The following is a 57671-nucleotide window of genomic DNA, read 5'->3' as shown; positions in this document are numbered from 1 at the left end:
CCATCTGCAACGCCCATTTAATCGCCCGCCACATTTCGTCGACAATTTGTCCTACCCATCGCCTACCGTTCACAGAAAGTCGCAAAAGCGGAATCCGAAAAGCTCAACGCGAAGCCCTAAAGGTGCGCGAAGCCACTAGCTTCGAATCTTTTTGGAAGATTCTCACTCAAAATCTCGAAAATAAATATCATGTTCGCCCCGTTCACACACTCGATGAAATAGTACTCTTAAAATCGCGATTCCCAGAAGCAATACGTCTCTTTCAAGTTGAAAATCCAAGCGGAACAGTGCTTGGAGGAACCGTGATATACGAAACTCCGCGTGTGGTTCATACGCAATATATTTCAGCTTCGCCAGTAGGAAAAGTCCAAGGCGCCCTCGACCTATTGTTCCACCATTTGCTTACTGAAGAATATAAAGACGTTGAATATTTTGACTTCGGCAAATCGTCCGAAGGCGACGGCCACGACCTAAACACCCAGCTCATTTTCCAGAAAGAAGGGTTCGGCGGCCGAGGCGTTTGCTACGACACTTACGAATGGATATTATGATTGACTATCTTCCCCTAAAACGCATCACGGCGATGCATCTCGACGAAATCCAGCAAGCCGTGGCCCAAACCGTGGCTTCCGGATGGTATTTGCAAGGCGAAAGCGTGGCCCGGTTCGAAAAGGAATACGCCAACTACATCGGCACCTCTCATTGTGTGTCGTGCGCAAACGGACTCGATGCCCTGAGGTTAATTTTCCGAGCCTATATCGAAATGGGAATAATGCGCCCAGGCGATGAAGTAATAGTACCCGCCAACACCTATATCGCCTCCATTTTGGCAATAAGCGAAAACAATCTCATCCCCGTGCTCGTAGAACCCGACATCGACACCCTACAAATAGACAACCGTCTAATCGAATCCCACATAACCGCTCGAACCCGAGCAATACTCATCGTACACCTCTACGGTCGCTGTGCCCACACTACAAACATTGCACGTCTTTGTCAAAAACACAAAATCAGGCTCATCGAAGACAATGCACAAGCCCATGGATGCACTTTTGAAGGCAAACGCACCGGCTCACTGGGCGATGCCGCTGCCCACAGTTTTTACCCGGGAAAGAACCTTGGCGCACTGGGCGACGCAGGAGCGATAACAACAAATAACGAACAACTCGCACAAATTATCAGAACGCTCGCCAACTACGGGTCATCGCGCAAATACGTATTCCCATTGAAAGGAATGAACAGCAGGATGGACGAATTACAGGCCGCCGTTCTGAGTATTAAACTAAAATATCTTGACCGCGACAATCTTCACCGGAAACGAATTGCCCAACGATTCGTCGAAGAAATAAAGAATCGATGCATAATACTACCCCAGGCCGTCGGACGCGATAACGTAAACCACATCTTTCCAATCCTGTGTCCACATCGCAACAGTTTGCAACAACATCTTCAAACCCACGGAATTGGCACACTCATCCACTACCCCATTCCTCCTCATCGTCAGCAAGCCTACGCCGAATGGAACAACATTTCGTTACCAATAACCGAAAAAATCCACAATCAAGAACTATCTCTACCCTGCCATCCTGCTATGACCGACGAAGAAACCACGGCCGTAATCGATTCTCTTAACCGTTTCCACGAATAATCCATAATCTTATATCAATTACCCAGTGTACAGTGCATTCTTTAAACCCCGTTCAGTATAGACTGAAACGGTAGTAACATAATTCATTTTTTATGTTCGATGCAGAGTACAGGGGCGAAAACCCACTATCAAAACCACAACTACGTGGGTTCAGTTTAAGAATCTGCTTAAGCCTCCGAGGAGTCAATGGGTAATAAACAATGGATGCCAATTCGGGCGTTAGCCCGCATGTAGGGACAGACCCCGTGTCTGTCCGCCTCCATGCCAACTCGGTCTACCGACCGCATAACAATATTTCGTCCTATCGTCCGGGTGCGGACAGACACGGGGTCTGTCCCTACATGCGGGCTACCGCCCGAGTGGGAGTCTCTATTAAACCGAACTAGCATAGAACCGCACTCTGCACAGCCAATTATTAATTGTCAAGAAGATGAATATTCTATCTGCATGATGGTTACAGATATAGGGATGTTTTATAAGATAAGTGTCTCAAGAAAATCTCATGCCTTGAAACTGTGCGTTCCATGGGATGAAACTCACAGTTTCATAGGATGGAATCGTGCGTTTCAAGCATTGAAACTGCGTGTTTCAATGCTTGAAACTTTTCTGAGACTCTACCTCCTTCATAAGCACAACCGGTAGATATTATTACCAAAGCTCGGAAAGCGCCCATCTTGATTGTTTTAATAAGAAGTAAGCCTTTGGAGGCGAGCTATGTATTTACCCAGAATGTCGAACTCCAAATTAACGACGCTACCAGGCTCGATATAAGCAAAGTTCGTGTTCTCGCGCGTATAGGGAATGATTGCAACCTTGAATGTATTTTCGGTTGGCTCGCACACGGTAAGCGACACTCCGTTGACAGTAACCGAGCCCTTGTCGACAGTGAAATATCCCCTAGAAGCAAGCTCCTTGCTAAATTCATATTCGAACATGAAATAAGTACTTCCGTCAGCATCTTCCATAGCCGTGCAACGTGCCGTTTGGTCAACATGTCCTTGAACAATATGCCCGTCGAGCCGCCCATTCATAATCATAGAACGCTCTATATTTACGCGGTCGCCAAGTTCCAATAATCCCAAATTCGAGCGTACCAAAGTTTCTTTCATCGCCGTTACCGTATAGGTGTCGTCTTCGATTTTCACAACGGTTAGGCATACTCCATTGTGCGCTATGCTCTGATCAATACCCAATTCGTTTGCAAACGAACATCTGAACGTTAGATGCAAGTTTTCCTGCTCGCGTTCGATGGCCACGAGCGTTGCCATTTCTTCAACAATGCCTGAGAACATGTTTTTTCCTTTCTTCTATTTGATTAATAAAAAGAATGAGGCTGCCTTACGGAGCCTCATTCACTGGAGATATTTTTGGAAAAGTCGTATCGACGATGTGATGAAAAGTCCGAGTTCAAATTATTTGAGAGCTTCTTGCCTTTGTAATCCACCGGCCTGTTAGGCTTAGTCGCTTAACGCGTTTTATGTGGCCCGCCATTGAATCAGAGAAGTTATCTCGGTTTCCTATTTTATTTGATGACTATCCCTATCGAATCGATACGACTGTTTTTTTTCCTTTCGCATGCAAAGTTAAATGTTTTATCTCTGCATACAAGTTCTATTCAGATTATTGCGTCTTGGAGTATTTCACTCATTGTTGGATGAATGTGTATAATCTCACGCATCTGTTCGATGGTTGTATCGCGATCCATTAGCACTGCAACCTCCTGTACGAGGTCGGCAGCATGCGAGCCGAACACATGGCAGCCGATAATTTTATCATCGCTCCCAATCATAAGCTTCAACATTCCGTCGGATGCTCCCACTGCCAGAGCGCGCCCGTTTGAGCGATGATAACCTTTCTTGACTGTATAGGCGATACCTGCTTCCTTACAGGCATCTTCCGTTAGTCCGACACAGGCTGCTTCAGGGTGTGTGAAGATTGCTGCAGGCATTATGTCGAAGTGAATATTATCGTTTTTCCCAAGGATGTGATTCACCACGTGCAAACCTTGGAAAGTTGAGGCGTGAGCAAGCATTTGGATGCCATTGACGTCGCCGATGGCATAAACGCCCTTCACATTGGTTTGCATGTCGGAGTCAACCTTGATTCCTTTATCGTCGTAGATTATCCCTGCTGCTTCCAGATTCAATCCACTGGTGTTTACTTCCCGTCCGGTTGCCACAAGAACCATGTCGGCCTCTAGTTTTTTCTGCTCGCCTTTCTTATTGAAAATAACACAGGCCTTCTTATCATCAGTTATCGTGATTTCAGTCACCGCACTTTGCATGTGGAAAGCAATTCCTCGCTTTTCAAGTCCTTTGCGGAGTCGTTTAGCTATTTCTGAATCAACCGGCGGCAGACATTCTTTCAGGAATTCAATTACCGTTACGTTACTTCCGAAAGTTTCGAATGCAGATGCAAACTCAAGTCCAATTACTCCAGCTCCGATAACCACAAGATTATTAGGAACGTGATCGGTTTCCAATAGTTCGGTTGAAGTGACAACGGGATATTGCATTGTCCCGTCAGTATTTCTGAATGGCTTCGCAAACGGCAACAGCTTGGAATTTGAACCGGTGGCAATAATTATGTTCTCTGCCGTGTATTCCTGATTGTTCACCTCGATAGTTTTCTCTGCAACGAAGCGGGCTTCACCTTTCACATAAGTTATGTTCGGCTGTGAGAGCAATCCTTCAACGCCCTGACGAAGCTGCATTATCACACTATTCTTGCGTTCCTGTATACGGGCAAAATCTACTTTCCTATCGGCGTCGTGCGGAATGAAAGGATTACGATAGAGCACCGCATCGTGGGCAAAGCTCTTTGTGGGAATACATCCTTCGTTGAGACAAGTGCCGCCAGCGTGTTTTTTCTCGATAACAATTACCTTTAATCCGGCTCTCGCTGCATAGTCTGCAGCACGGTATCCTCCAGGACCTGCGCCAATGATTATTAAATCTGCTTTTTCCATGCTATTTATCATCCTTATAAACCAAGATTGATTGCTTTGCTGCAAGTACGTCGTCCACCCTTCCTATTGGAGTATTCACTGGTGCATCTTTGAGTAGCTGTGGAGTTTCGCGCGCCTCTTTAGCAATCACTCGCATAACTTCTATGAATTGGTCGATAGAATCTTTGCTTTCCGTCTCTGTGGGCTCTATCATCATTGCCTCACTGAACAGGAGTGGGAAATAGATAGTAGGCGCATGAAAGCCATAATCGAGCAATCGTTTAGCTACGTCCATTGTCGTTACACCCGTTGATTTATCCTTCAATCCGTTGAACACGAATTCGTGTTTACAAACTAGGTCTATGGGAAGTTCGTAATCGTTCCGGAGACTTTCCTTTATATAATTTGCGTTGAGAGTTGCAAGTGGTCCCACGTTCTTTATGTTTTCTTTTCCTAAACTGAGGATATAGGCATAAGCTCGCAGATTCACAAGGAAATTTCCCAAGTAGGTGCTGATACGGTTATTCTTAAAGCAATAACCATCGGACTTACGGCAACAGCATGGCGACTCAACAGTAAATCTGTTACCATCCTTTACAACATGCGGCTTGGGCAGGAACTCCCGTAGATGCTCCTTAACACCCACCGGACCAGAACCGGGACCACCTCCGCCATGAGGGGTCGAGAATGTTTTGTGTAGATTGAGGTGCACCACATCGAAGCCCATATCTCCAGGACGCGATATCCCAAGTAGCGGATTCAGGTTAGCTCCATCATAGTAAAGCAACCCGCCACAGGAATGAATGAGGTTTGCTATTTCAGGAATATCTTTTTCGAACAATCCTAGAGTGTTCGGATTAGTGAGCATAATGGCTGCAATATCGTCGCCGAGTAGCGGTTTGAGATGGTCTACGTCGACGAGTCCGTCAGCCGTACTTTTCACTTCCACAACTTCCAGTCCGCAAACGGCAGCTGATGCAGGATTAGTTCCATGGGCTGAATCAGGCACAATAACTTTTTTGCGTTTTATGTCGCCGCGACTTTCATGATATGACCGGATAATCATCAAACCAGTTAGCTCACCGTGTGCTCCGGCATAAGGATTAAGAGTGAAATCATCCATTCCCGTGATAGTAGAAAGGGCTTGTTGCAGATTATATTCTACTTCGAGTGCACCCTGTACTGTCTGCTCGGGTTGCATTGGATGAAGATTACTGAAAGCCGGAAGAGCTGCAATTTCCTCGTCGATTATAGGATTATATTTCATCGTGCACGAACCTAGCGGATAGAATCCGTTGTCCACTCCGAAGTTGTTTCCGCTATGGTTTGTGTAGTGTCTAACTACGGTGAGTTCATCACATTCTGGAAGTTCAGCGTCGTTGCGTCGCTTCATAGATTCGGGAAATTCATGTCTTCCGAAGTCATTTTTAGGTAGACTATATGCTTTTCGGCCTGGATGAGAGAACTCGAAAATGAGTTTGCCGTATAATTTACTGTTCATACTTCTTATTTTTTTGATATTATTGATTTATAGAAGCGCTACAAGCGTATCAATCTCTTCTTTTGTCCGTTTCTCGGTTACGGCTATCAACAGCAAGTCTTCACCCACTTTCACGCCTGGCAGTATACCTTGAGTGATTGCTTTATCATAGAAAGCATCACGATTCTCAACACGAACAAGGAATTCATTGAAGAAAGGTTGATTAAACACGAGCTTGGCTTTTCCTGTCTTTGTGAATTCATCACAGAGATAGTGTGCAGCATCATAACCGAGTTGTGCAGCCTCTTTCAATCCTTCTTTTCCCATTATGGATAGATAGATAGTTGCAAACAGTGTCACTAAACTCTGGTTAGAACAGATGTTCGATGTTGCTTTCTGGCGACGTATGTGCTGTTCACGAGCTTGAAGTGTAAGGACATAAGCACGCTGTCCGCGCTGGTCTTTAGTTTCACCCACTATTCGTCCGGGTAATTTGCGCATCAGTTTCGAGGTCGAGCACATATAGCCGGCATACGGCCCACCGAAAGCCATCGGTAGTCCTAGACTCTGCACATCGCCTACGGCCACATCAGCTCCCCATTCTCCCGGAGTTTTCAGCAGAGCCAAATCGGCTGCCACACTATTCATCACAAACAAAGCCTTGTTTTCGTGACAGATATCGGCAAAATCTGAATAGTCTTCAATTATTCCGAAGAAGTTTGGTTGCTGAACAATCACTCCAGACACTTTCTCCTGAGTTATCTTCTGCTTGAGATCATTCTTCGAAGTCACTCCGTTTTCTGAATCCAAGGAAACCAGTTTCACTCCATGGAAGTGTGCATATGTTTTAAGTACAGCTATAGTTTTCGGGTCAAGTGTCGAAGAATATAGAACTGTGTCGGCCTTACTAGATGCATTGAATGCCATTAACATTGCCTCCGCAGTTGCAGTACTTCCGTCATACATAGATGCATTAGATATATCCATGCCGGTAAGATGTGTCATCATACTCTGGAACTCGAATATATAATGTAGAGTTCCTTGCGATATTTCGGCCTGATATGGAGTGTAGGACGTCAGATATTCTGAACGGGAAACAATGTTCGGTACGGCACTAGGAGTATAATGATCATAGACTCCGGCTCCGGCAAAGCAAGTGAATTGCTGATTCTTGTCACCTATTTTCTGGAAGAAGTTACGTAGTTCCAGTTCGCTTTTTGCTTCGGGCAATTCATAGTCTCCGCGGAAGCGTATTGCCTCAGGTATTTCGGAAAAGAGGTCCTCTATGGAGTTTACTCCGACCTTCGCGAGCATCTCCCGAATATCCTCTTCTGTGTGGGGAAAATATTTATATGTCATATTTAATTTCTGAAATATTATGTGTCTTTATTTGCGCGAGACGGCTCACATGGAAATTGAATTCCTAGTGAGCCGTTATCACATGTTTATTGGTTAAGGAATCCTATTGGGCGCAGAAAGCTTCATAAGCCTTGGAATCCATGAGTTTCTCGAGTTGTGACTTATCTGTCAGTTCAACCTTTATAATCCAGTTTGCAAATGCGTCTTTATTCAGAAGTTCAGGCTCATCTTCAAGGGCTTCATTCACTTCTAGAACTTTTCCCGATACTGGTGCGTTCAGGTCGGATGCTGCTTTTACGCTTTCAACGGCTCCAAAGCCTTCTTCTATTTCAAATTCGTCGTCGACCTCCGGCATATCCACATAGACAACATTTCCCAGCGCGTGCTGAGCATAATCAGTGATGCCGATATAGGCGCAATCTCCTTCAACTCTAACATACTCGTGCGACTCTGAATAATAGAGTCCTTCAATTACTTTTGCCATAATCTATTTTTCTATATTTTATTTCTTATAATGTTTGTCGTAGAACTTCTTCTTAACCACAGTGCCGGGGAAAGTTTTCTTTCTGATTTGAATTTCAACCCTGTCACCTAGCTTTATCGACGAATCAACCAATGCAACGGCGCAACTCTTTTCCACAGATATGAGTCTGTAGCCGGTAGTCACTTCACCTACTTCGCGACCATCTTTTAGCACTTTGTAGCCATGGCGCGGTATAGCATTCTCATCGAGTTCAATTCCGCGAAGCTGCTTAGCAACACCTTCTGTTTTCTGTTTTTGAAGGGCTTCTTTACCGATGAATTCGTCTTTGTCAAACTTGACGAACATCGACAAGCCGGCCATAACGGGCGTGATGTCTTTTGAGAGCTCCTCGCCATAGAGCGGGAATCCAACTTCGAAGCGCAGGGTATCGCGGCATCCGAGTCCACAGGGAGTAACTCCCGACTTGATAAGTTTGTCCCACGCATCGCGAATGAAATCGTGCGTACCGTAGATTTCAAATCCGTCTTCGCCGGTATATCCTGTGCGTGATATGATAACTGTGTCGTCGAACTTCGATACGGTCCTCACTTCATAGAACGGCAGGTCTTTACAAGGAATGTTTAGCACCTCTTCAACTTTCTGTTCGGCTTCCGGACCTTGCACGGCAAGTAGTCCATAGTGTTCGCTTTCGAACTGTATGACTACATCGAATCCATCAGAGTTTTTGCGGATCCACTCGTAATCTTTCTCCATGTTGGCCGCATTGATGGTCATGAGGAACATGTCATTGTCGAGCTTGCAGATGCACATGTCGTCTACAGCTCCGCCATCGGGATAGCACATGATTCCGTAGAGTACTTTGCCTACTTCCAATCCTCTGACATCGTTTGTGAAGATGTGATTAACGAATTTCTCTGCATCGCGTCCTGAAATGACTACTTCGCCCATATGTGAAACGTCGAAAACGCCGCAATGCGATCTAACTGCGTTGTGTTCATCAATTATGCCTGCATACTGGATGGGCATGTCGAAACCGCCGAAGGGAACCATTTGCGCCCCTAGGGCTACATGTTTGTCGTATAGACAAGTTCTTTTATTTTGCATGTTGTTTAGGATATTTATATTGCTCCATAATATAAAAAATTGCCGCCAAAGCCCCTGTTTTAGCTGGGTTCAATGGTGACGGATGCAAATGTAAGAAAGATTTTAGACCACACAAAGATTTGCAGTTTCTTTTTGGGCGTTCTACTTTCTTTTTGTCTGTCAGTACTGTGATATTAGCCATCTTGGTAAGCACAATACCGAAAAATTGGTATTCGTAAGAGTAAATGAATTGCAATTTGTTTATTCCAACGTATAAAGAGCGGACAATAAAACGGCTTAAAATCGAACTTTCTTACACCAAAAGATTTACTCCTTCCAGAAGGATGATGTAGCGCACTATTTTACCGAGTGTGATGTAGAAAATCGACAGGAATATATTAGCGCGAGTGAGTCCCAAAACAACCGTGATGGCACTGCCGACAAACGGAACAAAAGCGAAAAAACCCATCCAGGTACCACGGGTGGACATAAAGCGTTGAGTTTTCTCTACAGATTCACGCTTCACGTGCAGATAACGCTCAATCCATTCCATCTTTCCCATCCGACCAACCCAATAATTGAACATCGAACCTAGAACGTTGCCGATTGTGCCGTAGATAACAAGTGGAATTGGGGGGAGCCCGGCTGCCATTAGTCCTAACAGTACGGCTTCGCTACTGAATGGGAGAAAACTTCCGGCTAGAAAGGCCGAAACGAACATACCCCAATAGCCGTAGTCTAGAAGGAAATGGGTAAGAAAGTCCATAGATTATAAGCAGTCAGAGCTACTGCCCCTACGATGAAGAGTTTGAAAGCCATGTTCGTGACGCGTGTATGCGTGAAAACAAAGAAATGGGCGATAAGCGGCGTGGTGCTTACCGTCATAACGCTTAGCAGAATGCAGTAATGGCGAGGTTGGAGAATTGCAAATGCGAACGCGGCGAAATCTATCGTCATGAAAAACTTGTATAACAATCTCGTGCGGATGCTGTCGTTGCATTTCTGTCGGATGAAATGCACTGTTCCTGTCAAAGCGCACACAAACAGATAGACTAGCATAAGCATTTGTTGTCCGGACAGAATATTCAGCTGTGCCGGAACATCGAATTGCGCTAACTGAACAGCGTGTTGTAAAATGCGTTCGGATTTTCCGATAGCCGCGAAATAAAGAATCAAGAACCAGTAGGGAAAGATTATCCCAAGAATCGACGACACAAAAATTTTCACGTTCATTACAAGCAGATTAGTGCGCAGAAGAATCCACACCAAAGGAACGAAAAATAAGATTCGAATACAGAACGTGCTGGCTATACCGAGGCACAGGAAGGCATAGAAAACCCAACCTTGCGAATGTTCGTCTTGATAACAACGGAATATGGCGTTATAAAATCCGGCAAAGCATAGGGTAACAACTGCCGTGCGAATATCGATAAACAGGAAAATAGACATTGTTACAAGAATCAAAAACGAGCAAGGAATCATCCGACTATAGATTCTGATGAGCGAATTGCGGTTATTGAGTTCTATTATCAAAAAAGCCGAAGCGAGCAAACATGCGAGCGAAACGATGGCCGAACGTTCAAAATAGGCCACCAATACCCAGATTGCGAGTATTATCGGCACAAGTACTTGCAAGGCCCATCTGCTTTCGGCAATGATGTTTTGTAATCGTTTTTTAGGCATAACCTTTTGAATGCGTTTGTTGTTATTCGTGTAAGATGTGTCGAATTTATTGCATGCGATGATTTTTTACGGGAATATCCGGCGAGGATTTTTATAGTCGGCGTAGGGTTCGCAGGGGCCGCGGAGCAAATTTTTGCGGCGGCGTAGGGTTCGCAAGGGCCGCGGAGCAATTTTTTGCAGCGGCGTAGGGTTCGCAAGGGCCGCGGAGCAATTTTTTGCGACGGCGTAGGGTTCGCAAGGGGCACGGAGCAATTTTTTGCGACGGCGTAGGGTTCGCAGGAGCCGCGGAGCAATTTTTTGCGGCGGCGTAGGGTTCGCAGGAGACAAAAATAAAATTGTTTTCACGCCAACGGGGCTGCGCAGTCGATTCCGCCGAATTATAAATCGGCGCCGATGTCGCGACGGAAATATTTATCGCGAAACGTTATGCGGTCGGCTTCGGCATAGCTTGCGCTAAGAGCCGAGGCTTTGTCGGCGCCATAAGACGAGATGGCCAGAACACGCCCGCCGTTTGTAACCACCCGTCCGTCGCAAACAGCTGTGCCGCTGTGGAATACTATCGAATCGCTTCCGGCATCCAGTCCTTCGATAGGATAACCCTTGACATACGCCTCGGGATAGCCGCCGCTAACGAGCATAACACTGGCGGCGGTGCGAGAGTCGATAACTATTTCGCGTTGGTCGAGATTGCCCTGTGCCACTCCCTCGAAGAGGTCGACTATGTCGGACTCAATCCGCAACATCACGCTTTCGGTTTCCGGGTCGCCCATTCGGCAATTGTATTCTATTACCATCGGGTTATCGGCTACGTTGATAAGACCGAAGAAGATAAATCCTTTATAGTCGATGCCGTCGGCTTTCAAACCGTCGATGGTTGGGCGAATTATTCGGCTATCAACCTTCTGCATCCACTCCTTGGTGGCAAATGGCACGGGCGATATGCTTCCCATGCCGCCCGTGTTGAGTCCGGTATCGTGTTCACCAATTCGTTTATAGTCTTTCGCCTCGGGCAGAATCTTGTAGTTAGTGCCATCGGTGAGCACGAACACAGAGCATTCCGTTCCATCTAGAAATTCTTCGATTACCACCTTGCGAGATGCTTCGCCGAACATTCCGCCGAGCATTTCACCGAGTTCTTTCTGTGCCTCTTCGAGCGTGGGCAAAATGAGTACGCCCTTGCCGGCTGCGAGTCCGTCGGCCTTCAAAACATATGGAGGTTGGAGAGTTTCGAGGAACTTGAGGCCCTGTTCGAGAGTTGCACTGTCGAAAGTTGCGTAGGCTGCGGTTGGAATGCCATGACGTTTCATGAATTCCTTGGCAAAATCCTTCGAACCTTCGAGAACTGCTCCGGCTTTCGACGGGCCGATTACTGAAATTCCAGCCGTTGCAGAATCGGTCTTGAATGCGTCAGCAATTCCATTGACAAGCGGGTCTTCAGGACCGACAATAATCATGCGTATATCGTTCTCAAGGGCGAACGCCTTTAGCTTTTCGAAATCGTTCACATCTATCGGTACGTTTTTACCTAATACCATCGTACCGGCATTTCCAGGCGCAATGAAAAGCTTATCGCACCTCTTACTTTGTGCCGTTTTCCAAGCCAGAGCGTGCTCGCGTCCGCCGCTTCCCAAGATTAGAATATTCATTTCAAATAATCCTCAAAATATTGTGTGATGCGCTGGTGCAGATGCACACTTTGATGACCGCGCATGTTGTGTGGTTCGCCGGGATAAACGAAATAGTCGGGCTGCGTTCCGGCTCCGATGCAGGCTTTCAGGAATGATAGCGCTTGCTGCGGAAGCACAACAGGGTCGTTGGTTCCTATGATTACCTGCAGTTTGCCTTTGAGGTCTTTTGCTTTCGGGAGGAGCGACGTCTTGGCATATCCTTCGGGGTTAGTTTCAGGCGTGTCCATATAGCGTTCGCCATACATAACCTCATACCATTTCCAATCTATAACCGGACCGCCAGCCACGCCCACCTTGAAAACGTCGGGATAATTTGTCATGAGTGATATAGTCATGAATCCGCCAAACGACCAACCGTGCACACCGATTCGGTCTTTGTCAACATAGGGCAGCGACTGCAAATATTTCACGCCCTGCATTTGGTCTTTCATCTCTTCCTGTCCGAGCTGACGGAATGTAGCCTGTTCGAATTCCTTTCCCCGATTTTCGCTTCCGCGGTTATCGAGAATAAATAGCACATAACCCTTCTGTGCCATATACGTTTCCCAAGAGCGCGAGCCGTAATGCCAGGATGCATCAACGTTGTGAGCATGCGGGCCACCATAGACATAAACAACTGTGGGGTATTTCTTTGCAGGGTCGAATCCAATAGGTTTAACCATTCGCCAGTAGAGGTCGGTTGTACCGTCGGCGGCCTTGATGGTTCCGCATTCATAGTCGGGTACGTTGTAACCCTCCCACGGATTCGGAGCGGTAAACCAGTTTGTGCGCGTCGGTTTAGGTGACACGGCAATAATGTCTGACTTCCGAGGTACAGAGGGCTCACTATAGGTGTCGAGCAGCAGAGAACCGTCGGCGCTCATAGTGGCGTGGTGATAACCTTTGCCATTGTCGAGCAAGGTACGCTTACCGGTTTCGATGTTGACGGCCCAGATATTGCGCTGAATAGGACTGCACTCGTTAGATGCGTAGATAATGCTTTTCGTCTTGGCGTTGAAGCCCATTAACTCCATTACAACCCAACTGCCGCGAGTTATCTGACGAATCATCTTCCCATCTTTACCGTAGAGATAAAGGTGATTGTAGCCGTCGCGCTGACTCTGCATAACAAACTGCGAAGCGTTCCATGGAATGAACTGAATAGGATGCGAGGGCTCGACATACTTACGATCGGTTTCGCGATAGATTTCGGCAATCTTGTTTCCGGTTGCTGCGTCGTAGGCTACGAGTCGGCAATCGTTTTGATCGCGGTTGAGCTCGAAGATATAGATGGTCTTCTCGTCGGGACTCCATGCAATATTGGTAAAGTAGCGGTCGGTAGGGTCGCCGGCTTTCAGATAGATAATTTGTTGGGTTTTCATGTCATAAACGCCCACAGTAACCTTATGCGACGTTTCACCTGCCATGGGATATTTAGTCGGAGCAGCCTTAGCTATGCGCGATTCGCCTTTCGCTGGCACCCAATCTACTTCGGGAATATCTACTAGCGGATAATCGGTGACCATACTTTGGTCCATACGATAAAATGCCAGCCGATTACCCATTGGACTCCAGTAAAGACCGGTGTTTATGCCAAACTCATCGCGGTGAACCACCTGACCGTAGACAATAACTCCCGAACCGTCGGAGGTGAGCTTCCGAGCCGAACCTTGGGCGTCGGAGACATAGAGATTACTATCGAGTACGTAGGCCGTTGCGCCGGTTGTCGAGTTCCAATCCATTGCCTGGGTATTTTGCACACGATTCCAACGTTTCAGAATCTGGCGAGTGCGAAAGTTGAGAAGAATATTTTCCTCCCCATTCATAAGCATCACCAGTGGCTTGTCGGTATATGGAAAGGTGGCCGAGTATAGATGTCTAATTTTCTCTTCAGATGCTTTCAAACCAGCCCACGAGTTCACGTCGTCCATGCTGAACAGACGAGTTTCTTTGCCCGTTTTGGGGTTCACCACGGAGCAATAATCCATATCCGTGCGCACGAGCTGATTGCCCCACCATTGTGTGTAACGATATTCGGGGCGCATCTTCTGAAAGTTCGTGCCTCCGTAGTTAAGGTCTTCCAGGGTGAATGATTTCTGTGCCATTGCCGTTGTCGGACTTACAAGCGCCGCAAAGCAAGCAATACCAGCGGTGCTGATTAATGATTTAATCTTCATAATATGAATATTTTTTGATTAGTCTATTTCTTCTGTGAAGTCTGATTCGTCATCGAACCGGCGATTATTTCTTTTCCTCATATTCGTACGTTTATCGTTGAATCGTTTGTTACCTCGGCCGAACGATTCTTTCCGGTCGCTCCAGCGTTTATCGTCTTTCTGGTAGCCTGAAAACTTCGGTTTGCTTCTGAATGGTTTGCGCTCCAGGCTGCGGAAAGTAAACGAGCGTATGTCGCCCTCTTCGTTCTCCTCGTTCATGTCAATTCGATTTTTGAACTCGCGATTTTTCTTGAAGCGGTGCTTAGCGGCCATCTCGCGTTTTTCTTCGTTGGTTTTGATTATTCCTCCGTCGCGTCTGAAATCATTCATCTTCCCGTCGAAGAGTTGATAGCGCCTGAATTCACATTCGAGCGACCCGTTGTAGACCGGGATTTTTATGCTTGGCTTTAGTCCTATTTCCCTGAAACATTCTTCACGATAGGAAAGAATCCAAGCGTCATTGTCTTTGAACTGATGTTTCAGTCGCTCGCCTATCATACGATAGGTTCCCAACAGATTTTGCGTAGATATTCGTTCGCCGTAGGGCGGATTGGTCACAAGAATACTTTTCTCTGCAGGCTGCGTGAACTCTTTGAAATCGCGACAGTCGACGGTTATGTTTTTCGACAATCCGGCGGCCATTACGTTTTTCCTCGCTGTATTAACGGCTTTCATATCCGAGTCGTAGCCGTATATGTGATGATTGAATTCCCGTTCGCCAGAGTCGTCGTTGTATATCATGTCGAACATCTCGCGGTCGAAGTCGGGCCACTTTTCGAAAGCGAATCCTTTGCGGAAAACTCCCGGCGATATATTTCGTGCAATCAACGCAGCCTCAATGAGCAACGTGCCCGAACCACACATCGGGTCAATGAAATCGGTTTCACCTTTCCAGCCCGTCATCAGAATCATTCCGGCAGCCAGAACCTCGTTGAGCGGGGCTTCGACACTTTCTTGTCGATAACCTCGGCGGTGGAGCGATTCGCCCGACGAATCAAGCGACAGTGTTGCCTTGTCGTCAGCAATGTGAATGTTCAGTCGAACATCGGGATTACTTACCGAAATATTGGGACGCTCCCCGGTTCGTTCGCGAAACTGGTCGACTATAGCATCCTTAACCTTATACGTCACGAAGCGCGAGTTTTTGAATTCCTCAGAATAAACAACGGAGTCCACGGAAAACGTTTTTCCTTTCAGGATGTATTTACTCCAGTCTATTTTCTTCACTTCGGCATACATATCCTCGGCGCTCTTGGCCTTGAATTCGGCTATGGGTTTGAGGATTCTTATGGCTGTATGAAGTTGGAAATTGGCGCGATACATGAGTTCCTTATTACCCGTGAACGACACTACCCTTCGGCCGATTTGAACATTATTTGCCCCCAATTGGGTGAGCTCTTGCGCCAAAACGGGTTCAAGCCCCATGAAGGTTTTGGCAATGAGTTCGAATTCTTCCATTGTTTACTTTAATTGTGTGCGAATTTGCGGATGTTTTCCATGGTATCTCTTCTCGAGGTCGGGGTGATACAGGTGAAAATTCTCATTTGATTATATCAATATGTGTTTGTGCTGCAAAGGTAAATAGATGTTCACAAATTGTCCCTAGTTTTACACCCGACTAGGCATCGCCATATGCGTCATAAATGTATTTTGTTTATCGGAATATTTGGATGATATAAACCGGGCATGATTTAGCTACATATAATCAAGCATAAGCTGAAAAATAATTAACGAACCCACCGTTCTATCACCTATCTGCTTAACTTTGCAAACGCCAAAGACACTAGCACTCTTAAATGTAAGCACGTAAAAAGGCAAAAGATTCATGATAACCCATTTTACATTATACATATATGAATAAAATCAAATTAGCAACGGCCGGACTATGCGTTCTGGCCATCGTGAGTTGTCAAACAAAACAAGGAACCGGAAGTCTGATAGGAACAGGAGCCGGGGCCGTTATTGGTGGTCTCGTGGGCAATCTAATTGGAAAAGATTCCAAGAGCACAGCCATCGGAGCAGCCATCGGAGCAGCCGTAGGAGCCGGTTCGGGAGCAATGATTGGTAAACACATGGACAAAGTTGCAGCCGAAACAGCTGCGAAACTCGACAAGGCTAACGTTGAGAAATCGACTGACGCTAACGGACTAGAGTGCGTTAAGGTAACATTCGATTCGGGTATACTCTTCCCAATCAACAAATACACACTCACCTCATCGTCTAAAAAAGAACTGGCCAACTTTGCCGTGGTGATGAAAAACAACTCTGATTGCGACGTAGCCATAAAAGGTTACACCGATGCATCGGGCAACGACAATATTAACATCCCACTCTCCCAAAACAGAGCCAATGCCGTGGCATCCTATCTGAGAACGAATGGAGTACCCGCATCGCAAATACGCTCGGTTGAAGGACTTGGCAGTGCCGACCCGATTGAAAACAAAACCGTGAGTCAGAAAAACCGTCGCGTGGAAGTTTATCTCTACGCCTCGGCAGAAATGGTTAAAAAAGCAAACGAGGGAACGCTGCAATAATCCCGAAACAAACCCCATACGGATACTTTAAAGGAGGCGGAGAACTTATCTCCGTCTCCTTTTGTTATAAGGATATATCCAAGAATATTTTATGTCAATATTCACGTGCAGAAAGACATCCGGAGAAGTTTTATGTCAATATTCACGTGCAGAAAGACATCCGGAGAAGCTTTATGTCAATATTCACGTGCAGAAAGACATTCAGAGAAGTTTTATGTCAATATTCACATGCAGAAAGACATCCGGAGAAGTTTTATGTCAATATTTACGTGCAGAAAGACATCCGGAGAAGTTTTATGTCAATATTCATGTGAATATTGACATCCCATCTAATTATTAATATCAACAAGCATGCTACACGAACAAACAACACAATGGGCCGGAGGAACAACCCGGCAAATCTACATCTCGCCCGACCACGCAACACTCCAGGAGCGCAATTTCGACCTTAGAATATCATCGGCTACGATAAACTTGACCGAAAGCCGATTCTCTGATTTCAGCGGATTCACGCGCTACATCATGCCACTCGAAGGCGAAATAAAACTCCACTTCGCCGACCGTACAGTCCGACTCGAACATGGAAAGCTCTACCAGTTCAGTGGCTCCGAAGAGGTGACGTCGACAAATACGCAGGGAGCAGTAGACTTCAACATTATCGTGGCCAACGGAATAGAAACCGACATCCGAATTATCAACTCATCCAACGCACCGGCAGAAAGCATCGTGTTCGCTCTAGAAGACATTGAAATAAATGGCACCCTCCTACCCCGTCATGCCGCCTATAAACTGGAATCGCCAGCAAGCATACTGGGTAAAGCCGTACTAACGAAAATAAAATGAGCATATAGCCGAATTTCCGATTTGCGTACAGTGTTTTTCCATAGGCGAACAAAATTTCAGCCATCAGAAGTCAAACTCTACCTTTGCCGCCGTTCATCCCAGAGAAACATTCACAAACAAATAAAAAACACAAACAACAATGCAAGAAAACAGAACAGAACTCAACCGCAACCTTGCGCAAATGCTCAAGGGAGGAGTAATTATGGACGTAACAACGCCCGAACAAGCACACATCGCCGAAACAGCAGGAGCATGCGCCGTTATGGCACTCGAACGCATACCAGCCGATATTCGCGCAGCAGGCGGAGTGTCGCGTATGAGCGACCCGAAAATGATTCGCGGTATACAAGAAGCCGTGAGCATACCCGTGATGGCTAAATGTAGAATCGGACATTTCGCCGAAGCACAGATTCTTCAGGCAATCGAAATAGACTACATCGATGAAAGCGAAGTTCTTTCGCCAGCCGACGATATCTACCACATCGACAAACAAGCCTTTGACGTTCCATTCGTTTGTGGCGCACGCGACCTTGGTGAAGCTCTAAGACGCATTAGCGAAGGCGCAACCATGATTCGAACAAAAGGCGAACCCGGAACAGGCGACATCGTCCAAGCCGTGAGACACATGAGAATGATGCAGGCCGAAATACGCCGTCTCACATCGCTCAGCACTGATGAACTCTATGAAGCAGCAAAAGAACTGCGCGTACCTTACGAGCTAGCCAAGTTCGTGCACGACAACGGAAAACTGCCCGTCGTTAACTTCGCCGCCGGCGGAGTTGCCACACCGGCCGACGCCGCTCTGATGATGCAACTCGGAGCCGAAGGAGTTTTCGTAGGTTCGGGCATATTCAAATCGGGCAACCCCGAAAAGCGCGCTCGCGCAATCGTTCAGGCCGTTACAAACTATAAAGATGCCAAGATGCTCGCCGAACTAAGCGAAGACCTCGGCGAAGCAATGGTTGGCATAAATGAGAATGAAATCGCTATTCTCATGGCCGAAAGAGGAAAATAATCCCACGATGAACATAGCTGTACTAGCCCTCCAAGGAGCATTTGTCGAACATAGACAAATGCTTCGCGGACTGGGCGCCGAAACATTTGAAATCAGACAACCCGATGATTGGAATAAACCCAAAGATGCACTCATCATTCCAGGCGGCGAAAGCACCGTAATGCTCAAACTGCTCCACGAACTGGGCCTCTTTCAACCAATTCGCCAAGCCATCGTCGAAGGATTACCCGTTTTCGGAACCTGCGCCGGACTTATCCTACTGTCGCAACAACTCGAAAACGCCCGTTCGCCTTACACACGTTTCGCAACAATGAACATCACAACCTGTCGAAACGCCTACGGAAGGCAACTGGGTAGCTTCTTCGCCAAAGCGCCTTTCAAAGGAATAGATCACGACGTACCGATGACTTTCATCCGCGCCCCCTACATAGAACAAGCGAGTGAACAAGTTGAAATACTAGCCGAAATTGGCGGGCACATCGTTGCAGCACGTCAAGATAACCAACTGGTAACAGCCTTTCATCCCGAGCTGAACAACGACGCATCAATACACGCCTATTTCATCGAAATGATAAAAAACAATTTGAAATAACCCCATCACATCTCCCGAAAGACTTATCATTACCTGATGATACTCACTTTCAAAAAACATAATCCACCGCAAGTTCTTACCCCATCTTGCGGTGGATTTTTCTGTCTCAGACGATAAAGCACTAACTTTGCATTATTCAGATACTAGTAGTTTATTTTTTCACATAAATATTTAAGCAGTATGGAATATCAAGTAACTTGCAATGAATGCGGAAAGAAGTTTCAAATAACGGCCGACAGCGACAGCACAATCAACTGCACCTGTCCCTATTGTAGTCATGCTCTCTCGGTTGTCATTCCCCGAGCCATGATTCAAGGTACGGCCGTTCCACCGATTCAGCAACCCATAAATCCACAACAGCCCATCACTTCGCAACAGCCAACATCATCGCCAACACCACAGCAACCCACTTCCACAAATTGGACCAAGGTACTTCTCATTGTTCTTATTGTTCTTCTTGTAGCCGGTATCGGCGCGTTCGCATTCATTCAATGCAATCGACAAAAAGAACAAAATGTACAAGAAGAACTCATCAGACAACAGGTCCACAACGACTCTATTATGCGAGTTAGAAAAGAACTCGAAAATAAAGCCGTAGTCGACGCCCAAACCCAGCAACGCCAGCGCGCCATCTGCACCTTTATTGAATCGTTCTATCGTAAAGCTGTGCTATCGGGAAACACCGACGGATATGAATTCTATCAGCGCTATCTCACCGACTATTGCGCCAAGATGGTGTTTGGTCCCGGAACAAACGAAGGATGGGAAGGATGGTGGGATGCATTCGGAAATGGAACTGATGAACCCAACCTTAAAAGATTGCTCAACAACCTGCGAGTTACACACGACCAGGGCGACTGGTACAACGTAAGACTTTCACAGAACGGACAAACCAAATTCCGAAAAATCAAAGTGAAAATCGAAGACGGACATACACTCATCGACGATATAAAATAAAGGAAGCATGCAGTTCCAGATTTCTTGCAAGAGTTGTAAACAAAACTTCGGCATAGACGCCATTCCCGGACAAACCATACGATGCAACTGTCCATATTGTGGCAGTCCGGCCATCGTTGCCACACCCGGAACAAATCCCCAGCCGACTATGACAACGCAACCAGTATCGGCGCCGAAGAAAATATCACGAAGCAAGATTGACTGGCACTTCGGCCGAAAAGTAACAGTTGTTTTCCTAGCCCTGGCAGCACTATTTGCAATTGTGCTGTCAGGGCTATATATAGTTTTCTCGGCAATGTCAAACTAATTAAATTCTCAAAAGCATGAAACAAACAAAAATTGTATGCTCAATCAGTGACCGCCATTGTGAGGTCGATTTTCTACGCAAACTTTTCTTTGCCGGCATGAACGTGGTTAGAATGAATACTGCGCATGCTAGTCAGGAAGGTATTCGCCAAATCATTCGTAACACTCGCAGCGTGTCGCCACACATCGCCCTATTAATTGACACCAAAGGTCCTGAAGTGAGAACAACCGGAGTAAAAGAACCCATAAACTATAAAACAGGCGATGTGATAAAACTCTTCGGACGTCCCGACATCGAAACGACACACGACGTTATAAACCTTTCCTATACAGATATTGCACACGACCTCAAGCCCGGTGACGAAATCCTTTTCGACGACGGTACTCTCGCTATGAAAATCTTAGATATCGAAGGACCGATGCTCACAGCCCAAGTGCTCAACGACGGAATACTCGGCGCCCATAAAAGCGTCAATGTACCTGGCGAACACATCGATCTACCAGCTCTCACCAAGAAAGACAAGAGCAATATTCTCCTAGCCATCGAAGAAGACATTGACTTCATTGCCCACTCATTCGTACGCTCGGCAGCCGATGTAAAAGAAGTACAAAAGATTCTCGACGCTCACAACTCCGACATCAAAATCATCTCAAAAATCGAAAACCAGGAAGGCATCGATAACATTGACGAAATCATCGATGCTTCTTATGGTATCATGATAGCTCGCGGCGACCTAGGCATAGAAGTACCCATTGAACGCATTCCAGGTATACAGCGGAGAATAATCAAAAAATGCATCGCAAAGAAAAAGCCTGTCATTGTTGCAACACAAATGCTGCACACAATGATTAACAACCCTCGCCCAACACGTGCTGAAGTGGCCGACATTGCCAACGCTATCTACAGTCATACCGACGCCCTAATGCTAAGCGGCGAAACAGCCAACGGAAAATATCCCCTCGAAGCTGTGCAAACAATGGCACGCATTGCCGAACGAGCAGAACACGATTCTCACCACGAAGGATTCATCAACATACCAATGACCGCCACCCGAAATCAACGAGAATTTCTTGCCAAGAGCGCAATCGAAGCAACCGAATATCTGGGAGTCAAAGGAATAATAACCGACAGTGCAACCGGACAAACAGCTCGCAACCTCGCCGCATTCCGCGGTCCGCATCCCGTTCTAGCTATCTGCTATGCCGAAAAATTGCAACGCTGGCTAAACCTCAGCTATGGCATCATTCCCATCTATCAGCAACAACACGTGTCGAACCAACACATGTTCACAGCCGCCTTGCGCATGCTTCGGCAGAAAGGACACATCGGCGAAAATGACAAGATTGCCTATCTCTCAGGCTCGTTCGGCGAAGGTGGAGGTACAACCTTCCTCGAAATAAACAAAGTGCGCGAAGTGTTCGACAAGAGCTACCAATTCCATCTCCCAAGCGGAAAAAACCATAACTAACTTTCAAAAACAAAATATAGAAAATGAATAGAAAAAAAATCCAATTCATCGCCCTCATCATCGCCCTTCTGTCAGTATTTCCCTCTATCACCCGCGCCCAGCAGGAAACCTACAACTACAAGCAGGCACTTCAGTCGCTGCAAAACAAGGACACCCAAGCCGCCATTGCATATCTTTACAAGGACCTCGCAAACAATCCTAAGAATAGCAAAGCATGGATGCTGATGTCGGGCGCCTACGGAATGCTCAACAATGCCGACAGTGCGCTATTCGCAATCGACAATGCAATAAAATTTGCTCCGAAGACAAACGAAAACATGCTAGTAGCATGCTACAAGGCCAAAGCCGAATATCTCCAGGCAATGGGCTTCACTGAACTACAGCTCAAAACCCTCAACCAAGGAGTGAAGCAGCTTCCCAAGAGTATCGACATGCTCAAGCTAAGAGGCGAATTCTATAGCAATAACAATGACAACGAAAAGGCGATTGCCGACTACAAGAAAATCCTCTCCATCGACCGCGACAATGTAGATGCAATGAGCGAAATAGGAGTACAATATCTCGACGAAGACAATGTAGACGAAAGTCTGAAATGGTTCAATAAAGCGCTCGCGACCGACAACTCGCACACCGCATCGAAGTTCGGAAGAGCCCTCGCCTATCTCGGTAAAAAAGAACTAGAACCCGCACTCGACGACCTAACACAACTGCTCAAAGAGACCGAGAGCAACAGGATTAAACAAATGATTCTATCGCTGGCCGACAGCACCGAAATACAGAGCCGCGTAATAAACAAGATTTCAACCCTAAGCCAAGCCGAACCCAAAGAAACAATATGGCTGCTCACCCTGGGCGACATCCACAACAACAAAGAACAATACGAACAGGCAAGGCAATATTTCCAAAAAGCCTACGAAATCAAACAAACAGCCGATATAGCAACCGAGCTGGCCCGACAATACTTTGCCGAAAACAATTATGCGCCGGCCAAGAAATGGGCCACACAAGCCATAGAACTTGCACGCGATTCCAGCGAAACAAACGACAATATAGCATCGTGCATAACATTCCTGGGACAAATAAACTTCGACCAAGGAAACTATACCGAAGCAATAAAATACTACACGCAAAGCATCCAGGAAATAAAAAACAATGCAAACGCCCGATTCTTCAGAGCACAAGCCTACATATTCGCCGGCAAACAAAAAGAAGCGCTGGCCGATCTTAACGAAGCCCTCGAAACAGCATCAGGAGGTACCGAACTTGCCTATGTTTGGCGCGGATGGCTACTCAACCAACTAGGAAAGAAACTAGAAGCTCAAGGTGATTTCCGAAACGCCATTGAGCAAGACAGCGTGCCCTATCCCGCCTATCCAACATTCATTTCACAGCACTTCCTCGGCATTGACGCCACCGCGAAACAAACAGCAAAATCCTATCTTGAAATATCTGAAAACAAAGGCGCTCACATCGAGGTGGCTTGCCTCTACGCACTCCTGGGCGACAAGCCCATGGCTGTTCGCCACCTCGAACTGGGAATCGAAAAGGGTTACAGTAGTTTCCCATACATTCGCAATCATCCCTGGCTGAAAGCTCTCCGTGGCTATCCTGACTACGAAAAACTCATCAAGAAATACTCTAGATAAATTCTCCCATCATCCCCCTCAGCCTCCTAGCTCCTAATTGTAAAATGAAAAGTTAGGAGGCTTTTTCAGCTCAATCCGGTCTGAAGTATTCCCGATGTCTGGAATATCGTATTCTAGGGGCAAAACAATGTTCTACGTGCTAGAAAACATTGCTCTCCATGCTGGAACACCCTGAGATAGTATAGATATCGTACACCTACCTAGACGCGAAGATGACAACTAATTGATGGATTTGAGGAATTTTAGTAATTTTGCCACTGGGTTTTAATGAGTGCTGCGACTGAAATATAATTATACCAGCCCGTAATACTCACTTAAAAAGAAACAACACACATTTTATTATATGGCAAAAGAACTGAAAGAGCTCACCAAAAGGAGCGATAACTATTCGCAATGGTATAACGACCTTGTGGTGAAAGCTAATTTGGCCGAACAGTCGGCCGTGAGAGGATGTATGGTTATCAAACCCTACGGCTATGCCATCTGGGAGAATATTCAGGCGCAACTCGACAAAATGTTTAAAGCAACCGGCGCACAGAACGCTTATTTTCCGCTACTTATTCCAAAGAACTTTCTCTCTCGCGAGGCCGAACATGTAAAAGGATTTGCCAAAGAATGTGCCGTGGTGACCCACTATCGACTTAAAGCCTCGGAAGGCGGCAACTCGGTAGAAATAGACCCAACCGCCAAGCTGGAAGAAGAACTTATTATTCGTCCAACAAGCGAAACCATCATTTGGAACACCTATCGTAACTGGATCCACTCCTGGCGCGACCTTCCATTGATGTGCAACCAATGGTGTAACGTGATGCGATGGGAAATGCGCACACGACCGTTTCTTCGTACGGCGGAATTTCTTTGGCAAGAAGGTCACACTGCTCACGCCACCCGCGAAGAAGCCGAAGAAGAAGCCCGCAAAATGCTCGACGTATATGTTGAATTTGCCGAGAAATGGCTGGCTATTCCAGTTGTACAGGGTGTGAAAAGCGAGCATGAAAGATTCGCCGGCGCACTGGACACATATACCATAGAAGCAATGATGCAAGACGGGAAAGCTCTGCAAAGCGGAACATCGCACTTCCTGGGACAAAATTTTGCCAAATCATTCGACGTGACCTTCCTTAACAAAGACAATAAACCCGAATATGTTTGGGCAACATCCTGGGGCCTCAGCACACGACTAATCGGTGCACTCATAATGACACATTCAGATGACAACGGACTTGTTTTACCACCCAAAATAGCCCCAATTCAGGTAGTCGTCATCCCAATCTTCAAAGGCGACGAACAGTTGTACGAGATTTCCCAAAAACTCAAACCGGTTATCAATGAACTACGCGAAGCTGGAATAACCGTGAAATTCGACGATGCAGATAATAAACGACCAGGATTCAAATTCTCTGACTACGAACTCAAAGGTGTACCAGTGAGATTGGCCATGGGAGGACGCGACCTCGAGAATAATACAATCGAAATTATGCGACGTGACACTCTCGAAAAAGAAAACTTGAGCTTCGACGGAATCGTTCAACGTGTGAAAGATTTACTCGTCAACGTCCAGGAAAACATTTACCAAAAAGCCAAAAAATTCCGTGACGCCCGTATCTACGAATGCGACGACTACGAAGAATTCAAAACCCGCATAAAAGACGGAGGGTTCTTCCTTTGTCATTGGGATGGAACCCCCGAAACAGAAGAGAAAATCAAAGAAGAAACCCAAGCAACCATACGCTGCGTTCCGTTCATGTTCGAACAAACCGAAGGTATCGATATGGTAAGCGGAAAGCCGTCAAAACAACGGGTTCTCCTAGCACGAGCTTATTAAACAAAAATCAATATGAAAATAAAAAAAACAATTCTTTTGCTCTCGCTGTTCCTATCGACAGTGACTTTGAGCGCACAAACGCTAATTAAAGCATCGTTTCAAAAAGGTGACACAGCCGTATATGAAAAAATCATCGACTTCAGTGTATCCTCTATGGGTGGCTCGTTCCAGGCAAAACAAACCATGAACATCTGCTATGTCGCGAAAGAAGCCAATGCTAACGGTTATGAGCTCGAACGAACCATAATCAACCTGAAAACCGAAGGAAATAATAACATCTTATCTCAATTCTCCGACGGTCTGACCTATTATCTACACAACGTTCCTGTCCTATTTCAAACCGATGCAGATGGAAAAATTCAGAATATAATCAACATCGAAGAAGTTGTTGGTAAAGCAAGTCAAGCTGCCCTCAAGCAAATAGATTCGCTTTATAAAGCCACACCCGAGATAAGCCAAAACCTTCCGAAAGAAAAAATGATAATGGCCGTGAGCAATCAGCTGGAAGAACAGAACATAATCAAAAGCATAACCGAAAACAGCTTTCTCAGTTTATATGGCAAAAAGCTCAAAACTGGCGACACCGAAAATCAGGAACTCATGCAAGGAATCAAAGTCATCACAACCTATGACGTTTCATCCGCGCTTGGAACAACTGCTATCGTCAGCAAAAGCAAAAGCAACATGAACGAAAAAGAGGTGAAACAAATGATTATCAACAATATCAAAAAAACAGGAATGGGTGACGACGTCGTTTCACAATTCGAAAACAACTGGTCGCAAATCAAAGCAGCCGGAATGGCCAATGTCGACTTCAAAGACACAGATACCTATCACTTCCTAAAATCAAGCTGGCTCAACGATGAAGTATACGACGCCAGACTACAAATGATGGGTACTGACATGACTATAAAATCTAACACGAAACTCATCAAACAAAGCTGGAAATAAGGCTCCTCTTAACCTTTATCCCAAAGAAACCAAAACATATCCGAACGGGCCTAGCAGCCCGTTTGGATTATTGTTTTTTATTGTTATCTTTGCACGCCGTGAATCGAAAAGACAAGGATAACGGAAGGAACTATTTTCATTTATTTCGTAGAAGGGAAATCATAATTCATGAGACAACTTAAGATTTCAAAAAGTATCACAAACCGTTCAAGTGAAGCGTTGGACAAATATCTCGTAGAGATTGGTCGTGAGCCAATGATTACTGTTGATGAAGAGATTGAACTTGCACAGGAAATCCATAAAGGTGGACCGAAAGGCGAGCGTGCAAAAGAGAAACTAATCAAAGCCAACTTACGCTTTGTGGTTTCAGTTGCCAAGCAATATCAGCATCAGGGATTATCGCTCACCGACCTAATCGATGAAGGGAATATCGGTCTCGTAAAAGCTGCCGAAAAATTCGACGAAACACGAGGATTCAAATTCATCTCATATGCAGTTTGGTGGATTCGTCAGAGCATCCTCCAAGCCATTGCCGAGCAAAGCCGAATTGTTCGACTGCCATTGAATCAGGTTGGGGCAATCTCGAAAATCAATCAGGTAATAAACGAATTCGTTCAGAAACATAATCGTCGTCCATCAATACACGAAATATCAGAATTAACCGGTATAGAAGAATCGCGCATACGCCAAAGCCAAAATGCTGACAATCACCACATGAGTATAGATGCTCCTTTCAGCGACGACGACGATAACTCGATGAGCGACATGCTTTCTTCGGGTGATGATTCGCGAACTGACCGCGGAGTTGACTTTGAATCGATGTCGGACGATCTGAAAGCTGTTCTTAAAAATACCCTCAAAGAACGCGAACGTCGGATTGTTGTAGAATGCTTCGGAATAGGTTGCCAGGAGAAAGGTCTTGAAGAAATAGGTACAGAAATGGCGCTTACAAGAGAACGAGTTCGCCAGATTCGTGAAAAAGCAATCGAGAAAATCCGCGAAAGCGGTAATGCAAGACTACTGATGAAGTATCTCGGATAAATCATTCGATTACTCATAAATTTAAATGCGAGAATATTATCCAAAGATCGTATTCTCGCATTTTCATATTGGTGAACATATCTCGTCAACTGGAAATAATCAGCTATTAAAAATAAACTTATTTTATGTCTTACAAATAGCGGAGACGGAGACTGTTCAGAACAACGCTAACACTCGAAAAAGCCATCAGGGCACTGGCAACCGATGGAGTGATTTGCCAATGAATATCGAAAATCTTCAGGACCCCTGCGGCCAGAGGAATACAAATAAGATTATAGATAAAGGCCCAGAAAAGATTCTGCCAAATCATTCTAACCGTGAGACGGCTCAGTTTGACGGCTTCGGGAAGAGTTTGCAGATTATCGCCCATCAACGTAATCCCTGCAACATCTAGCGCAACATCGGTTCCTTTACCCATAGCTATGCTTACGTCGGCAAGAGCGAGCGCCTGCGTGTCGTTGATACCATCACCCATCATGGCCACAATCTTGCCTTCCGACTGCAACTGCCGAACCATATCCTCCTTGTCTTGCGCAAGAACCTTACTATAATAATGTTTTATTCCTGTTTTCGAGGCCCAATATCGGGCAGATTCTTCATTATCACCACTCATCATATAGACATCTATCCCCTGACTGCGAAGTTTATTCATTGCTTCTCGGGCACTGGGTTTAAGCTGTTCACGCTCATCAAGCGGTATATTTTGCACCTTAGTGAAGTCAATATTTTGATTCGGAATGGTGAGCGTTCCAGTTTTATCGGTTACAAGGACATTTATTTTGTGCAATCTCTCGAGAGCGGCGGCATCTTTTATGAGAATTTGTTTCTGGGCAGCCTTTCCGATTCCGACCATTAGTGCTGTAGGAGTAGCTAATCCCATGGCACATGGACAAGCTATCACTAGAACTGCAACGGCCGAGACAATAGCCTGTGGCAAACTAGATGTGCCACCAATTAACCACCATACAAGGAATGTTATCAAGGCAATTACGGCAACGGTAGGAACGAACACGAGTGCAGCCTTGTCTACAATCCGCTGGACTGGGGCCTTGGATGATTGTGCCTGTTGAACCATCCGTACTATTGAGGCCAAGGCGGTATCTTGATCAATTTTGATAGCACGCATTCTGAACGTTCCTTGACTGGGGATTGTCCCGGCAAGAACTTGTGAATTAGCTTTCTTTTCAACAGGAGTTGGTTCTCCGGTTATCATACTTTCGTCCACATAGGCAGCATCGGCTGTCATAAAGCTTTCGGCCGAGATGACTTCACCGTCTGCTGGTACTTTTTCGCCAGGTCTTACTTCGAGTAAGTCACCTACTTTGACAGCAGCGATAGGTACTTCGACAATTGTTTCACCATTTATTACATGAGCTGTTTTTGGAGCCAGTTGCATAAGTTGTCGTATGGATGACGCCATACGGTCACGTGCCTTCTCTTCGATTATCCTGCCAGTGAGTACGAATGCTATAATCATTACGACAGTATCAAAATATGTATGCCATTCGATTCCACGTGGTGTCCAAATCGTGTTACCTAAGAATGTGTTGAAAACACTGAAAAGAAAGGCTATCCCGGTTGAGAGTGCAACTAATGTATCCATATTTGCCGTTCGATTGCATAACTGTTTATATGCTCCGACATAGAACCGACCACCGCAATAAATCATCGTAACAGCCGCAATGAGAATCGAAATCTGATTTGTACTATTTACCGGACCAATACTAATCCATCCCATTGTTATCACCATCAACAACGCAGATGTGAGCCATGCAAGAATAGTTTTACGTTTGAGTGAAGTATATTCTTGTTTCTCGATCTCCTGAATCGATTCATTTCGTTCGACTATCAAATCATAACCGATATTGTTTATCTCACGCTTCATGTCGACGAGTGAAATTCTTTCCGAGTCGAAATCGACTAGTACCGTTCTACTCGGCAAAGAAACCGAAACGGAAGTCACGCCTTCGAGAGAATTTAATTTACGCTCTATATTGATCGCACATCCTGCACATGCCATACCTATAACTGGAATTATTTGTTTCATCGTATTCTGAATGATTTTGAAATTGTTTATATAAAGCAAGTATGCATTGTTTTTCAGTGCAATTTGCTCGTAGCAAAGGTAGTGGATATCCAAGTTTTATGAATATTTATCCCTATAATTTTTCGATAATCTCTCCTGATGTAGGATGACTCCGACAGAGTCTATGCCAGAAGATAGCATGTCAAAAGTTCGTATATTTGCGCATCAAAAAGGAATTAATATGCAAAAGGTTAGATGGGGATTCATCGGATGCGGAGAAGTTACCGAGAAGAAGTCGGGGCCTGCTTTCAACGAGCTACAAGATTCGCACGTCGAAGCTGTATTCAGTAGAAACAGAGGTAAGGCAAGGTCGTATGCAGAAAGACACGGAATTGCCCGATGGTATGACGATGCGCAAGCACTCATCGACGACCCAAATGTGAATGCCATATACATTGCCACGCCACCCGCTGTCCACGCCACCTTTGCCATTATGGCCTTGAGAACTGGTAAACCTTGCTATATCGAGAAACCGCTCGCAGCATCCTACGAAGATTGTGTACGTATAAATCGCGTGTCTGAACAAACCGGCGTACCCTGCTTCGTGGCCTACTATAGACGATATTTACCCTACTTTAATCGGGTGAAAGAATTGATACAGAACAACACTATAGGCCGAGTACTCACGGTACAGGTGAGATTCGCTGTTCCACCCCGCGATCTCGACTATAAACAAACTGTACAATTGCCTTGGAGACTGCAATCGCAAATATCTGGCGGAGGATATTTCTATGATTTAGCCCCACATCAGCTCGACCTTTTGCAGGATTTCTTCGGAATCATCGTCAAAGCACAGGGGTATAAAGCTAACCGGGCAGGATTATACGATGTTGAAGACACAGTAAACGCCGTGTTTATGTTCGAAAGTGGGCTCACCGGAAGTGGAGCATGGTGCTTTGCAGCACACGAAAGCGCGCGAGATGATAAAATAGAGATATTCGGATCGAAAGGCAGACTGACTTTTTCAGTTTATAACTATAATCCGATTCAGCTTTACACAAGCTCTGGCATGGAGAGTATCGAGGTGCCCAATCCGCCCTACGTTCAACTACCCATCATCAGTTCGGTTGTTGCCGACCTGCTAGGACGAGGCGTCTGCGAGTCAACCAGCATAAGCGCCACGCCCACAAACTGGGTCATGGATAGAATTCTTGGTAAGATATAACATTGGAAAGAATAGTTTCACTCTGCATATTGTTAATTGTGTTTGTTTGCAAAACACAGGGACAACCGCGTGTCGACTCCATCAAATGGATGCGCTCCGAAATAATGACGAGCGAAATGAAACACAAAAGACACTCTTTCTTTGAAATCGATTCAAGTTACATCGAACCACAGCACTACAATTTAACGTTCATGATGCAAAACACGAATACCTATGAGGTCTACAGACTCAGTAACTCGCAGCAACAAAGCATAACCTTCGCCCCCGAAACGGCAGTGAAAGTTGGTCCCTATTTTGGGTGGCGATGGGCTGTCCTGGGCTACACGCTAGATATTCGACACCTGAGCCTTAAGAGCGACTCCCGCCGGAGAAAGGAATATAACTTAAGCTTCTACAGTTCGGTCATGGGACTCGACATATACTTCCGGAAAACAGGTAACGACTATAAGATTCGAAACATATACCTCGGCGAAGATGTAGACACGCAGCCTCTTCGAGGTGCCGATTTCAGCGGATTAAGCTCGAGTATCAAAGGTTTCAACCTTTATTACATAATCAACCATCGAAAGTTCTCCTATCCCGCAGCTTTCAGTCAAAGTACCGTTCAGCGGCGGTCGGCTGGAAGTATGTTGCTCGGTGTAGGCTATACACGTCACAAACTATCAATGAATTGGGTGGAAATGGGACGACTCATTGACCGACATCTACAATTGCCGCAGGAAGTAACACGTCTCGACACCACACTGAGGTCTACAATCGTAAGATATACCGACATTTCCCTTAGCGCAGGCTATGCCTACAACTGGGTGTTAGCTCATAACTGGCTTCTTGCCGGGTCGCTGTCGTTGGGGCTGTCCTATAAAGAAACAACTGGCGACATAGAACACCGGCGATTATCCCTCCGCGAATTCACTCTAAGCAACTTAAGCCTCGACGGAATCGGACGATTCGGAATCGTTTGGAACAACACCAGATGGTATGCCGGCGCAAGCACAATCTTGCACGCCTACAACTACAGGCGCAAACAATTCTCGACCAACAACTTCTTTGGAAGCATCAATGTATACGTAGGCATAAATTTCATCCGAAAAGGAAACCAAAACAAACGAAAAAATGACTCGTAAACTAATCGTAGCCGCATACCTCGCGGCAATTCTCCTAGCATGCACAGCACGAACTACAACCAAACGGGTGATAAAACAAGCCAATAAATCAGCAAAAACAAGCGAAACTCTCAAACAACCGGCCGTTTATCTACCCACTGATAGCCTGCTCGCCACCGCCATACTTAAAGAAATGAAATCCAGACGACGCAAACTCAATCAGCAAGAAATAATACTAGCTATCGCTAGGAAATTCATCGGAACACCCTACGTTGCCAACACTCTCGAAAAGAATAAAGACGAGAAGCTAGTCGTCAACCTGCGCGGAATGGACTGCACAACCTATCTCGAAACAGTTCTCGCACTCGCCCGATGCGTTATGCTCCACCAATACACTTTCCAGGACTATCTTACCACACTCCGACGTCTACGCTATAGGCAAGGAAGAATATCCTACATCAACCGACTACACTACTATCAATGGTGGCTCGACGACAACCGACAAATGGGTCTCGTCGCTCAAATCGAATCTCCCAACCCGCCATTCACAGCCGTACAAACAATCAAAATAAACTACATGAGCCAAAATTCACAGCTCTACGCAATGCTCAAAGGCCAACCAGAAAGAATCCGGGCTATCCGACAACTCGAAAACGCATCGGCCGGGCTGCGCGAACGATATATCCCCACCGACGAACTGAGTGACACCCCACTGCTACGCTCTACAATTCACAACGGCGACATCATAGCCATTGTCACCACCAAACCCAACCTCGATACAACCCATCTTGGACTGGCCGTGTGGCACGCCGACGGACTACACCTTCTCAACGCCTCGAGCCTTAGGCGTAACGGACGACAAGTGCTCGAACCACGCGAAACACTCCAAGACTACCTGCACGCGCACCCATCGAACCCCGGAATACGCGTGGCAAGACTCACAGAACCCAACTAATACCCAGTAACTTCATAAATTTTCTTAATTTTGCAAACCAACAAACATCACATATAGAATGATAATGAAAAAGACAACAATTCTCCTCACCCTGCTCATCGCAATAATAGGGCTAGACTCATGTAGCGACAACGAAACCTATGCCGACAAACTCAAACGCGAAGGAGTAGCAATAAACTCCTTCATCGCAAAACACGGCATCAATGTAATTTCAGAAGAACAATTTGCATCCCAAGATTCCACAACCGACATAACCAAGAACCAATTCGTCTACTTCACCAACACCGGAGTCTACTTGCAGATAATGAACAAAGGATGCGGTACAAAAATCAAAAAAGGCGAAATAACAACCGTTCTCTGCCGCTTCACCGAACGCAATCTTTTAAGCGACACTATCCAACTCACAAACAACTCGGTCTACACAAGTGGAATCGTCGACAAGATGATTGTAGCAAACACAAGCGGCTCGTTCACCGCATCCTTCTACCGCAACTCAAGCATGATGGTTCGCAGATACAAAACAACAGCCGTACCCGCCGGATGGCTCGTCCCCCTACCCTACGTGAACATCGGCCGCCAAAAAACCGAATCTGACTCCCTTGCACACGTCCGTATAATTGTTCCCTCCGCACAAGGACAAGCATCAGCCAGCCGGAACACATACCCCTGCTACTACGACATTACATATCAACGTGGACTATAAAAGAAAGGCATAAAAACAATGACACTCATAAAATCAATCTCCGGCATACGAGGAACAATCGGTGGGCCAACAGGCGACACCCTCAACCCGCTCGACATCGTTAAATTCACCTCCGCCTACGCCACCTTCATCGCAAACCGTCACCCCGACAAGAAGCTAAAAATCGTTGTCGGCCGCGACGCCCGAATCTCCGGACAGATGGTCCGGCAAACCATTTGCGGAACCCTAATCGGGATAGGCGCCAACGTGCTCGATATAGGCCTAGCAAGCACCCCAACAACCGAACTAGCCGTAACCGCAACCCAAGCCCAAGGCGGAATAATCATAACAGCATCACACAACCCACGTAACTGGAACGCCCTGAAACTACTCAACGAAAACGGCGAATTTCTAACAGCCAACGACGGCAATCAAATACTGAGTCTAGCCCAGCGCGAAGCATTCACCTATGCCGACATTGACAACCTCGGCACCTACACCACCGACACCACATCGGGCACCCGACACATCGACTCCGTGCTAGCCCTCAAACTAGTCGATACAGAAGCCATTCGCAACCGCCGATTCAGAGTCGTTGTCGACGCCATAAACTCAGTAGGCGCCATAATTCTCCCCCAACTTCTCGACCGCCTCGGCGTAGAATATAAACTCCTCAACGGTCAGGCCGACGGCAATTTCGCACATGACCCCGAACCAATAGAAAAAAACCTCTCCGGAATAATGAACGAAATCAGCACTGGCAACTACGACCTCGGAATCGTAGTCGACCCCGATGTTGACCGCCTCGCATTCATCCAAGAAGACGGGAAAATGTTCGGCGAAGAATACACACTCGTTTCTGTGGCCGACTATGTACTACAGCACACACCAGGCAACACCGTAAGCAACCTCTCCTCCACCCGCGCCCTGCGCGACATAACCCTCCGTCACGGTAACCAATATCACGCCGCAGCAGTAGGCGAAGTCAACGTCACCACAAAAATGAAACAAGTCGGCGCCATAATCGGCGGCGAAGGCAACGGCGGCATAATCTACCCCGAAAGCCACTACGGCCGCGACGCCCTCACAGGCATAGCCCTCTTCCTAAGCTCACTCGCCCAGAAAGGTATCACTGCCAGCCAGCTACGCCGCACCCTCCCCGAATACTTCATAGCAAAAAACCGCATCAACCTCACTCCCGAAACCAATGTCGACGCCATTCTCGCAAAAATCAAAGAACTCTACAGCAGCACACCCAATGTTACCGTAACCGATATCGACGGCGTGAAGCTTGATTTCGCCAACTCATGGGTTCATCTTCGAAAATCGAACACCGAACCAATAATCCGCATCTACAGCGAAGCCTCCACAGCCGACGACGCCGACGCCCTTGGTAAAAAGCTCATGCAAGTAGTCTATGACATGCAATCATAGTTCAATATTATTATTTGTTATTTATAATTCATAACAGCATACATTAATTACTCTTAATAAAATTAGATGATGAAGAAGTTATTACTGTTTTTATCCCTTTTTATCAGTTTTCAGATTGGAGCTTATGAGTTAAACGACCAGCTTACAAATGTTTCTCTTATAAGATCCAAACATTATGACAAAATGTTCAATACTGCTGAATATTCTCATCAAGCAAGTAGAGAAAGACATAGACGCAGAACTGTAAAAAACAAGAAACATACATTTATAAAGGGTTCGCGTAGGCACACAAACAATCATAGGTCAGCTCAGAAAGGCTACAAGGTGTATATTACGCCAACAGGCGAATGTTATCATTCAACTCCCTCTTGTCCTACTCTTTGGCGTGGTAACTATTCTGCAATATACTTGCGTAATGCCAAAGGACAAGGTTATAGAGCTTGTCAAAGATGTAATTGATTTTATAGGCTTATCTTCATCATATAGAAGAATCAAAGCTTTTCTTTCATAAATATCCGATGCGAGCAAAGCTCCCAAGCCAAGCCCGCACCGGTTAATTTTATCTTGAAAGAAATCTATACATTTGCACGAAACAAAACACAAGCACATGGAAAGCGACAGCATCATAATCATCCCAACTTACAATGAAAAAGAAAACATCGAAAAAATAATCCGGGCCGTCTTTAGCCTGGATAAGTTTTTTCACATCCTAGTAATCGACGACGGAAGCCCCGACGGAACAGCCCAAATAGTGCACAGCCTGATGGAAAACGAATTCGCCAACCAACTCTTCATCATCGAACGAAAAGGAAAGCTAGGCCTCGGCACAGCCTATATAACCGGATTCAAATGGGCCCTAGAAAAAGGCTACGAATATGTGTTCGAAATGGACGCCGACTTCAGTCACGACCCCAACGACCTACCCCGACTCTATGCCGCCGTACACAACGAAAAAAACGATGTTGCCATTGGCTCACGCTACGTAAGCGGAGTAAACGTAGTAAACTGGCCAATGGGACGAGTACTGATGAGCTACTTCGCAAGCAAATATGTTCGCTTCATCACTCGCTTCCACGTACACGATACCACAGCCGGATTCGTTTGCTACCGCCGTCGAGTGCTCGAAACAATTCCACTAGACGAAGTGCGCTTCAAAGGCTACGCATTCCAAATCGAAATGAAATACACCGCCCACAAAATCGGCTTTAAAATCAAAGAAGTGCCAGTTGTGTTCGTAAACCGTCGCGAAGGAACTAGCAAAATGAGTGGCGGAATCTTCTCCGAAGCATTCTTCGGCGTAATAAAACTCCGGATGGACGGTTGGTTCAGAAAATATCCACCTATCGCGTAACATCTCCACATTTTATATATATACCATATGCCTTACTAGCCAACTAGCAAAACATTCGCGATTATCAATCCATCCTCATGGCGAACGAGAAAAAAATCAAACTCCTCAATAACATACAATCTCCCGACGACCTGCGCCGACTCAATATTGAACAACTACCCGAGCTATGTAACGAGTTGCGAGAGAAAATCATAGAAGAGGTGGCCGTCAACCCCGGCCACCTCGCATCAAGTTTGGGTGCAATTGAAATAACCGTGGGTTGCCACTATGTTTTCGATACCCCCGAAGACAGGCTCGTGTGGGATGTAGGGCATCAGGCCTACGCACACAAAATCATAACCGGGCGACGAGATAAATTCTACACTAATCGGCAGCTGAACGGTATCAAACCTTTTCCGTCGCCACTGGAAAGCGAGTATGATACTTTTGTTTGCGGCCATGCGTCAAACTCTATCTCGGCTGCGCTCGGCATGACCGTTGCATCGCAGCTAACTAAGCATTCCGAACGTCATGTAGTTGCAGTGATTGGCGACGGAGCGATGAGTGGCGGCTTGGCCTTCGAGGGATTAAACAATGTTTCGTCGAAGCCTAACGACCTGCTCATAATTTTGAACGACAACGATATGTCGATAGACCGTGCCGTGGGAGGGATGGAGAAATATCTGCTAACTCTCGATACGAACGAAACATACAATCGTCTGCGGTTCCGTGCCGCACAATGGCTCCGAGGAAAAGGTATGCTCAACGACGAGCGGCGGAAAGGAATAATCCGCCTCACTAATGCGCTGAAGTCGGCTCTTGCCCGTCAGCAGAATCTGTTCGAAGGAATGAACATACGCTATTTCGGACCTTTTGACGGTAACGATGTGATGGAAGTGGTTCGACTTCTCAAGCAACTGAAAAACATGAAAGGTCCAAAGCTACTCCATCTTCATACCGTTAAAGGCAAAGGATTCATACCTGCAGAGCAAAGCGCAACGATATGGCATGCGCCAGGGAAATTTAACCCGCAAACAGGACAGCGAATAGTTCAAGACACTGAAAACAAGTCGCCCCGATTTCAGGATGTGTTCGGCGAAACACTTCTAGAGCTGGCCGAACGGAATCCGCGCATTGTGGGTGTCACACCGGCTATGCCAACAGGCAGTTCACTGAATATAATGATGGAAAAGATGCCCGACAGAACTTTCGACGTCGGGATAGCCGAAGGTCATGCAATGACTTTCTCGGCTGGTATGGCAAAGGACGGTTTACAACCTTTTTGCAGCATCTACAGCTCATTTGCACAGCGTGCCTACGACAACATCATCCACGATGCTGCCATACTGAACCTGCCCGTAGTGCTCTGCCTCGACAGAGCCGGACTGGTGGGTGAAGATGGAGCTACACATCACGGAGCATTCGACTTGGCATATCTCCGTCCGATACCGAACACAACCATAGCATCACCGCTCGACGAGCACGAACTGCGTCGGATGATGTACACGGCTCAACTGCCCAATAACGGACTGTTCGTAATTCGCTATCCGCGCGGAAACGGATTGCTAACCGATTGGCGTTGTCCGTTGGAAGAAATCACGGTGGGGAAAGGTAGGAAGCTCGCTGACATAACCTTGGGTAATAATCCTCGCCACACTATAGGCGTGCTCACCATCGGACCGATAGGCAATGAGGCATCGGCTGCACTGCGCGAATTGCAAATCGAAAATTCTTTAAGAATCATACACTACGACATGCGATTTCTGAAACCGATAGACGAAGAGTTACTACGCGAAGTGGCTAACGAATGTACCGACATCATAACAATTGAAGATGGTGTACGAAACGGCGGACTTGGCACAGCCGTGACAGAATGGATGGCTGACAACAGATTCCACTCAAATATAACGCGCATGGGATTACCCGACAGATTTATTGACCAGGGAACGGTAAACGAACTGCGCGCCCTGTGCGGAATAGACCGTGAAAGCATAAAAAATCTACTTAAAACCATCGCCTCCTCGAGTATCTAACTCTAACCCAAGGAAACCGATAAAAACTCACATCGAATTATGAAAATCATTATTGCTGGCGCTTATGCCATCGGAACATATCTTGCAAAACTGCTTTCGCGCAACAAACAAGACATTATTCTTATCGACGACAACGCCGAAAACCTTGAAAGAGTTGGTCGCGACTACGACCTGATGACTATAGAAGCCTCTCCAACCAGTATAAAGGCTTTGAAAGAAGCCGGAGTGAAAGATACCGACCTGTTCATAGCCGTAACACCCAGCGAGACGGCTAATCTCACGGCGTGTGCAATGGCCCATAAACTCGGGGCTAAGAAGACCGTTTCGAAAGTAGATAACCCGGAATACATTGCTCCGCAAAGCCAAGACCTTTTCCATGAAGTTGGCGTCAACAGCATAATATACCCCGAGATGCTAGCTGCAAAGGACATCATCAACGGATTGAAAATGTCATGGGTAAGACAACGCTGGGATGTTCACGACGGAGCGCTAGTCATGCTTGGCATTAAGCTGCGCGAGAACTGCAAGATTCTGGACAAACCCTTACGCGAAATCAGTGGCCCGGATGACCCCTATCATGTCGTGGCCATCAGACGACATTTCGAAACGATAATACCCGGTGGTAATGACACGCTGAAACTCTATGACCTGGCATATTTCATGACGACTAAGGATTATATTCCCTACATCCGCAAGATTGTAGGTAAGGAGCAGTATGTCGACGTAAAGAACGTAATGATTATGGGCGGAGGCAGGACAGCCGTGAGAGCCGTGAAAACCATGCCCGAATATATGGACGTCAAGGTAATTGAGAAAGACCCCGCACGATGCGAAGTGCTTAACGAGTTGTTCGACGAAGATAAACTAGTAATCAACGGCGACGGGCGCGACACTGCACTTCTGGTCGAGGAAGGAATACATAACACTCAGGCTTTTGTAGCCCTGACGTCGAACGCCGAAACCAACATTCTGGCCTGTCTAACCGCTAAACAGATGGGAGTACGCAAAACGGTTGCGGCTGTGGAGAACTTCGACTATGTAGACATGGCTGTGAGCCTGGACATCGGAACCATCGTCAACAAAAAAGCCATAGCTGCCGGACATATCTACCAGATGCTACTCGACGCCAATGTCGACAACGTGAAATTCCTAATGACTGTAAATGCCGACGTGGCCGAATTTATTCCCGTACAGGGCTCAAAAATTACCCGTAAGCCAATCAAAGACATAAATATCCCCAAGGGAATGACAATCGGCGGCCTTGTGCGTGGCGAAGAAGGAATGCTCGTATCGGGAAACACGCAAATCGAGGCTGGCGACATAGTAGTTGTCTTCTGTTATGACGTTGATAAGAAGAAGGTGGAAAAACTATTCAACTAAACCATGCTGAACCTGAAAATCATATCGAAAATTATCGGCTCCCTACTCTGCCTTGAAGCAGCTTTGATGGGCCTATGCCTAATTGTCTCGGCTTATTGTAAGTCGGGCGACCTGCTGGCCTTTATCTTCAGCATTGCCATCACCTTATCCGTGGGAGCGATGCTCAAACTTTACGGCCGGCATGCCGACAATCTTCTGCGCCGCCGCGAGGCTTACTTTGTTGTGTCGGTAGCTTGGATAATCTTCTCGCTTTTTGGTACGCAGCCTTTCCTATTAAGTGGTGAACTCACCAGCTTCACCGACGCATATTTTGAAACCATGTCAGGCTTCACAACTACGGGCGCAACTATAATCGACTTCCCCGAACAACTACCCAAAGGACTACTTTTCTGGCGCTCGCTCACACAATGGATCGGCGGATTGGGTATTGTGTTCTTCACCATAGCCATACTCCCCTCGATGGTCGGCGGCTCTGTGAAGATATTCGCCGCTGAAGCTACAGGCCCTATAAAAAGTAAACTTCACCCGCGACTAAGCACCGGCGCAAAGTGGATTTGGATGGTCTATCTACTGCTCACAGTCGCCTGCATACTAAGCTATAAACTCTGCGGAATGGGATGGTTCGACTCTTTCAACTACTCCATGACAAGTACGGCCACAGGTGGATTCGCAACCGAAAGCGGCTCTATAATGACTTTCCACTCTCCCGCCGAAGAATATGTCTGCACAATATTCTGCTTCCTATCTGGAATAAACTTCACGTTGCTTTACACGTCGGTTTCCGGCCTGAAGATTGGTCAACTATTCCGTAACAGCGAATTTCGATTCTATTCAGCAATGGTTGTCTGCTTTACGCTCTTCATCATGTTGGAGCTGATATTCAACCGTAGCTATGAGGTTGAACACGCATTCCGTAGCTCCGTTTTTCAGGTCGTATCATTCATAACCACCACCGGTCTTTTTAGCGACGATGCTGCCAAATGGCCCCACGTTACATGGGTTGTTCTGGCCGCCTGCATGTTCTTCGGCGGTTGCTCCGGTTCAACGAGCGGCGGAATAAAAAGTATCCGCGGGATAATGATAATAAAGGTTGTTCGGAACGAATTCCGACAGATTCTGCACCCTAACGCTGTTTTGCCAATGAAGATAGACGGTATGAACGTTCCCCAATCAAAGCGAGTAACCCTCATGGCTTTCCTCGGCCTCTACCTCATCCTCACCCTCTTGAGCGCATTCGCCATGATTGCAGCCGGAATTGACAATACAAACGCCATAACCATAACACTAAGTAGTCTTGGCAACGTTGGCCCAACGCTCGGTTTAGAAATTGGCCCAACCATGTCGTGGGCCCAACTCCCCGTCTTTGCTAAATGGATATGTTCATTCCTTATGCTTGTGGGTCGTTTGGAGCTATTCACCGTACTGGTGCTCTTTACCCCCGCCTTCTGGCGACAGAACTAAATTAACTCCCATCATAACATAAGCTTGATATGATATGACAAGTCTAGTCTACAAGTATACGACTTGTGAGGCACAGGTATACGACTTGTCGTGCACAAGTCGTATACCTGTCAAAATAGCCCATAGACAATTATTTACAGTCGATTCATTTGTCGGTACTATTCCTACGATTTAGGAGAGAGCATTACCACAGGTTATCATGGAATCTATGGTAATGAAAAAGGGCGATTATTAGACGGTAATTTCTATCAAGTTGCCCTCAAAACCGACTATGCAACTCTCATAATAGCCGTCGCCTGTGGTTCGAGGCCCATCTATAACTTCAAAGCCATCTGCTTTTAATTGGGCTGTCAGCTCATCTACTTGCTCTTTACTTCCAATGCTGAATGAAAGATGAATAAACCCTGTTCTGTTCCTTTGTTTCTCACTGTCTGTCATTTGCGGCTTGCTCATCAACTCCAATCGTGTCTTGTCATCGAAAGACAAAAAGAAAGAGCGAAATCCTGTCCGGACGTTGTGGTAACCGGTATTGGACCTTGCCCCGAAGTATTGCACAAAGAAATCTCTTGCGCCTTCAAGGTCGCATACATACATTGCGATATGGTCTATCTTCATAAGCTGTTTTGAAAATTATATATCATCCTAGTTGTAGAGACCGGGATAGCGGTCGGAACCGAACACCTTCACCGGTAAACTGCGGGAGGTGTAGAAGCCAACGATACCAGTACCGCCTCTAACGTTGGAGGGCAGTTTGATTGGGCCGGTGAGATCTTTGTAATCGTCGTAGTATTCCGACTCGCGAAGGTTGAGACTCTTCAGATAATAATAGGCTGCTTCGCTGAATGAGCACACGGTTACGCGGAGGTCGGCCGATAAATTATATAAGTCAATACGGAATTCGGGTATGAACTCATTGGGCGAAATGTAGAAACTGATGTTGCAATCGCGCCCACCCATCATGAGGTCGTTGAATACGGCATAGCGGTTAACTACGCTGCCACCATTAGCTGCATTCATGGCTTCGTCGGAGCTTTGAGTGATTGGCTTACCTTCCATCATAACAGGGTCGCCGGTTGCTATGAAACCTTGGAAAGATATGGGTTTGAAATACTCCAAAGTATTTAGAGAAAAATTTCTTCTGGTTTGGAAGATGGTTGTTGTGAGCCTATAGAAGTCGGTTTGGGGATTATCGCGGAATCGTACCGAAATTTTGTACATGTCGCTCTTTGCCTTCTCGCCCCTGTTGTCGTAGTAGCTCACCTGCTTCACTTCCTCGACTTTGAGTTCGTCGATTTTCTCAATAGGTAGCGGAACGGTTTCTTCGACATAGGCGTGGCCCGAACCGTCAGCCGTCGCAACATCTATTCGCACGCGATCGCCGGGTGCAAACGGGGTATTTATGCGATAGACTTTTGAGATGTCGTTACTCCCGGTGAGGGTTTGACGAAGCTGACCGTTAACGGTTATCTTCATCGTTGCATCCGTGATGAGAATGGGTTGAAGCTCGTCAGTCCATGAGACAGAGAGCACGTTTTCAGCACTGTCTACGTTGATATAGCCGTTCAAGGCAAGGGTTCGTTTCAGATATTTTCGATCGAGGTCTATTTCATTCTTGCAGCTTGTAAGGATAACTCCCAATATTGCGATGAGGGCGATAAGAATGCCCGGTTTGAATTGTTTCATTGCTCTTAGAATTTATATGTAACGGTGAATGATGGGATGATTGGTAGGATGGTTATTTTGTTCAGCTTAGGATATTGTTGTCCCGTACCAACTTTGTCTTTCTTGATAACGAGCGTTGGATTCATGGCATTATAGGCATTGTAGATGCTTATGTTCCATGTGCGCTCAATGCCTCTTTTGAGCATTTTGCGAAAGTTGGCCCCGAGACAAAGCAGATGAGTGGGCGGAAGACGATAGTTATTGCGATTCGAAACATAGTCGGCAATCTTCGAGCCTTCGGGCGTCACTATGTAGCCTTGTTCGAGGGCTATAGTAGCGGCTACTCCGGAGTAATAGGCCCAGGTGGCGTCAAGATCGAAGTTTTTACCTGCTTTCCAATTGAACACGAGGTTGAGATTGTGCCTACGGTCGTAGGTGAAGGGGAATCGTTCGCCTCCATTGACTCCGCTTTCCTTACTGAACTGGCGATCGGATTTCGATAGCGTGTAGGCCAGCCATCCGGTTACCCGTCCAACGGTTCGGTGGAGCATGAACTCTAGTCCCATTGAGCGTCCTTCGCCCATACTCACGAGTCGTTCCCAGTTACCCGAGAATCCCATAAATCCCATACCGTCTTTATATTCGAGTACGTTGGTTAGCTTTTTTGTGTAGGCTTCGAGAGATATTTCCCAGCCTTTCCACCCGGTATAGTAAGCTCCGACGCTTAACTGGCGCGAGCGTTCGGGCTTAATATTTTCGGTTATTGGTACCCATAGGTCGGTTGGCATTGAGATGGGCATGGAAGTGAGCAGGTGAAAGCATTGCGACATTTCGCTGTAGGATGCTTTCAATGCCACGTCGTTCAACATTTGCCAGCGTACCGATACACGGGGCTGAAAGCTTACATAGGTTTTACGACGAACGCGGAACATAGCCATCGACCCGCCGATATTCATGGTCAGAGCATCGCCGATTTTCCAATCGTCTTCAGCATAAACCAGTGCGTCGTTGGCATATATTGGGCGTTTCGGCAGCAAGAATGTCTCTTTGGTTGGTTCCTCGTACATTCCTTTTTTCTGGTAGTCGCTGCCTACAACTTCGGGTACAAAAGTATGATAAGTGTACGACCCGCCGAACTTTATACTGTGCTGCGGCAAAGGTTCGTAGTCGAAGTCGATGGCGGCAGACCAGTCTTTAATCGACGAGCCGTAAGTAACATCGATGTTTTCGAAGTTGCCACTATCCCAAGTGCTATGGTCGAAGCTGTAAAGATCCATATCGTAGTTGTTATATGCAACGGTGGTGTTTGCAAAGAGTCGGTTACCGAAGATGTGGTTCCATCTCAACGATGCGATTGTATTTCCCCAGCCTACGTCTACGCCGAAACGGTTCGGATAATCTTTAGTATCCTGGTCCATCACGTCTCTACCGCGATAGGCCGAGAGATAGAGTCGGTCTTTGTCAGAGAATCGGTGATTAATCTTCAAATTCAGGTCGTAGAACTGATAGCCGTACTTGTCGTCCTTCTCCATGAAAGGCTGCGCGAGCCACTTCACATAGGTTGTTCTCCCGGAAAAGTTGAACGACGTTCTATCCTTTATTATAGGCCCCTCAAATTGCACTCGGCTCGTGAGCAAACCAATTGATGCTGTACCGTGAAAGCGGCGCATATCTCCATCTTTGGTTCGTACGTCCACAACCGACGACAGCCGCCCATTGTAGCGTGCCGGATAGGAACTCTTGTAAAATGTAACCTTCTTCAATGCCTCGGGTGTAAACACGGAGAAGAAGCCGAACATGTGGTCAACCTTATAAATCGGCGTCCCGTCGAGCAGAATCAGATTCTCGTCAGCATTTCCACCTCTCACATAGAACCCTGCCATGCCATCCATTCCCGTCTGCACTCCAGGCAACATCTGTAGCGTTCTAATCACATCAGTTTCGCCAAGCAGCGATGGTGTATGCGAAATCTGAGTTACGGGAATATCAATCACACCCATTCCGGTAGCCTGAATGCCAGCATTATTTTTCGATACCACAACGACCTCCGACAATTCGGTTGACTGTCTAAGCCGGAAGTTAATAACCGTGTCGCGGTCGAGCTGCAAATTAAGCTCTTCCCCACCGTAGCCCACATACGAGCACCGGAGCTTCACCTGTCCGGCCGGCATCGTGATTGTATAGAATCCAAATGAATTAGTTGTTGTTCCGACATTCGACATTCGGTTTTGAATAATAGCTCCCAATAGAGTTTCGCTCGATTGAGCATCCTGAACATATCCGCTTACCGTTACTTTCTTTTGTGCTATAGCCGGCACAGAAATCATCAATGCCAGCCAAAGAATAAATCTCATAGTATAATTTTTATGTCTTATGGTAATAATTAAGAGAACCGAAGCAAAGGTATGGGGAAAGTTAATCATAACACACGCTTATCCACGAGAAATTACACGCTAGTCCACGTGTATCTATTCCCGTATCCCCGAGCGATTACAACCCTATTCCGAAGCGATTATTCCCGTACTCCATTCTATTTATATACGGAGTTCCTTTTATTTGTATACGTACTCTCATTATTTTCTAAACCGAGAAATTAAATTATCATCATTATGAAAAATTAGTTTCATCATGATGATACAAACGTTTCATCGTGATGATAAATTTGTTTCATCACGATGATAATTCGATTTCTCCAGTATGTCTATGATACAACTCCCTAATGTAAATAGAAGGGAGTACGTATATAAATAAAAGGAACTCTGTATATAAATAGAATGGAGTAAGTATGTAACTAATCACTGAAAATGAAGAGAAATCGAAGCTGGCGCAAACCAACTGATAATGAGTGATAAACGGAACGATCTGCATAGAAGTGCTCTTTTCAAAAAGGGCAGGAATATGCAGATTTAGGCAGAAGTTCAGTTACCAGAGTGTTACCTTGTTTTGATGTTGGTAACGATGGTGCAGCATTCGGTAACTGAATTATTTTCGCTCGTGTGGCTGTTGCTTCGGTCGGCAGTTTTCTGCGTAAGTGAGGAACGCTTTAATTCGGGTAACTTTGCCCACAAATATTAAAGCGTATGAAAACAGAGAAAATGAAGGTGCTGCTCTACCTTAAAAAGAGCAGTTTGGACAAGTTGGGGAAAGCTCCGATTATGGGGCGTATTACCATTGAGCGTTCCATTGCCCAGTTCAGTTGTAAACTCTCCTGCAATCCCGACTTATGGAATTCACGTGAGAGCAGAATGGACGGCAAGAGCCGCGAGGCGGTGGAGGTAAATGGGAGATTGGAGAACCTGTTGCTTTCCATTCAATCTGCCTATCAGTCGCTAATTGCCAAAGGACAGCCATTTGATGCAACCGATGTAAAGGAACAGTTTCAAGGCTGTGTGCAGGCACGATGTATGCTCATCGAGAGATTGGATATGCTCATCAAGGAGAAGGAAAGCCATATCGGTATAGACATCAAGGAAGAGTCTATGTCCGCCTATTATTCCACTCGAAAACGATTGCAGGAGTTCATTCAGAAGAAGTGTCATGTTTCAGATTTGGCTTTCTCGCAGCTTACAGAAAGCTTCATCTACGAATTGCAGACGTTCTGTCTTGGCGAACTCGGTCATCAGCAAAGCACATTTTTCAGAGTTGCAGCAGATTTGAAGACTGGCTGCAGGCTGGCTTATCGTGAGGGGCTGGCTGATACGCTTCTGTTTGACAAAGTCCATATAGAACGCGGAGACAAGAAAACACCGAAGGCACTTGACCAAGAAGCATTGGACAAGTTGAAGGCAATCTGCTTTGATGAGTTGGAAGAGGAAATGGAAACCGCTCGTGATGTGTTTCTCTTCGCCTGTTATACCGGTGCAGCCTATTGTGATTTGATGGAACTAAGCAAGAAGCATCTTGTTCGTGATGATAATGGTAGCCTTTGGTTGAAGTTCAACCGGCAGAAGACGGGCGTGCTTTGTCGTATCAAGCTGTTGCCCGAAGCTGTTCGGTTAATTGAGAAAATGCACAGCGATGAAAGGGAAGCACTACTGCCTTTCATAAAATATCCCACTTATCAGTCTTGTCTCAAAGCCTTACGATTACGAGCAGGTATTTCTTTTCCCTTTACCTCGCACACGGCAAGACATACCTTTGCCACACTTATCACATTGGAGCAGGGCGTTCCTATTGAAACGGTGAGCAAGATGCTCGGACATACGAACGTAAGTATGACCGAACGTTATGCGAAGGTTACACCGCAGAAACTCTTTGAGGAGTTTAACCGTTTCCTTTCTTTCACTGAAGATTTGCGTTTAACCATTTAACCAAGATTTTTTATGAGAAGTACATTTAAGATATTGTTTTACATCAACAGAAAGAAAATAAAAGCAGACGGCAAGACCGCTATTCTCTGCCGTATCACCATAGACGGAAAGAGTACCGCCATTACCACAGGCGAGGAATGCAAATCCTCCGAGTGGAACAGTAGGCAAGGGATGACAACCGATAAGAAGACCAATCAAAGAATTGGCAAGTTCAGGGAATTACGCCAATTCGGGATAAGATGGCTGTGGCTCTAAATACCACCTATATTTCAATTGCCATTACTATACGCCAATCCCTCCTGGGTTGTTAGCTTACCGCAGGCAAATTGGCCTGCTGCGTTTGTGCGGCAGGTGTCGTCAGCATCGGTTATGGTAGCTTTATAGCACATCCCGGCCCAATGTTGTTCTTCTTGAACCAGCCTTGCGGCACTTCGAGCGCATAGCGCACAGATTGCGACGACTCTACACTTGCCTCACTGAACGGAGCCATATCGCGTGTTTCGCAGATTTCGCCACTTGCACTGATGAACGCGATTGAAAGGGGCGTAGGCGTGTCTTTCATCCAGAAGGCGATCTTTCGGTCTGTTTTAAACACAAAAAGCATGCCCGTTCCATCGGGAATATTTGTGCGCCCCATAAAGCCTTTTGTCATCTCTCGGCGAGAGCGGGCAAGCTCAACTGTTATGGGAATGGTCTTGCCGTCAAGATTTGTAATTGCCAAATCCTTTTTCTCAAATTCGAGCACAGATGTTGAACATGCGCTAAAAATGGCGCAGCACAATACAACCGCTCCTTTCAGCACCAGCTTCGCATGCACCTGTAAAAACTTTTTCGTGGTTAATCCTTTGTAAGTCATAATACAATTCATTATTTATTGGTCTGTAATTTATGGTGTTGTGGATAAGAAACAGCTCTTCCGAAAGCAAAGGTAATCTATTTTTTGCAAAACACGAAAAAGTTTTTGTTGTTTTTCTTGGTTGTTTTTTGCCACGCTGAAAGCAAATATTTTATTTATGTTGCAGATGCTTGCAAAGGCCAGTTTGGTATAACTAAGAATGTAACTTGCTACCTTTCCACCTCGTTCTATCGATTGCCCTGTTCGTCTGTTGGGCATGTTAAAAACACGCGAAGAAGTCTCTTCCAGGCCGCTTTTGAGCAACTTGTCGTGTTACAGCATGCTTGTAATCTCGTTACACTTTGCTCGTAACCCTGTTACAAGCATGCTGTAAATGGGATGGACTCCAAATGTAAAAGATTGCCCTCGTATGAACCGCAAAACATTTTTCGTATCGGTCTTGCAGGAATCTCGCAAGCGTTTTGTAAGTTTACGCGGCCTTTGCGGAAAGTCCGCAGGGGAGGACAAACAAAAAAAATGAAATTAATTTATAAACCGATGAAAAGAGTATTTTTAATAGTAATGCTTTCTATAAGCTTTTTTACCGTGCAAGCACAGGATAGAAAGTCGTATGAGGACAAGATGAATAAGCTCGAAAAGGAATATAATTCTCTCGTTGAGCTCTATAAAACAATTGCGGAGAAGAATCCCAATAGTTTGACGGAGGCTGACAAGGAGCAAATGCTAGAAATTACTGTCAAAGCCGACTCTTTGGATTCCGTGCAAACTGTTTTAACTATGGAAATCGTTAGAAAGTTCAAAGATTCTAAGTTTCCCGCAAAATATGTGGAAGCAGCAATGTATAGTCTTGAATATGATGAGTTGAAAGAGGCAGTGGATTCTAATAGTGGATATTACAATGAGCCGCAGATGGAACGACCTAAGAAACTGCTAGCATCCTTTGAACTACGTCATCCGGGTATGATGTTCAAAGATTTCGAGATGTTAGATTTGAATGGTAAGATGGTAAAGCTAAGTCAATGGGCTGGAAAAGGGAAATATGTATTTGTTGACTTTTGGGCTAGTTGGTGCGGTCCATGTCTTAGGGAAATGCCTAATGTAGTTGAGGCATACAAACGATTCCATGATAAAGGTTTGGAGATTGTCGGCGTTAGTTTCGATAAGGATAAGAAAAACTGGGCGGCAGCTGTTGAAAGGTTTGGTATGACATGGCCGCAGATGTCCGACCTGAAATATTGGGAAAGTGCAGCGGTTTCACTTTATGGTATTCGTGGAATTCCAGCAAATGTCCTACTCGACCCTGACGGTAAAATAATCGCATTAGATCTTCAAGGAGATAATCTACAGAAGAAACTGGAAGAAATTTATAAGTAGTATTTATTTCCGTATTAGGAAGGTATTTATTGATGGGCTCACTGTTCAACCTGTTCAATTTTTGGAGCTTTCATCTCGGGCTTCTGTACTTTAATCGGTACAGGCTCTTCTTTCGTAGCGGTGGGAGGAGTAGATGGAACTATAACGGGCTCGGCAGGAGATTCAATATCCGGTTCGGCAGTTTTTGAAGGAGTGGGTTCAGGTTCAATATATTCCACTTTTTTATTTTCTTTCTCTTCAACCTTTTCGGCTTCCTGTTTGGTTAGGACAGGAATCTTTGAAGTTGTATCGATGCCGATGACTTCACCTGATGTGTTAACATTATATTTGCGAGGTGGCGCCATCTGGCGAGTAGCCATCAAAATGGAAAGAAGTATGCTTCCAGCAAACAATGTAATGGCACATATTGCAACAGGAATGGTGTAGGTTGGTTTACTGTTGGATGTTCGTTTCATTTGGATTTGTCCTTTGATTTGCATTGTACTTAGGATGGTTCTTCTGGCCAGGCAAAAGTAATGAATTTCCGGCGGAATATTCTATCTTTGCAAGCGGTTGGAGGCCTCTCAAACCTTAATAAACAGCGCCTAACGACTAATACAAACCGAAATAAAATGATTAGAAAGCTTGCTCTTTTTCTGATAACACTGCTCCTCGTAACTGAGATTCAGGCACAGTTTTCCCGACCGAAATTAGTGGTTGGGATCGTTGTAGACCAAATGCGGTGGGACTACCTTTATTATTATTACAACGACTACGGGACCAACGGTCTGAGGCTTTTGCTCAGTGAGGGTTTTTCTTTCCAAAATACACAGATTGATTATGCACCTACGGTGACTTCCATTGGGCACAGTTCGATTTTCACGGGTTCCGTGCCGGCATTTACAGGGATTGCGGGAAACAACTTCTATGATGATGATAAGCCTGTTTATTGCTGTTATGACCCGAATGTAGAGAGTGTTGGTTCGACTAGTAGGGAAGGGAAAATGAGTCCGCATCGGATGCTCACATCCACAATAGGCGACGAACTGGGCGTAGCAACCGATTTCCGATCTAAGGTTGTTGGAATAGCTTTGAAAGACCGTGGTGCGATTCTTCCAGCTGGTCATTCGGCTAATGCTGCATATTGGTGGGATACATCAGCAGGGCATTTCGTAAGTTCAACTTTCTATATGACTCAACTGCCGAAGTGGGTAGAAGAGTTCAATAAGAAGAATCACACAGAACCTAAGTTCAACATAAAAACATCGCTAATGGGCGTTACACTCACTTTCCGTATGGCCGAGGCGGCACTGAAAAATGAGCGACTTGGACAAGGAAAGGAAACAGATATGCTCACAGTGAGCATATCACCAACAGATGCCATCGGTCACGAATATTCAACACGCGGAAAGGAAAATCGCGAGGTTTATATGCAGCTCGACAAAGACCTTGCACACTTTCTAAAAGAGTTAGACAGCAGGGTTGGACGCAACAACTATCTACTCTTTCTTACGGCCGACCACGGAGCTGCTCACAACTATAACTACATGAAAGAACATCGTATTCCAGCCGGCGCATGGAGCTACGAAACAACGGTTAAGCAACTCAATGAGCATTTGCAGGCTATATTCGGAATTATGCCGGTTATGAAAGAAGACAACTATCAGTTCTATTTAAACGATTCGGTTATTGCGCAATCCGGTAGGAATAAACAGGAGGTGATAGACGAGGCTATTAATTTTCTACTACAGGACCCGCAGTTTCTATATGTTTTCGACCAAGAGAAACTTGGTACGGTTGCCATGCCTGAATTTATTAGGAGCCGTATGTTGAAAGGCTATTTCAGGGGACGTTCTGGCGAAATCGGTGTAGTTACACGACTACAATATTTTGGTGCAAAGAATTCGCCCGACTATCGAGGCACGTCACATGGCCAACCCTTTGTCTACGACACGCATATTCCATGGGTCATGTTCGGTTGGGGTGTTCAGCACGGCGAATCGTTTGCCGAAACAAACATCACAGACATCGCGCCTACTATTTGTGCGATGCTACACATTCAAATGCCCAACGGAAGTATTGGAAAAATTCGTTTACCGTTGTTGAACGAAAAGGATACCCGCTAAACATGCAGATTGCAATAGCCGGGAACATCGGGAGTGGTAAAACAACTCTTACGACAATGCTTGCTGAACGCTACGGATGGCAGCCTAAGTTCGAGTCGGTTGACTATAATCCTTATCTTGAGGATTATTATCGGGACATCCAGCGTTGGTCGTTTGCAATGGAAGTATTTTTCCTCAAAGAACGATTTAAAGCTTTGTTGGATATTCAAAAAACTAGTCATAACACCATTCAAGACCGCTCGATATATGAGGGTGTATTCGTTTTTACGGCAAACAACTATGCGATGGGAAACCTCAACGAGCGTGATTATTCAACCTACATGGAACTGTTCGAGCAAATGACTCGCGAGATTGAAATGCCCGATCTCATGATATTCCTCCGCTCATCGGTTGCCCACCTCGTGCAGAATATTGAGAAACGAGGGCGTAACTACGAGCAGAAAATACCCATCGAATATCTGGAAAATATTAATCGCAGATACGACGACTTCACTGCCAAACAATATAAAGGCAGGGTATTGACTATTGACGTCGACAAGCTCGATTTTCAGCATCGTCCAAAAGACTTCGGACTGATAACCGACAAAATCGACCGTGAACTTTTCGGATTATTTTAGAACAAATAAATATGCACATAGCAATAGCCGGAAACATCGGCGCAGGCAAAACAACTTTGGCAACCATGCTGGCCAAAAGATATGGTTGGAAGGCTCATTTCGAACCGGTGGACAACAATCCTTATCTCGAAGATTATTATGAAGACATGGCCCGATGGTCGTTCAACCTGCAAATATATTTCCTCAACAAACGCTTCCGCGACATTGTAGACATATCCCGCTTGAACGAAACGGTTGTGCAGGATAGGACAATCTTCGAAGACGCCTGCATCTTTGCACCCAATCTGCGTGACATGGGAATGATGAGCGAACGCGATTTCGAAAACTATACAGACCTGTTTAACCTCATGCTAAGTCTGGTGAAACTGCCCGACCTACTCATCTACATTCGTTCGTCGGTGCCGCATCTCATCGATCAGATCCAACGTAGAGGCCGGAACTATGAGCAAACAATGCGTATAGACTACCTCAGAGGTCTCAACAAGCGCTATGAGGAATGGATAAAAACCTACGATGGACATATGATTATAGTTGACGGCGACACAACCGATTTCGAAAATAATGCACAACATTTCCAGCGGATAACCGACATGATTGACGACCGACTCTACGGATTGTTCCCCATTGAATGAAATAAGAAACATCATATAAACAACAAATAACATCAAATCTTATGGAAAGAATCAAAGTCCTAATTATAGGAAGCGGACCGGCAGGCTACACAGCAGCCATTTACGGTGGACGCGCTAACCTCAGTCCAGTACTTTACTCAGGAATCCAACCAGGTGGACAGCTCACTACCACCACTATAATCGAAAACTTCCCCGGATTCCACGAAGGCATCGACGCCAACATACTCATGCAGGAAATGAAACAGCAGGCCGAACACTTCGGGGCTGATGTTCGAGACGGGTCTATTGTAAAAGCAGACCTATCCAGTAGACCGTTCAAGCTCGAGGATGAAAGCGGAAACCAAATCGAAGCCGAATCACTCATCATCGCAACCGGAGCCAGTGCAAAATATCTAGGCTTGGCCGATGAAGAAAAATATCGGGGCGAAGGCGTTAGCGCATGTGCAACTTGCGACGGATTTTTCTATCGCAAACGCGTCGTAGCCGTTGTTGGCGGCGGCGACACAGCATGTGAGGAGGCTACCTATCTGGCCGGACTGGCCCGAAAAGTCTATATGATAGTTCGCAAGCCCTACCTACGAGCTGCCGAAATTATGCGCAAACGTGTTGAGGAAAATCCCAATATCGAAATCCTTTACAACACAAACACCCTTGGTCTTTTTGGCGATAACGGATTAGAAGGCGCCCATCTCGTGCGTTTCAAAGGCGAGCCAAACGAAGAAAAATTCGACATCGCAATCGACGGATTCTTCCTCGCCATCGGTCACAAGCCAAACACCGACCTTTTCAAAGGCCAAATCGATCTCGATGAACAAGGTTTTATCCTCACCAAACCGAAGTCGACCGCAACAAACATCGAAGGAGTATTTGCAGCCGGCGATGTGGCCGACCCGACCTATCGTCAAGGAGTCATCGCCGCCGCGACAGGTGCAATGGCAGCTATCGAAGCCGACCGTTTCCTGCGATAAATCTTCTCAACTGTTATTGCTGTCCGATATTTCATAAGACAATTGGAGAGTAATTAAAGGTAAATGCCGCCCCCACTCTGGGACGGCATACTCACCAAAAGTGAATGCACGAATTGAAATTCTAATAAGATAGTAAGTACAGATGAAAAGACATTTAAGACGTAATTATCAGTCTACCGCTTGCCTGTTCGTTGCAATATTCTGTACCCAATTGATAACGGCATGCGGTTTTTCAAAAACAAATAACACTCTCAAAAGAGACACACTCATGACAACAGAACAACATAAAACTCGCGAAATATATCTTGCCGGAGGATGTTTCTGGGGAACAGAACATTTCTTCAAGCAAGTGGTAGGAGTTGTAGCAACCGAGGTGGGCTACGCAAATGGAAAAATCAAGAATCCAACCTACGAGCAAGTGTGTACCGATAAAACCCAGTTTGCCGAAACTGTGCACGTTGTCTACGACCCAGAAAAAATAACCCTTACCAAGCTACTTGAAATATATTTCGAGGCCATCGACCCAACATCCATAAATCAGCAAGGGCCCGACCGTGGCTCGCAATATCGAACCGGAGTCTACTACACCGACCCTGACGATCGTAGCGTCATTCAAGCCTTCTTCGACCATAAGCAAAGACACCTTAACGACCATATCGCCGTGGAACTACAACCCCTCAAGAACTTCTACAAAGCCGAAGACTATCATCAAGACTATCTCGAAAAGAATCCCAACGGCTATTGCCATATCCCCTCAAGCCTTTTCGAATACGCACGGAAAGCAAACAAATAACCTTGTAATATTAATTTATAGCATGAAAACAATCAGCACAAACAACACAGCCTTCTATCACATCGTGGCCATACTCACGGTAATGATATGGGGCACAACCTTCATCAGTACCAAGAAACTTCTTGTAGTAGGTATGCAGCCCGAAGAAATATTCTTCATGCGATTCCTTCTTGCCTATATCTGCATCTGGTTTATATCCCCGCGCAAGCTCTTCGCCGAGAGCTGGAAAGATGAAGTTCAAATGGCCCTTCTCGGCTTCTTCGGTGGAACACTATTCTTCGTTGCCGAAAACAAAGCCGTTGGATTCACCTATGTCAACGACGTGAGTTTCATTGGATGCACCGCCCCGCTCATGACAGTCATGTTAGCCCTGATATTCTTCCGCGACAGCGTTAAAATGAGCTGGAAGCTTCTCATTGGTTCCATCATAGCCATGGCCGGTGTCGGAGTAGTGATATTTAACGGTCAGTTCGTGCTTCATGTCGATTTACGAGGCTACTTTCTCGCGCTGTTTGCCTCGTTTAGCTGGGCTATCTATTCGCTAATTATGAAGCGTGTTTCGAGTCGTTATTCGGCAGTGTTCATCACCCGCAAGGTATTTTTCTATGGCGTTCTGGGCACTCTTCCATTCTTCCTCATCAGTCCATGGACTTTCCCGCTGAGCGGCTTTCTCGACCTCAAAGTGTGCGGAAATCTTCTCTTCCTGGGCGTGCTGGCCTCTTTTGCCTGTTTCGCCACTTGGAGTTGGGCTATCGCTAAACTTGGAGCTCTGAAAACATCGAACTACATATATCTCAATCCCATCACCACCGTTATTGCCAGCGCAATATTCCTCGATGAACCCATGACGCTCATGGCCTATTTGGGCAGCGCCCTTATTCTAATCGGAGTTTATTTCGCAAACAAGGCCGAAGGTATATAGCCCATCACCCTCCTACCAGAAAAGACACATAGTTTTATTTACTTTTGCATCACCCAAAACCTAACGAGAAAAAATATTATGCTTGAGAAAAACATACGGGAAGAAATCATATCCCTTATTCAGCAACAAGTGGTTCCGGCAGTGGGATGCACGGAGCCTATGGCAGTGGCGCTCACAACCGCTCGCGCAACCGAACTTCTTGGTAAAAAACCAACGCACATCCGCGTGCTCCTCTCGGCTAACATCCTCAAAAACGCAATGGGCGTAGGCATTCCCGGAACAGGAATGATTGGTTTGCCGATAGCCATCGCACTCGGAGCAACTATCGGTAAATCGGAATATAAACTCGAAGTAATAAAAGACCTCACACCCGAAACACTCGAACAAGGAAAGAAGTATCTCGAAGAATGTCCGATAGACATCTGCCTGAAAGATGGCATAACCGAAAAGCTTTACATTGAAGTGATATGCCAGGCCGACGAGCACACTGCTTCGGCCATAATTGCCCACAGTCATACCAACATTGTATATGAAGAACGCAACGGCGAAATATTACTCGACAACCGGGCACCTGGTACAGCCGAAACCGCGACAAAAGGTCCGGAACTGAATTTGCGTACTGTTTGGGAGTTTGCAACAACCACCCCGATAGACGAAATCAGATTCATCCTCGAAGCCAAACGCTACAACCTGCGAGCTGCAGCACAGGCTCTCAAAGGAAACTACGGACATTGTCTAGGAAAGGTTATGGACCGCCCACTGAGCCGTGGAATCTTCGGTAACAGCATCTTCTCGCACATCATCTCCAAAACCGCTTCGGCCTGCGATGCACGAATGGGCGGCGCGCTAATTCCTGTGATGAGCAATAGCGGTTCGGGCAACCAAGGTATATGTGCCACAAATCCCGTAGCCGTCTTCGCAAAAGAGAATGAAAACACACCCGAGGAACTCATTCGAGCCCTCACGCTGAGTCATCTTACGGCAATCTACATCAAGCAAAGCCTCGGCACCCTTTCAGCTCTTTGCGGATGCGTGGTTGCGAGTATCGGTTCGAGTTGCGGTATAACCTATCTCATGGGGGGCGACTACACCAATATCTGTCACTCGGTGAAAAACATGATTGCTAACCTCACCGGAATGATATGCGACGGAGCTAAACCCAGTTGCTCGCTCAAAATCTCGTCGGGCGTATCGACAGCCGTTCTTTCGGCCACACTATCGATGGAGGGCAAGCACGTCACAGCTGCCGAGGGAATAATTGATGAAGATGTCGACCGTTCCATCCGCAACTTAACCAGCATCGGCAAGGAGGCCATGTGCATAACCGACGACATGGTGCTCGACATCATGACTCACAAAGGAAATTGCTAACTGTCGAGTAGTTCGACTTTGAAGAGAGCCTAATTAATAAGTTGGGCTCTCTTCTTTTTTCTTGGGCGGCGTTTCCCAAACTTGGGAAGAGCAACTTTTTTCTCAGGCAACGTTTCCCAAACTTGGGAAGAGCAACTTTTTTCTCGGGCGACGTTTCCCAAACTTGGGAAGAGCAACTTTTTTTTCAGGCAACGTTTCCCAAACTTGGGAAGAGCAACTTTTTTCTAGGACGACGTTTCCCAAACCCGGGAAGAGCAACTTTTTTCTCTGGCGACGTTTCCCAAACTTGGGAAGAGCAACTTTTTTCTCAGGCGACGTTTCCCAAACTTGGGAAGAGCAACTTTTTTCTCAGGCGACGTTTCCCCCACCCGGGAAGAGCAACTTTTTTCTAGGGCGACGTTTCCCCCACCCGGGAAGAGCAACTTTTTTCTCAGGCGACGTTTCCCCCACCCGGGAAGAGCAACTTTTTTCTCAGGCGACGTTTCCCCCACCCGGGAAGAGCAACTTTTTTCTAGGGCGACATTTCCCCTGCCCGGGAGACAGACAGAAAATCATTGCGAGTTCTGTAAAAATAGGTAGATTTGCGTTCGTAAATTTCAATAATACAGAGATAGACGGCAATTCGGATGAGAATATAATTTCACGACTCGCGTCACGGAAAATCCCATCCGCACAAGTTGAATATC

49 protein-coding genes and 1 pseudogene (1 of these 50 running past the window's edge) are annotated in these 57671 nt (G+C 46.0%); 32 read left to right on the top strand and 18 right to left on the bottom strand.

What is annotated here, in order from left to right:
- Together HMPREF9140_RS02650 and HMPREF9140_RS02645 are read left to right on the top strand one after the other, a co-directional pair.
- Positions 1-551 carry the 3' portion of a GNAT family N-acetyltransferase gene (locus HMPREF9140_RS02650; protein WP_006951585.1) on the top strand. It extends 391 nt beyond the left edge of the window, so only the last 551 of its 942 coding nucleotides appear in the window; its start codon lies off the left edge, out of view; the stop codon is at positions 549-551.
- Complete coding sequence (locus HMPREF9140_RS02645; RefSeq protein WP_006951584.1) at positions 548-1648, top strand: DegT/DnrJ/EryC1/StrS family aminotransferase; 1101 nt, start codon at positions 548-550, stop codon at positions 1646-1648. Before HMPREF9140_RS02650 ends, HMPREF9140_RS02645 begins: the two co-directional genes overlap by 4 nt.
- A 683-nt stretch (positions 1649-2331) precedes the next feature.
- On the opposite strand, the gene HMPREF9140_RS02640 is transcribed toward HMPREF9140_RS02645, so the two are convergent.
- The 12 genes from HMPREF9140_RS02640 to HMPREF9140_RS02585 all read right to left on the bottom strand — a co-directional run bounded on the left by HMPREF9140_RS02640 (position 2332) and on the right by HMPREF9140_RS02585 (position 16025).
- Positions 2332-2940, bottom strand: coding sequence for a riboflavin synthase (locus HMPREF9140_RS02640; RefSeq protein WP_006951582.1), 609 nt, complete (start codon positions 2938-2940; stop codon positions 2332-2334).
- 323 nt (positions 2941-3263) lie between these two features.
- Entirely contained in the window at positions 3264-4616 is a 1353-nt protein-coding gene (lpdA, locus tag HMPREF9140_RS02635; RefSeq protein ID WP_006951581.1) for a dihydrolipoyl dehydrogenase, read from the bottom strand.
- A gap of 1 nt (position 4617) precedes the next feature.
- Positions 4618-6096 carry an aminomethyl-transferring glycine dehydrogenase subunit GcvPB gene (gene gcvPB / locus HMPREF9140_RS02630; RefSeq protein WP_006951580.1) on the bottom strand — a complete coding sequence of 493 codons (1479 nt, stop codon included), beginning with the start codon at positions 6094-6096 and terminating at the stop codon, positions 4618-4620.
- Between the two features lie 27 nt (positions 6097-6123).
- A complete protein-coding gene (gcvPA, locus tag HMPREF9140_RS02625) occupies positions 6124-7434 on the bottom strand; it encodes an aminomethyl-transferring glycine dehydrogenase subunit GcvPA (protein ID WP_006951579.1) in 1311 nt (436 codons plus the stop codon).
- Between the two features lie 103 nt (positions 7435-7537).
- Positions 7538-7918: a glycine cleavage system protein GcvH gene (gene gcvH / locus HMPREF9140_RS02620; RefSeq protein ID WP_006951578.1), complete on the bottom strand. Its 381-nt coding sequence runs from the start codon at positions 7916-7918 to the stop codon at positions 7538-7540.
- 18 nt (positions 7919-7936) lie between these two features.
- Entirely contained in the window at positions 7937-9022 is a 1086-nt protein-coding gene (gene gcvT, locus HMPREF9140_RS02615; RefSeq protein ID WP_006951569.1) for a glycine cleavage system aminomethyltransferase GcvT, read from the bottom strand.
- The gene (locus tag HMPREF9140_RS02610) at positions 9012-9203 is read right to left on the bottom strand and encodes a hypothetical protein (protein WP_018571941.1); all 192 of its coding nucleotides are present in this window, start codon (positions 9201-9203) and stop codon (positions 9012-9014) included. Before HMPREF9140_RS02610 ends, gcvT begins: the two co-directional genes overlap by 11 nt.
- 111 nt (positions 9204-9314) lie before the next feature.
- Positions 9315-9767: a YqaA family protein gene (locus tag HMPREF9140_RS02605; RefSeq protein WP_006951567.1), complete on the bottom strand. Its 453-nt coding sequence runs from the start codon at positions 9765-9767 to the stop codon at positions 9315-9317.
- On the bottom strand, positions 9740-10684 hold the full coding sequence (locus HMPREF9140_RS02600) for a hypothetical protein (protein ID WP_006951566.1): 945 nt from the start codon (positions 10682-10684) through the stop codon (positions 9740-9742). The genes HMPREF9140_RS02605 and HMPREF9140_RS02600 overlap by 28 nt, the downstream gene beginning before the upstream one ends.
- Before the next feature lie 377 nt (positions 10685-11061).
- Positions 11062-12330: a phosphoribosylamine--glycine ligase gene (purD, locus tag HMPREF9140_RS02595; RefSeq protein WP_006951565.1), complete on the bottom strand. Its 1269-nt coding sequence runs from the start codon at positions 12328-12330 to the stop codon at positions 11062-11064.
- Positions 12327-14528 (bottom strand): S9 family peptidase, encoded by a 2202-nt coding sequence (locus tag HMPREF9140_RS02590; RefSeq protein WP_006951564.1) that lies wholly within the window; start codon positions 14526-14528, stop codon positions 12327-12329. The genes purD and HMPREF9140_RS02590 overlap by 4 nt, the downstream gene beginning before the upstream one ends.
- An 18-nt stretch (positions 14529-14546) precedes the next feature.
- Positions 14547-16025 (bottom strand): THUMP domain-containing class I SAM-dependent RNA methyltransferase, encoded by a 1479-nt coding sequence (locus HMPREF9140_RS02585; protein WP_006951563.1) that lies wholly within the window; start codon positions 16023-16025, stop codon positions 14547-14549.
- A 395-nt stretch (positions 16026-16420) separates the two neighbouring features.
- Between HMPREF9140_RS02585 and HMPREF9140_RS02580 the strand changes: the two genes are divergently transcribed.
- The 11 genes from HMPREF9140_RS02580 to HMPREF9140_RS02530 all read left to right on the top strand — a co-directional run bounded on the left by HMPREF9140_RS02580 (position 16421) and on the right by HMPREF9140_RS02530 (position 27746).
- Complete coding sequence (locus HMPREF9140_RS02580; RefSeq protein WP_006951562.1) at positions 16421-17101, top strand: OmpA family protein; 681 nt, start codon at positions 16421-16423, stop codon at positions 17099-17101.
- A 351-nt stretch (positions 17102-17452) separates the two neighbouring features.
- Positions 17453-17944, top strand: coding sequence for a HutD family protein (locus HMPREF9140_RS02575; protein WP_006951561.1), 492 nt, complete (start codon positions 17453-17455; stop codon positions 17942-17944).
- Positions 17945-18083: 139 nt separating this feature from the next.
- A complete protein-coding gene (gene pdxS, locus HMPREF9140_RS02570) occupies positions 18084-18959 on the top strand; it encodes a pyridoxal 5'-phosphate synthase lyase subunit PdxS (protein ID WP_006951560.1) in 876 nt (291 codons plus the stop codon).
- 7 nt (positions 18960-18966) lie between these two features.
- Complete coding sequence (gene pdxT / locus HMPREF9140_RS02565) at positions 18967-19551, top strand: pyridoxal 5'-phosphate synthase glutaminase subunit PdxT (protein WP_006951559.1); 585 nt, start codon at positions 18967-18969, stop codon at positions 19549-19551.
- 180 nt (positions 19552-19731) lie between these two features.
- Positions 19732-20508, top strand: a complete 777-nt coding sequence (locus tag HMPREF9140_RS02560; protein WP_006951558.1) for a hypothetical protein — start codon at positions 19732-19734, stop codon at positions 20506-20508.
- A gap of 7 nt (positions 20509-20515) precedes the next feature.
- Positions 20516-20815, top strand: a complete 300-nt coding sequence (locus tag HMPREF9140_RS02555) for a hypothetical protein (protein ID WP_006951557.1) — start codon at positions 20516-20518, stop codon at positions 20813-20815.
- A 16-nt stretch (positions 20816-20831) separates the two neighbouring features.
- The gene (pyk, locus tag HMPREF9140_RS02550) at positions 20832-22283 is read left to right on the top strand and encodes a pyruvate kinase (RefSeq protein WP_006951556.1); all 1452 of its coding nucleotides are present in this window, start codon (positions 20832-20834) and stop codon (positions 22281-22283) included.
- A 23-nt stretch (positions 22284-22306) separates the two neighbouring features.
- Complete coding sequence (locus HMPREF9140_RS02545) at positions 22307-23929, top strand: tetratricopeptide repeat protein (RefSeq protein ID WP_006951555.1); 1623 nt, start codon at positions 22307-22309, stop codon at positions 23927-23929.
- A gap of 343 nt (positions 23930-24272) precedes the next feature.
- Positions 24273-25754, top strand: a complete 1482-nt coding sequence (proS, locus tag HMPREF9140_RS02540) for a proline--tRNA ligase (protein ID WP_006951554.1) — start codon at positions 24273-24275, stop codon at positions 25752-25754.
- Between the two features lie 12 nt (positions 25755-25766).
- Positions 25767-26705: a hypothetical protein gene (locus tag HMPREF9140_RS02535; protein ID WP_006951552.1), complete on the top strand. Its 939-nt coding sequence runs from the start codon at positions 25767-25769 to the stop codon at positions 26703-26705.
- Positions 26706-26873: 168 nt separating this feature from the next.
- Entirely contained in the window at positions 26874-27746 is an 873-nt protein-coding gene (locus tag HMPREF9140_RS02530; RefSeq protein WP_006951550.1) for a sigma-70 family RNA polymerase sigma factor, read from the top strand.
- A gap of 130 nt (positions 27747-27876) precedes the next feature.
- On the opposite strand, the gene HMPREF9140_RS02525 is transcribed toward HMPREF9140_RS02530, so the two are convergent.
- Positions 27877-29793, bottom strand: coding sequence for a heavy metal translocating P-type ATPase (locus tag HMPREF9140_RS02525; RefSeq protein WP_006951548.1), 1917 nt, complete (start codon positions 29791-29793; stop codon positions 27877-27879).
- A 220-nt stretch (positions 29794-30013) separates the two neighbouring features.
- On the opposite strand from HMPREF9140_RS02525, the gene HMPREF9140_RS02520 reads away from it, so the two are divergent.
- From HMPREF9140_RS02520 to HMPREF9140_RS02480, 9 genes are all read left to right on the top strand, one after another.
- Positions 30014-30997 carry a Gfo/Idh/MocA family protein gene (locus HMPREF9140_RS02520; protein ID WP_006951547.1) on the top strand — a complete coding sequence of 328 codons (984 nt, stop codon included), beginning with the start codon at positions 30014-30016 and terminating at the stop codon, positions 30995-30997.
- A gap of 89 nt (positions 30998-31086) precedes the next feature.
- Positions 31087-32121, top strand: a complete 1035-nt coding sequence (locus HMPREF9140_RS02515; protein ID WP_154648535.1) for a DUF4421 domain-containing protein — start codon at positions 31087-31089, stop codon at positions 32119-32121.
- Complete coding sequence (locus HMPREF9140_RS02510; protein WP_006951544.1) at positions 32111-33055, top strand: N-acetylmuramoyl-L-alanine amidase-like domain-containing protein; 945 nt, start codon at positions 32111-32113, stop codon at positions 33053-33055. Before HMPREF9140_RS02515 ends, HMPREF9140_RS02510 begins: the two co-directional genes overlap by 11 nt.
- Positions 33056-33119: 64 nt before the next feature.
- The gene (locus tag HMPREF9140_RS02505) at positions 33120-33758 is read left to right on the top strand and encodes a DUF4827 domain-containing protein (protein WP_025073366.1); all 639 of its coding nucleotides are present in this window, start codon (positions 33120-33122) and stop codon (positions 33756-33758) included.
- An 18-nt stretch (positions 33759-33776) separates the two neighbouring features.
- Complete coding sequence (glmM, locus tag HMPREF9140_RS02500) at positions 33777-35171, top strand: phosphoglucosamine mutase (RefSeq protein ID WP_006951539.1); 1395 nt, start codon at positions 33777-33779, stop codon at positions 35169-35171.
- A gap of 607 nt (positions 35172-35778) precedes the next feature.
- Entirely contained in the window at positions 35779-36522 is a 744-nt protein-coding gene (locus HMPREF9140_RS02495) for a polyprenol monophosphomannose synthase (RefSeq protein WP_006951535.1), read from the top strand.
- 77 nt (positions 36523-36599) lie between these two features.
- On the top strand, positions 36600-38534 hold the full coding sequence (dxs, locus tag HMPREF9140_RS02490; protein WP_006951534.1) for a 1-deoxy-D-xylulose-5-phosphate synthase: 1935 nt from the start codon (positions 36600-36602) through the stop codon (positions 38532-38534).
- 39 nt (positions 38535-38573) lie between these two features.
- Positions 38574-39914 (top strand): Trk system potassium transporter TrkA, encoded by a 1341-nt coding sequence (gene trkA / locus HMPREF9140_RS02485; RefSeq protein ID WP_006951533.1) that lies wholly within the window; start codon positions 38574-38576, stop codon positions 39912-39914.
- 3 nt (positions 39915-39917) lie between these two features.
- Positions 39918-41375 (top strand): TrkH family potassium uptake protein, encoded by a 1458-nt coding sequence (locus HMPREF9140_RS02480; RefSeq protein WP_006951532.1) that lies wholly within the window; start codon positions 39918-39920, stop codon positions 41373-41375.
- Between the two features lie 231 nt (positions 41376-41606).
- On the opposite strand, the gene HMPREF9140_RS02475 is transcribed toward HMPREF9140_RS02480, so the two are convergent.
- The 3 genes from HMPREF9140_RS02475 to HMPREF9140_RS02465 are packed head-to-tail and all read right to left on the bottom strand — an operon-like array spanning position 41607 to position 45391.
- Positions 41607-41990, bottom strand: coding sequence for a VOC family protein (locus HMPREF9140_RS02475; protein WP_006951531.1), 384 nt, complete (start codon positions 41988-41990; stop codon positions 41607-41609).
- A gap of 27 nt (positions 41991-42017) precedes the next feature.
- Entirely contained in the window at positions 42018-43058 is a 1041-nt protein-coding gene (locus HMPREF9140_RS02470; protein ID WP_006951530.1) for a DUF4249 domain-containing protein, read from the bottom strand.
- A 5-nt stretch (positions 43059-43063) separates the two neighbouring features.
- Positions 43064-45391 carry a TonB-dependent receptor gene (locus HMPREF9140_RS02465; RefSeq protein ID WP_006951529.1) on the bottom strand — a complete coding sequence of 776 codons (2328 nt, stop codon included), beginning with the start codon at positions 45389-45391 and terminating at the stop codon, positions 43064-43066.
- 726 nt (positions 45392-46117) lie between these two features.
- On the opposite strand from HMPREF9140_RS02465, the gene HMPREF9140_RS02460 reads away from it, so the two are divergent.
- Both HMPREF9140_RS02460 and HMPREF9140_RS02455 read left to right on the top strand, forming a co-directional pair.
- Entirely contained in the window at positions 46118-47347 is a 1230-nt protein-coding gene (locus tag HMPREF9140_RS02460) for a site-specific integrase (RefSeq protein ID WP_006951528.1), read from the top strand.
- A gap of 12 nt (positions 47348-47359) precedes the next feature.
- Positions 47360-47569 (top strand): annotated as a pseudogene (locus HMPREF9140_RS02455) (Arm DNA-binding domain-containing protein); the annotation flags it as partial.
- Positions 47570-47714: 145 nt separating this feature from the next.
- On the opposite strand, the gene HMPREF9140_RS02450 reads toward HMPREF9140_RS02455, so the two are convergent.
- Entirely contained in the window at positions 47715-48215 is a 501-nt protein-coding gene (locus tag HMPREF9140_RS02450) for a DUF192 domain-containing protein (RefSeq protein WP_238300748.1), read from the bottom strand.
- 525 nt (positions 48216-48740) lie between these two features.
- Here HMPREF9140_RS02450 and HMPREF9140_RS02440 point away from each other — a divergent pair.
- Positions 48741-49577, top strand: a complete 837-nt coding sequence (locus tag HMPREF9140_RS02440) for a peroxiredoxin family protein (protein WP_025073365.1) — start codon at positions 48741-48743, stop codon at positions 49575-49577.
- Positions 49578-49615: 38 nt separating this feature from the next.
- On the opposite strand, the gene HMPREF9140_RS02435 is transcribed toward HMPREF9140_RS02440, so the two are convergent.
- A complete protein-coding gene (locus HMPREF9140_RS02435) occupies positions 49616-50032 on the bottom strand; it encodes a hypothetical protein (protein WP_006951524.1) in 417 nt (138 codons plus the stop codon).
- Positions 50033-50188: 156 nt separating this feature from the next.
- Between HMPREF9140_RS02435 and HMPREF9140_RS02430 the strand changes: the two genes are divergently transcribed.
- From HMPREF9140_RS02430 to HMPREF9140_RS02400, 7 genes are all read left to right on the top strand, one after another.
- Entirely contained in the window at positions 50189-51682 is a 1494-nt protein-coding gene (locus HMPREF9140_RS02430) for an alkaline phosphatase family protein (RefSeq protein ID WP_006951523.1), read from the top strand.
- Between the two features lie 2 nt (positions 51683-51684).
- Complete coding sequence (locus HMPREF9140_RS02425; protein ID WP_006951522.1) at positions 51685-52299, top strand: deoxynucleoside kinase; 615 nt, start codon at positions 51685-51687, stop codon at positions 52297-52299.
- Between the two features lie 11 nt (positions 52300-52310).
- A complete protein-coding gene (locus tag HMPREF9140_RS02420; RefSeq protein ID WP_006951521.1) occupies positions 52311-52931 on the top strand; it encodes a deoxynucleoside kinase in 621 nt (206 codons plus the stop codon).
- 41 nt (positions 52932-52972) lie between these two features.
- Positions 52973-53899 carry a thioredoxin-disulfide reductase gene (gene trxB, locus HMPREF9140_RS02415; protein WP_006951520.1) on the top strand — a complete coding sequence of 309 codons (927 nt, stop codon included), beginning with the start codon at positions 52973-52975 and terminating at the stop codon, positions 53897-53899.
- Between the two features lie 268 nt (positions 53900-54167).
- Entirely contained in the window at positions 54168-54692 is a 525-nt protein-coding gene (gene msrA, locus HMPREF9140_RS02410) for a peptide-methionine (S)-S-oxide reductase MsrA (RefSeq protein ID WP_018571954.1), read from the top strand.
- Between the two features lie 22 nt (positions 54693-54714).
- The gene (locus tag HMPREF9140_RS02405) at positions 54715-55614 is read left to right on the top strand and encodes a DMT family transporter (RefSeq protein WP_006951512.1); all 900 of its coding nucleotides are present in this window, start codon (positions 54715-54717) and stop codon (positions 55612-55614) included.
- Positions 55615-55692: 78 nt separating this feature from the next.
- Positions 55693-56985 (top strand): L-cysteine desulfidase family protein, encoded by a 1293-nt coding sequence (locus tag HMPREF9140_RS02400; protein ID WP_006951510.1) that lies wholly within the window; start codon positions 55693-55695, stop codon positions 56983-56985.
- The last annotated feature ends 686 nt before the right edge of the window (positions 56986-57671 follow it).

Source organism: Prevotella micans F0438 (assembly GCF_000243035.1).
In the GTDB taxonomy this organism is placed as follows: Bacteria; Bacteroidota; Bacteroidia; order Bacteroidales; family Bacteroidaceae; genus Prevotella; species Prevotella micans.
The sequence above is the reverse complement of the archived record's forward strand: the minus strand, read 5'-3'. Positions and strand labels throughout refer to the sequence as shown.

Excerpts from the sequence above, each read along its gene's own strand:
- HMPREF9140_RS02645 (WP_006951584.1), top strand. The coding sequence starts at position 548 with ATGATTGACTATCTTCCCCTAAAACGCATCACGGCGATGCATCTCGAC.
- HMPREF9140_RS02640 (WP_006951582.1), bottom strand. The coding sequence starts at position 2,940 with ATGTTCTCAGGCATTGTTGAAGAAATGGCAACGCTCGTGGCCATCGAA.
- lpdA (WP_006951581.1), bottom strand. The coding sequence starts at position 4,616 with ATGGAAAAAGCAGATTTAATAATCATTGGCGCAGGTCCTGGAGGATAC.
- gcvPB (WP_006951580.1), bottom strand. The coding sequence starts at position 6,096 with ATGAACAGTAAATTATACGGCAAACTCATTTTCGAGTTCTCTCATCCA.
- gcvPA (WP_006951579.1), bottom strand. The coding sequence starts at position 7,434 with ATGACATATAAATATTTTCCCCACACAGAAGAGGATATTCGGGAGATG.
- gcvH (WP_006951578.1), bottom strand. The coding sequence starts at position 7,918 with ATGGCAAAAGTAATTGAAGGACTCTATTATTCAGAGTCGCACGAGTAT.
- gcvT (WP_006951569.1), bottom strand. The coding sequence starts at position 9,022 with ATGCAAAATAAAAGAACTTGTCTATACGACAAACATGTAGCCCTAGGG.
- HMPREF9140_RS02610 (WP_018571941.1), bottom strand. The coding sequence starts at position 9,203 with ATGGCTAATATCACAGTACTGACAGACAAAAAGAAAGTAGAACGCCCA.
- HMPREF9140_RS02605 (WP_006951567.1), bottom strand. The coding sequence starts at position 9,767 with ATGGACTTTCTTACCCATTTCCTTCTAGACTACGGCTATTGGGGTATG.
- HMPREF9140_RS02600 (WP_006951566.1), bottom strand. The coding sequence starts at position 10,684 with ATGCCTAAAAAACGATTACAAAACATCATTGCCGAAAGCAGATGGGCC.
- purD (WP_006951565.1), bottom strand. The coding sequence starts at position 12,330 with ATGAATATTCTAATCTTGGGAAGCGGCGGACGCGAGCACGCTCTGGCT.
- HMPREF9140_RS02590 (WP_006951564.1), bottom strand. The coding sequence starts at position 14,528 with ATGAAGATTAAATCATTAATCAGCACCGCTGGTATTGCTTGCTTTGCG.
- HMPREF9140_RS02585 (WP_006951563.1), bottom strand. The coding sequence starts at position 16,025 with ATGGAAGAATTCGAACTCATTGCCAAAACCTTCATGGGGCTTGAACCC.
- HMPREF9140_RS02580 (WP_006951562.1), top strand. The coding sequence starts at position 16,421 with ATGAATAAAATCAAATTAGCAACGGCCGGACTATGCGTTCTGGCCATC.
- HMPREF9140_RS02575 (WP_006951561.1), top strand. The coding sequence starts at position 17,453 with ATGCTACACGAACAAACAACACAATGGGCCGGAGGAACAACCCGGCAA.
- pdxS (WP_006951560.1), top strand. The coding sequence starts at position 18,084 with ATGCAAGAAAACAGAACAGAACTCAACCGCAACCTTGCGCAAATGCTC.
- pdxT (WP_006951559.1), top strand. The coding sequence starts at position 18,967 with ATGAACATAGCTGTACTAGCCCTCCAAGGAGCATTTGTCGAACATAGA.
- HMPREF9140_RS02560 (WP_006951558.1), top strand. The coding sequence starts at position 19,732 with ATGGAATATCAAGTAACTTGCAATGAATGCGGAAAGAAGTTTCAAATA.
- HMPREF9140_RS02555 (WP_006951557.1), top strand. The coding sequence starts at position 20,516 with ATGCAGTTCCAGATTTCTTGCAAGAGTTGTAAACAAAACTTCGGCATA.
- pyk (WP_006951556.1), top strand. The coding sequence starts at position 20,832 with ATGAAACAAACAAAAATTGTATGCTCAATCAGTGACCGCCATTGTGAG.
- HMPREF9140_RS02545 (WP_006951555.1), top strand. The coding sequence starts at position 22,307 with ATGAATAGAAAAAAAATCCAATTCATCGCCCTCATCATCGCCCTTCTG.
- proS (WP_006951554.1), top strand. The coding sequence starts at position 24,273 with ATGGCAAAAGAACTGAAAGAGCTCACCAAAAGGAGCGATAACTATTCG.
- HMPREF9140_RS02535 (WP_006951552.1), top strand. The coding sequence starts at position 25,767 with ATGAAAATAAAAAAAACAATTCTTTTGCTCTCGCTGTTCCTATCGACA.
- HMPREF9140_RS02530 (WP_006951550.1), top strand. The coding sequence starts at position 26,874 with ATGAGACAACTTAAGATTTCAAAAAGTATCACAAACCGTTCAAGTGAA.
- HMPREF9140_RS02525 (WP_006951548.1), bottom strand. The coding sequence starts at position 29,793 with ATGAAACAAATAATTCCAGTTATAGGTATGGCATGTGCAGGATGTGCG.
- HMPREF9140_RS02520 (WP_006951547.1), top strand. The coding sequence starts at position 30,014 with ATGCAAAAGGTTAGATGGGGATTCATCGGATGCGGAGAAGTTACCGAG.
- HMPREF9140_RS02515 (WP_154648535.1), top strand. The coding sequence starts at position 31,087 with ATGCGCTCCGAAATAATGACGAGCGAAATGAAACACAAAAGACACTCT.
- HMPREF9140_RS02510 (WP_006951544.1), top strand. The coding sequence starts at position 32,111 with ATGACTCGTAAACTAATCGTAGCCGCATACCTCGCGGCAATTCTCCTA.
- HMPREF9140_RS02505 (WP_025073366.1), top strand. The coding sequence starts at position 33,120 with ATGAAAAAGACAACAATTCTCCTCACCCTGCTCATCGCAATAATAGGG.
- glmM (WP_006951539.1), top strand. The coding sequence starts at position 33,777 with ATGACACTCATAAAATCAATCTCCGGCATACGAGGAACAATCGGTGGG.
- HMPREF9140_RS02495 (WP_006951535.1), top strand. The coding sequence starts at position 35,779 with ATGGAAAGCGACAGCATCATAATCATCCCAACTTACAATGAAAAAGAA.
- dxs (WP_006951534.1), top strand. The coding sequence starts at position 36,600 with ATGGCGAACGAGAAAAAAATCAAACTCCTCAATAACATACAATCTCCC.
- trkA (WP_006951533.1), top strand. The coding sequence starts at position 38,574 with ATGAAAATCATTATTGCTGGCGCTTATGCCATCGGAACATATCTTGCA.
- HMPREF9140_RS02480 (WP_006951532.1), top strand. The coding sequence starts at position 39,918 with ATGCTGAACCTGAAAATCATATCGAAAATTATCGGCTCCCTACTCTGC.
- HMPREF9140_RS02475 (WP_006951531.1), bottom strand. The coding sequence starts at position 41,990 with ATGAAGATAGACCATATCGCAATGTATGTATGCGACCTTGAAGGCGCA.
- HMPREF9140_RS02470 (WP_006951530.1), bottom strand. The coding sequence starts at position 43,058 with ATGAAACAATTCAAACCGGGCATTCTTATCGCCCTCATCGCAATATTG.
- HMPREF9140_RS02465 (WP_006951529.1), bottom strand. The coding sequence starts at position 45,391 with ATGAGATTTATTCTTTGGCTGGCATTGATGATTTCTGTGCCGGCTATA.
- HMPREF9140_RS02460 (WP_006951528.1), top strand. The coding sequence starts at position 46,118 with ATGAAAACAGAGAAAATGAAGGTGCTGCTCTACCTTAAAAAGAGCAGT.
- HMPREF9140_RS02450 (WP_238300748.1), bottom strand. The coding sequence starts at position 48,215 with ATGAATTGTATTATGACTTACAAAGGATTAACCACGAAAAAGTTTTTA.
- HMPREF9140_RS02440 (WP_025073365.1), top strand. The coding sequence starts at position 48,741 with ATGAAAAGAGTATTTTTAATAGTAATGCTTTCTATAAGCTTTTTTACC.
- HMPREF9140_RS02435 (WP_006951524.1), bottom strand. The coding sequence starts at position 50,032 with ATGAAACGAACATCCAACAGTAAACCAACCTACACCATTCCTGTTGCA.
- HMPREF9140_RS02430 (WP_006951523.1), top strand. The coding sequence starts at position 50,189 with ATGATTAGAAAGCTTGCTCTTTTTCTGATAACACTGCTCCTCGTAACT.
- HMPREF9140_RS02425 (WP_006951522.1), top strand. The coding sequence starts at position 51,685 with ATGCAGATTGCAATAGCCGGGAACATCGGGAGTGGTAAAACAACTCTT.
- HMPREF9140_RS02420 (WP_006951521.1), top strand. The coding sequence starts at position 52,311 with ATGCACATAGCAATAGCCGGAAACATCGGCGCAGGCAAAACAACTTTG.
- trxB (WP_006951520.1), top strand. The coding sequence starts at position 52,973 with ATGGAAAGAATCAAAGTCCTAATTATAGGAAGCGGACCGGCAGGCTAC.
- msrA (WP_018571954.1), top strand. The coding sequence starts at position 54,168 with ATGACAACAGAACAACATAAAACTCGCGAAATATATCTTGCCGGAGGA.
- HMPREF9140_RS02405 (WP_006951512.1), top strand. The coding sequence starts at position 54,715 with ATGAAAACAATCAGCACAAACAACACAGCCTTCTATCACATCGTGGCC.
- HMPREF9140_RS02400 (WP_006951510.1), top strand. The coding sequence starts at position 55,693 with ATGCTTGAGAAAAACATACGGGAAGAAATCATATCCCTTATTCAGCAA.